Source organism: Aureimonas sp. AU40 (assembly GCF_001463785.1).
GTDB lineage: Bacteria > Pseudomonadota > Alphaproteobacteria > Rhizobiales > Rhizobiaceae > Aureimonas.
Window position 1 is genome coordinate 1 of the sequence record NZ_BBWL01000018.1, and the last position, 53,479, is coordinate 53,479.

55 protein-coding genes (1 of these 55 cut by a window edge) are annotated in these 53,479 nt (G+C 67.7%); 32 read left to right on the forward strand and 23 right to left on the reverse strand.

Annotated elements, in window-relative coordinates:
• The first annotated feature begins 180 nt into the window (after window positions 1-180).
• Complete coding sequence (locus AUL32_RS06660) at window positions 181-1,110, forward strand: electron transfer flavoprotein subunit alpha/FixB family protein (RefSeq protein ID WP_062112923.1); 930 nt, start codon at window positions 181-183, stop codon at window positions 1,108-1,110.
• A gap of 25 nt (window positions 1,111-1,135) precedes the next feature.
• Window positions 1,136-2,014, forward strand: a complete 879-nt coding sequence (locus tag AUL32_RS06665) for a 3-hydroxybutyryl-CoA dehydrogenase (RefSeq protein WP_062112925.1) — start codon at window positions 1,136-1,138, stop codon at window positions 2,012-2,014.
• Between the two features lie 84 nt (window positions 2,015-2,098).
• On the opposite strand, the gene tlpA is transcribed toward AUL32_RS06665, so the two are convergent.
• Complete coding sequence (tlpA, locus tag AUL32_RS06670) at window positions 2,099-2,800, reverse strand: thiol:disulfide interchange protein TlpA (RefSeq protein ID WP_062112927.1); 702 nt, start codon at window positions 2,798-2,800, stop codon at window positions 2,099-2,101.
• Between the two features lie 42 nt (window positions 2,801-2,842).
• Here tlpA and argH point away from each other — a divergent pair, with 42 nt between their 5' ends.
• The 5 genes from argH to tam all read left to right on the forward strand — a co-directional run bounded on the left by argH (window position 2,843) and on the right by tam (window position 10,073).
• Entirely contained in the window at window positions 2,843-4,219 is a 1,377-nt protein-coding gene (gene argH, locus AUL32_RS06675; protein ID WP_062112930.1) for an argininosuccinate lyase, read from the forward strand.
• A gap of 68 nt (window positions 4,220-4,287) precedes the next feature.
• Window positions 4,288-4,545 carry a hypothetical protein gene (locus AUL32_RS06680; RefSeq protein WP_062112933.1) on the forward strand — a complete coding sequence of 86 codons (258 nt, stop codon included), beginning with the start codon at window positions 4,288-4,290 and terminating at the stop codon, window positions 4,543-4,545.
• 34 nt (window positions 4,546-4,579) lie between these two features.
• Window positions 4,580-5,848, forward strand: a complete 1,269-nt coding sequence (lysA, locus tag AUL32_RS06685; protein ID WP_062112935.1) for a diaminopimelate decarboxylase — start codon at window positions 4,580-4,582, stop codon at window positions 5,846-5,848.
• 337 nt (window positions 5,849-6,185) lie between these two features.
• The gene (locus tag AUL32_RS06690; RefSeq protein WP_062112937.1) at window positions 6,186-8,882 is read left to right on the forward strand and encodes a TIGR02302 family protein; all 2,697 of its coding nucleotides are present in this window, start codon (window positions 6,186-6,188) and stop codon (window positions 8,880-8,882) included.
• A 402-nt stretch (window positions 8,883-9,284) separates the two neighbouring features.
• On the forward strand, window positions 9,285-10,073 hold the full coding sequence (gene tam, locus AUL32_RS06695; RefSeq protein ID WP_062112939.1) for a trans-aconitate 2-methyltransferase: 789 nt from the start codon (window positions 9,285-9,287) through the stop codon (window positions 10,071-10,073).
• Window positions 10,074-10,165: 92 nt separating this feature from the next.
• On the opposite strand, the gene AUL32_RS06700 is transcribed toward tam, so the two are convergent.
• The 3 genes from AUL32_RS06700 to AUL32_RS06710 form a co-directional block, all read right to left on the reverse strand.
• On the reverse strand, window positions 10,166-10,573 hold the full coding sequence (locus AUL32_RS06700; RefSeq protein WP_061977222.1) for a response regulator: 408 nt from the start codon (window positions 10,571-10,573) through the stop codon (window positions 10,166-10,168).
• A gap of 129 nt (window positions 10,574-10,702) precedes the next feature.
• Window positions 10,703-11,239: a hypoxanthine phosphoribosyltransferase gene (gene hpt, locus AUL32_RS06705; protein WP_061977220.1), complete on the reverse strand. Its 537-nt coding sequence runs from the start codon at window positions 11,237-11,239 to the stop codon at window positions 10,703-10,705.
• Complete coding sequence (locus AUL32_RS06710; protein WP_061977218.1) at window positions 11,236-11,595, reverse strand: hypothetical protein; 360 nt, start codon at window positions 11,593-11,595, stop codon at window positions 11,236-11,238. The genes hpt and AUL32_RS06710 overlap by 4 nt, the downstream gene beginning before the upstream one ends.
• Window positions 11,596-11,801: 206 nt before the next feature.
• On the opposite strand from AUL32_RS06710, the gene ftsE reads away from it, so the two are divergent.
• From ftsE to AUL32_RS06730, 4 genes are all read left to right on the forward strand, one after another.
• Window positions 11,802-12,461, forward strand: a complete 660-nt coding sequence (gene ftsE / locus AUL32_RS06715) for a cell division ATP-binding protein FtsE (protein ID WP_061977216.1) — start codon at window positions 11,802-11,804, stop codon at window positions 12,459-12,461.
• Entirely contained in the window at window positions 12,454-13,428 is a 975-nt protein-coding gene (locus AUL32_RS06720; protein ID WP_062112942.1) for a cell division protein FtsX, read from the forward strand. The genes ftsE and AUL32_RS06720 overlap by 8 nt, the downstream gene beginning before the upstream one ends.
• A 31-nt stretch (window positions 13,429-13,459) precedes the next feature.
• Complete coding sequence (locus AUL32_RS06725; protein ID WP_082639739.1) at window positions 13,460-14,179, forward strand: YdcF family protein; 720 nt, start codon at window positions 13,460-13,462, stop codon at window positions 14,177-14,179.
• Between the two features lie 84 nt (window positions 14,180-14,263).
• Window positions 14,264-15,055 carry a lysophospholipid acyltransferase family protein gene (locus AUL32_RS06730; protein ID WP_062112945.1) on the forward strand — a complete coding sequence of 264 codons (792 nt, stop codon included), beginning with the start codon at window positions 14,264-14,266 and terminating at the stop codon, window positions 15,053-15,055.
• A gap of 51 nt (window positions 15,056-15,106) precedes the next feature.
• Here AUL32_RS06730 and AUL32_RS06735 read toward each other — a convergent pair whose 3' ends face one another.
• Complete coding sequence (locus AUL32_RS06735) at window positions 15,107-15,619, reverse strand: gamma-glutamylcyclotransferase (protein WP_062112948.1); 513 nt, start codon at window positions 15,617-15,619, stop codon at window positions 15,107-15,109.
• A 119-nt stretch (window positions 15,620-15,738) separates the two neighbouring features.
• Here AUL32_RS06735 and AUL32_RS06740 point away from each other — a divergent pair, with 119 nt between their 5' ends.
• Window positions 15,739-16,773, forward strand: coding sequence for a DUF2125 domain-containing protein (locus AUL32_RS06740; RefSeq protein WP_062112951.1), 1,035 nt, complete (start codon window positions 15,739-15,741; stop codon window positions 16,771-16,773).
• Window positions 16,774-16,818: 45 nt separating this feature from the next.
• Here AUL32_RS06740 and AUL32_RS06745 read toward each other — a convergent pair whose 3' ends face one another.
• The gene (locus tag AUL32_RS06745) at window positions 16,819-17,781 is read right to left on the reverse strand and encodes a prephenate/arogenate dehydrogenase family protein (protein WP_062112964.1); all 963 of its coding nucleotides are present in this window, start codon (window positions 17,779-17,781) and stop codon (window positions 16,819-16,821) included.
• Window positions 17,778-18,881, reverse strand: coding sequence for a histidinol-phosphate transaminase (hisC, locus tag AUL32_RS06750; protein ID WP_062112966.1), 1,104 nt, complete (start codon window positions 18,879-18,881; stop codon window positions 17,778-17,780). The genes AUL32_RS06745 and hisC overlap by 4 nt, the downstream gene beginning before the upstream one ends.
• Before the next feature lie 150 nt (window positions 18,882-19,031).
• Between hisC and metX the strand changes: the two genes are divergently transcribed.
• The 3 genes from metX to AUL32_RS24460 all read left to right on the forward strand — a co-directional run bounded on the left by metX (window position 19,032) and on the right by AUL32_RS24460 (window position 22,055).
• On the forward strand, window positions 19,032-20,216 hold the full coding sequence (metX, locus tag AUL32_RS06755; protein WP_061977202.1) for a homoserine O-acetyltransferase MetX: 1,185 nt from the start codon (window positions 19,032-19,034) through the stop codon (window positions 20,214-20,216).
• Window positions 20,213-20,866 (forward strand): methionine biosynthesis protein MetW, encoded by a 654-nt coding sequence (gene metW / locus AUL32_RS06760; RefSeq protein ID WP_062112969.1) that lies wholly within the window; start codon window positions 20,213-20,215, stop codon window positions 20,864-20,866. Before metX ends, metW begins: the two co-directional genes overlap by 4 nt.
• A 130-nt stretch (window positions 20,867-20,996) precedes the next feature.
• Window positions 20,997-22,055: a RelA/SpoT domain-containing protein gene (locus tag AUL32_RS24460; RefSeq protein ID WP_082659353.1), complete on the forward strand. Its 1,059-nt coding sequence runs from the start codon at window positions 20,997-20,999 to the stop codon at window positions 22,053-22,055.
• 20 nt (window positions 22,056-22,075) lie between these two features.
• Here the strand turns inward: AUL32_RS24460 and AUL32_RS06765 are convergent, their stop codons facing one another.
• Window positions 22,076-23,059, reverse strand: a complete 984-nt coding sequence (locus tag AUL32_RS06765; protein ID WP_062112971.1) for an aldo/keto reductase — start codon at window positions 23,057-23,059, stop codon at window positions 22,076-22,078.
• 34 nt (window positions 23,060-23,093) lie between these two features.
• On the reverse strand, window positions 23,094-23,885 hold the full coding sequence (locus AUL32_RS06770; RefSeq protein WP_062112974.1) for a class I SAM-dependent methyltransferase: 792 nt from the start codon (window positions 23,883-23,885) through the stop codon (window positions 23,094-23,096).
• Window positions 23,886-24,025: 140 nt separating this feature from the next.
• Here AUL32_RS06770 and gloB point away from each other — a divergent pair, with 140 nt between their 5' ends.
• Together gloB and AUL32_RS06780 are read left to right on the forward strand one after the other, a co-directional pair.
• On the forward strand, window positions 24,026-24,793 hold the full coding sequence (gloB, locus tag AUL32_RS06775; RefSeq protein ID WP_062112977.1) for a hydroxyacylglutathione hydrolase: 768 nt from the start codon (window positions 24,026-24,028) through the stop codon (window positions 24,791-24,793).
• Window positions 24,790-25,236: a cupin domain-containing protein gene (locus AUL32_RS06780; protein WP_062112981.1), complete on the forward strand. Its 447-nt coding sequence runs from the start codon at window positions 24,790-24,792 to the stop codon at window positions 25,234-25,236. The genes gloB and AUL32_RS06780 overlap by 4 nt, the downstream gene beginning before the upstream one ends.
• Before the next feature lie 140 nt (window positions 25,237-25,376).
• Here the strand turns inward: AUL32_RS06780 and AUL32_RS06785 are convergent, their stop codons facing one another.
• The 4 genes from AUL32_RS06785 to AUL32_RS26235 all read right to left on the reverse strand — a co-directional run bounded on the left by AUL32_RS06785 (window position 25,377) and on the right by AUL32_RS26235 (window position 29,860).
• On the reverse strand, window positions 25,377-25,733 hold the full coding sequence (locus AUL32_RS06785) for a hypothetical protein (RefSeq protein WP_062112984.1): 357 nt from the start codon (window positions 25,731-25,733) through the stop codon (window positions 25,377-25,379).
• A gap of 160 nt (window positions 25,734-25,893) precedes the next feature.
• Window positions 25,894-26,766 carry an aromatic amino acid exporter YddG gene (gene yddG / locus AUL32_RS06790; protein ID WP_062112987.1) on the reverse strand — a complete coding sequence of 291 codons (873 nt, stop codon included), beginning with the start codon at window positions 26,764-26,766 and terminating at the stop codon, window positions 25,894-25,896.
• Window positions 26,767-27,182: 416 nt separating this feature from the next.
• On the reverse strand, window positions 27,183-27,698 hold the full coding sequence (locus AUL32_RS06795; protein WP_062112990.1) for a hypothetical protein: 516 nt from the start codon (window positions 27,696-27,698) through the stop codon (window positions 27,183-27,185).
• A gap of 98 nt (window positions 27,699-27,796) precedes the next feature.
• Window positions 27,797-29,860 (reverse strand): M10 family metallopeptidase C-terminal domain-containing protein, encoded by a 2,064-nt coding sequence (locus AUL32_RS26235; protein WP_062112993.1) that lies wholly within the window; start codon window positions 29,858-29,860, stop codon window positions 27,797-27,799.
• Window positions 29,861-30,073: 213 nt separating this feature from the next.
• Between AUL32_RS26235 and AUL32_RS06805 the strand changes: the two genes are divergently transcribed.
• Window positions 30,074-30,907, forward strand: a complete 834-nt coding sequence (locus AUL32_RS06805) for a PhzF family phenazine biosynthesis protein (protein ID WP_062112996.1) — start codon at window positions 30,074-30,076, stop codon at window positions 30,905-30,907.
• Here AUL32_RS06805 and AUL32_RS06810 read toward each other — a convergent pair.
• Window positions 30,904-31,680, reverse strand: coding sequence for a DUF3108 domain-containing protein (locus AUL32_RS06810; protein WP_062112999.1), 777 nt, complete (start codon window positions 31,678-31,680; stop codon window positions 30,904-30,906). The two genes, AUL32_RS06805 and AUL32_RS06810, sit on opposite strands and share 4 nt — an antisense overlap.
• A 291-nt stretch (window positions 31,681-31,971) precedes the next feature.
• Between AUL32_RS06810 and rpmB the strand changes: the two genes are divergently transcribed.
• Window positions 31,972-32,271, forward strand: coding sequence for a 50S ribosomal protein L28 (gene rpmB / locus AUL32_RS06815; RefSeq protein ID WP_061977180.1), 300 nt, complete (start codon window positions 31,972-31,974; stop codon window positions 32,269-32,271).
• A 226-nt stretch (window positions 32,272-32,497) separates the two neighbouring features.
• Window positions 32,498-33,151 (forward strand): queuosine precursor transporter, encoded by a 654-nt coding sequence (locus AUL32_RS06820; protein ID WP_062113112.1) that lies wholly within the window; start codon window positions 32,498-32,500, stop codon window positions 33,149-33,151.
• Between the two features lie 23 nt (window positions 33,152-33,174).
• On the opposite strand, the gene AUL32_RS06825 is transcribed toward AUL32_RS06820, so the two are convergent.
• The 4 genes from AUL32_RS06825 to AUL32_RS06840 form a co-directional block, all read right to left on the reverse strand.
• The gene (locus AUL32_RS06825; RefSeq protein ID WP_062113003.1) at window positions 33,175-34,200 is read right to left on the reverse strand and encodes an esterase-like activity of phytase family protein; all 1,026 of its coding nucleotides are present in this window, start codon (window positions 34,198-34,200) and stop codon (window positions 33,175-33,177) included.
• Entirely contained in the window at window positions 34,197-36,101 is a 1,905-nt protein-coding gene (gene cobT / locus AUL32_RS06830; RefSeq protein WP_062113006.1) for a cobaltochelatase subunit CobT, read from the reverse strand. The genes AUL32_RS06825 and cobT overlap by 4 nt, the downstream gene beginning before the upstream one ends.
• Window positions 36,102-36,105: 4 nt before the next feature.
• Window positions 36,106-37,092, reverse strand: a complete 987-nt coding sequence (gene cobS / locus AUL32_RS06835) for a cobaltochelatase subunit CobS (RefSeq protein ID WP_062113009.1) — start codon at window positions 37,090-37,092, stop codon at window positions 36,106-36,108.
• 118 nt (window positions 37,093-37,210) lie between these two features.
• The gene (locus AUL32_RS06840; RefSeq protein ID WP_061977174.1) at window positions 37,211-37,855 is read right to left on the reverse strand and encodes a J domain-containing protein; all 645 of its coding nucleotides are present in this window, start codon (window positions 37,853-37,855) and stop codon (window positions 37,211-37,213) included.
• 152 nt (window positions 37,856-38,007) lie between these two features.
• Here AUL32_RS06840 and AUL32_RS06845 point away from each other — a divergent pair, with 152 nt between their 5' ends.
• Window positions 38,008-38,310 (forward strand): BolA family protein, encoded by a 303-nt coding sequence (locus tag AUL32_RS06845; protein ID WP_062113012.1) that lies wholly within the window; start codon window positions 38,008-38,010, stop codon window positions 38,308-38,310.
• Between the two features lie 9 nt (window positions 38,311-38,319).
• Complete coding sequence (locus tag AUL32_RS06850; protein WP_061977170.1) at window positions 38,320-39,048, forward strand: YoaK family protein; 729 nt, start codon at window positions 38,320-38,322, stop codon at window positions 39,046-39,048.
• A 21-nt stretch (window positions 39,049-39,069) separates the two neighbouring features.
• Here the strand turns inward: AUL32_RS06850 and aroB are convergent, their stop codons facing one another.
• Both aroB and AUL32_RS06860 read right to left on the reverse strand, forming a co-directional pair.
• Window positions 39,070-40,191, reverse strand: coding sequence for a 3-dehydroquinate synthase (gene aroB, locus AUL32_RS06855; protein WP_062113015.1), 1,122 nt, complete (start codon window positions 40,189-40,191; stop codon window positions 39,070-39,072).
• Window positions 40,188-40,799 (reverse strand): shikimate kinase, encoded by a 612-nt coding sequence (locus AUL32_RS06860; protein ID WP_061977166.1) that lies wholly within the window; start codon window positions 40,797-40,799, stop codon window positions 40,188-40,190. The genes aroB and AUL32_RS06860 overlap by 4 nt, the downstream gene beginning before the upstream one ends.
• A gap of 234 nt (window positions 40,800-41,033) precedes the next feature.
• On the opposite strand from AUL32_RS06860, the gene AUL32_RS06865 reads away from it, so the two are divergent.
• From AUL32_RS06865 to AUL32_RS06880, 4 genes are all read left to right on the forward strand, one after another.
• Window positions 41,034-41,246 carry a hypothetical protein gene (locus AUL32_RS06865; protein WP_062113018.1) on the forward strand — a complete coding sequence of 71 codons (213 nt, stop codon included), beginning with the start codon at window positions 41,034-41,036 and terminating at the stop codon, window positions 41,244-41,246.
• Complete coding sequence (locus AUL32_RS06870; protein ID WP_062113020.1) at window positions 41,243-42,211, forward strand: site-specific tyrosine recombinase XerD; 969 nt, start codon at window positions 41,243-41,245, stop codon at window positions 42,209-42,211. The genes AUL32_RS06865 and AUL32_RS06870 overlap by 4 nt, the downstream gene beginning before the upstream one ends.
• 176 nt (window positions 42,212-42,387) lie before the next feature.
• Entirely contained in the window at window positions 42,388-43,347 is a 960-nt protein-coding gene (locus AUL32_RS06875) for an acetyl-CoA carboxylase carboxyltransferase subunit alpha (protein WP_062113024.1), read from the forward strand.
• A gap of 287 nt (window positions 43,348-43,634) precedes the next feature.
• Window positions 43,635-44,675, forward strand: a complete 1,041-nt coding sequence (locus AUL32_RS06880; RefSeq protein ID WP_061977158.1) for a L,D-transpeptidase family protein — start codon at window positions 43,635-43,637, stop codon at window positions 44,673-44,675.
• A gap of 49 nt (window positions 44,676-44,724) precedes the next feature.
• Here AUL32_RS06880 and AUL32_RS06885 read toward each other — a convergent pair whose 3' ends face one another.
• Window positions 44,725-45,060 (reverse strand): hypothetical protein, encoded by a 336-nt coding sequence (locus AUL32_RS06885; RefSeq protein WP_062113026.1) that lies wholly within the window; start codon window positions 45,058-45,060, stop codon window positions 44,725-44,727.
• Window positions 45,061-45,527: 467 nt separating this feature from the next.
• The gene (gene secA, locus AUL32_RS06890) at window positions 45,528-48,260 is read right to left on the reverse strand and encodes a preprotein translocase subunit SecA (protein WP_062113027.1); all 2,733 of its coding nucleotides are present in this window, start codon (window positions 48,258-48,260) and stop codon (window positions 45,528-45,530) included.
• A 289-nt stretch (window positions 48,261-48,549) separates the two neighbouring features.
• Here secA and AUL32_RS06895 point away from each other — a divergent pair, with 289 nt between their 5' ends.
• The 6 genes from AUL32_RS06895 to AUL32_RS24465 all read left to right on the forward strand — a co-directional run bounded on the left by AUL32_RS06895 (window position 48,550) and on the right by AUL32_RS24465 (window position 52,921).
• Window positions 48,550-49,578, forward strand: a complete 1,029-nt coding sequence (locus AUL32_RS06895) for a peptidylprolyl isomerase (protein ID WP_062113029.1) — start codon at window positions 48,550-48,552, stop codon at window positions 49,576-49,578.
• Between the two features lie 174 nt (window positions 49,579-49,752).
• On the forward strand, window positions 49,753-50,985 hold the full coding sequence (argJ, locus tag AUL32_RS06900) for a bifunctional glutamate N-acetyltransferase/amino-acid acetyltransferase ArgJ (RefSeq protein ID WP_062113031.1): 1,233 nt from the start codon (window positions 49,753-49,755) through the stop codon (window positions 50,983-50,985).
• Complete coding sequence (locus AUL32_RS06905; protein ID WP_062113033.1) at window positions 50,966-51,754, forward strand: GNAT family N-acetyltransferase; 789 nt, start codon at window positions 50,966-50,968, stop codon at window positions 51,752-51,754. The genes argJ and AUL32_RS06905 overlap by 20 nt, the downstream gene beginning before the upstream one ends.
• Window positions 51,755-51,779: 25 nt before the next feature.
• On the forward strand, window positions 51,780-52,187 hold the full coding sequence (gene mutT, locus AUL32_RS06910; RefSeq protein ID WP_062113035.1) for an 8-oxo-dGTP diphosphatase MutT: 408 nt from the start codon (window positions 51,780-51,782) through the stop codon (window positions 52,185-52,187).
• 267 nt (window positions 52,188-52,454) lie between these two features.
• Window positions 52,455-52,733, forward strand: a complete 279-nt coding sequence (locus AUL32_RS06915; RefSeq protein WP_148640102.1) for a hypothetical protein — start codon at window positions 52,455-52,457, stop codon at window positions 52,731-52,733.
• Window positions 52,730-52,921, forward strand: a complete 192-nt coding sequence (locus AUL32_RS24465; protein WP_244497696.1) for a Flp family type IVb pilin — start codon at window positions 52,730-52,732, stop codon at window positions 52,919-52,921. The genes AUL32_RS06915 and AUL32_RS24465 overlap by 4 nt, the downstream gene beginning before the upstream one ends.
• Window positions 52,922-52,942: 21 nt before the next feature.
• Here the strand turns inward: AUL32_RS24465 and AUL32_RS06920 are convergent, their stop codons facing one another.
• Window positions 52,943-53,479, reverse strand: partial view of a methyltransferase domain-containing protein gene (locus tag AUL32_RS06920; RefSeq protein WP_062113038.1) — the 3' portion only. 351 nt of this gene lie beyond the right edge of the window; only the last 537 of its 888 coding nucleotides appear in the window; its start codon lies beyond the right edge, outside the window — the gene reads right to left on this strand; it ends in the stop codon at window positions 52,943-52,945.

The window sequence follows — 53,479 nt, forward strand, 5'->3', positions numbered from 1 at the left end:
CCGATTACGGCGTCGACACCAGCCTCCGATTGGAGGTCGTGAAGACGGCCGAGCCCAAGGGCCGGCAGGCCGGCGTCAAGCTCGGCTCGGTGGACGAGCTGGTCTCCGCGCTCAAGGGCGCCGGGCTGGTCTGAGCCGGCCCGCCCGATCCTGCTTCCATCTGATTTCGAGGTTCCTTCCATGACCACGCTTCTGATCGCCGAACACGACAACGCGCATCTGTCGGGCGAAACCGCCAAGGCGCTGACCGCCGCGCGGCAGCTGGGCGGCGAGGTGCATCTTCTCGTTGCCGGCGAGGGCTGCGCGCCGGTGGCGGACGCCGCCGCCAAGCTCTCCGGCGTCGCCAAGGTTCTGCTGGCCGACGCCGCGCTCTACGGCCACGCCCTGGCCGAGCCGTTGGCCACGCTGCTGGTCGCGCTCGCCCCCGGCTATGGCGCGATCGTCGCCCCCGCCACGGCGTCGGGCAAGAACGTCCTGCCGCGCGCGGCCGCGCTTCTCGACGTCATGCAGGTGTCGGACGTCATCGCCGTGCACGGCGCGGACACGTTCGAGCGTCCGATCTATGCCGGCAACGCGATCGAGACCGTGCGCTCGCGGGACGCGATCAAGCTTCTGACGGTTCGCACCAGCGCCTTCGCGGCCGCCGGCGAGGGCGGGTCCGCGCCGGTGGAGAGCGTGGCGGCCGCCGCCGACCCGGCCGTGTCGCGCTTCGTCGGCCAGGAGGTGGCCCATTCCGAGCGGCCCGAACTGTCGGGCGCCAAGATCGTGGTGTCGGGCGGGCGGGCGCTGGGGAGCCGAGAGAAGTTCGAGGAGGTGATGCTGCCGCTGGCCGACAAGCTGGGCGCGGCGGTGGGCGCCAGCCGGGCGGCGGTGGACGCGGGCTATGCGCCGAACGACTGGCAGGTGGGTCAGACCGGCAAGGTCGTGGCGCCGGACCTTTACGTCGCGGCGGGCATCTCGGGCGCCATCCAGCATCTGGCGGGCATGAAGGACTCGAAGGTCATCGTCGCCATCAACAAGGACGAGGACGCGCCGATCTTCCAGGTCGCCGACTACGGCCTCGTCGGCGATATCTTCACGCTCGTGCCTGAACTTACGTCCAAGCTCTGATCCTGCCCCAAGGAGGGCGTCTTCCATGAGCGATATCGGCATCGTCGGCATCATCGGCGCCGGACAGATGGGAACGGGCATCGCCCAGGTCGGCGCCCTCGCCGGGTTCGACGTCGTGCTCTACGACGTCAGCCTCGAACAGGCGCGCCAAGGCGTGGCCAAGGTCAAGGCGGGGCTCGACCGGCAGGTGGCGGGCAGCAAGATGACGGAGGAGGCGCGGGACGCGGCCCTGTCGCGCCTGAAGCCCGCCGACGGCGTCAACGATCTCGCCCCCAGCGACCTCGTGATCGAGGCGGCGACCGAGAAGGAGGAGATCAAGCGGCGCATCTTCGCGCAGGTCTGCCCCGTGCTGCGGCCGGACGCGATCCTCGCCTCCAACACGTCCTCGATCTCCATCACGCGGCTCGCCGCCGGCACGGACCGGCCCGAACGCTTTCTCGGCATCCATTTCATGAACCCGGTGCCGGTCATGAAGCTGGTCGAGCTGGTGCGCGGCATCGCCACCGACGACGGCGTGTTCGAAGCTTCCAAGCGCTTCGTGGAGCGCCTGGACAAGACCATCATCGTCTCGGAGGATTTTCCCGGCTTCATCGTCAATCGCATCCTGATCCCCATGATCAACGAGGCGATCTACACGCTGCACGAAGGCATCGGCTCGGTGGAATCGATCGATGCCTCGATGCGGCTCGGCGCCAACCATCCGATGGGGCCGTTCCAGCTCGCCGACTTCATCGGTCTCGACACCTGCCTGTCGATCATGCAGGTGCTGCATGACGGGCTGGCCGATTCCAAATACCGCCCGTGCCCGCTGCTCGTGAAATATGTCGAGGCCGGCTGGCTCGGCCGCAAGGCCAAGCGCGGCTTCTACGACTATCGCGGCGAGGTGCCGGTTCCCACGCGCTGAGAGGCTGTTTGGAAAAGCGCCGGCGGACCGACCCGACCGAGGTTCCAAACAGGCTCTGATAAGCGGGCGGGGCGGCGGCTCGCCTCAGCTTTGCGGCGGGGCCGCCGCCGATCCTCCGCCAGCGCCCTTCAGCACATCCACCAGCGCCAGGGCGTCCGGGCTCGACCAGTGCGCCGGGCCGTTGATCGCGGCGCGGGCGCAGCCGTCCGCGTCGACCAGCAGCGTCACCGGCAGGCCGACCGCGACGCTCGCTTTCTTCAGGTCGTTGAAGACGCCCATCGTCTCGTCGCGGAAGAAGGGCAGGGCGGTGAGGTTGGTTTCGGCGTAGAAGGCCTTGGGCTTGGCGACGTCGCCCATGTCGATATTGATCGGCACGACCGCGAAGCTTTCGTCGCCGGCCTGACGCTCCAGCTGGTCAAGCGCCGGCATTTCGGCCCGGCAGGGCGCGCACCAGGTGGCCCAGAGATTGACGAGGAGCGACTGGCCCTTCATCGCGCCGAGGCTCGTCGGCTGGTCGTTGCCGTCCTTGAAGGCGATGGTGGACACGTCGAAAGGCTGGTCGAGCGGCACCACGGCGGCGACCTCGCCCCGGGCCGCGCCGTCCAACGCCTGACGCAATCCGTCCTTGGCCGGGCAGGTTGATGCCACGCTCGAATTGCCAGAGCGCGTTTCCATCACGTATACGCCGAACGCGCCGGCAGCGAGACCGGCCAGAAGAGCAAGGCCGACGATCCGGCCCGTCTGGCGCTTAGGCGCGGGCGGCGTCTTGGGTTCGAGGTCGGACATCGGCAGAAGGGCCTTTTCGTGAGCGGCAAGACAAGCAACGAAATGTGGGGCGGACGCTTCGCTTCGGGCCCCAGCGCGATCATGGAGGCGATCAACGCTTCCATCTCCTTCGACAAGCGGCTTTACCGCGAAGACATCGCCGGGTCGATCGCCCATTCGGCCATGCTGGCCGCGCAAGGCGTGATCTCGCAGGAGGACGCGGCGGAAATCAGGCGTGGGCTGGAGCAGATCCGCACCGAGATCGACGAGGGCCGCTTCGAGTTTTCCGTCGCCCACGAGGACATTCACATGAATGTCGAGGCGCGGCTGGCCTCGCTGATCGGCCCCGCCGCCGGGCGCCTGCACACCGCCCGTTCGCGCAACGATCAGGTGGCCGTCGATTTCCGGCTCTTCGTGAAGGGCGCGGCGATCGATCTCGACCGCGCGCTGAGGCTCCTGATCGAGGCGCTGGTGGACCGGGCCGAAGAGCACGCCGGCACGGTCATGCCTGGCTTCACCCATCTCCAAGCCGCCCAGCCCGTGACCTTCGGCCACCATTGCCTCGCCTATGCCGAGATGGCGGCGCGCGATCGTGGCCGGGTGCAGGACGCCATCCGGCGCATGGACGAATCGCCGCTCGGTGCCGCCGCGCTCGCCGGCACGGGCTTCCCGATCGACCGGCACCGGACGGCCGAGGCTCTGGGCTTCCGCGAGCCGACGCGCAATTCGCTGGATTCGGTCTCGGACCGCGACTTCGCGCTGGAATTCCTCGCCGCCTCCTCGATCGCGGCCACGCATCTCTCGCGCCTCGCCGAAGAGATCGTGATCTGGTCGACGCCGCAGTTCGACTTCGTGCGCCTGTCCGACGCCTTCTCCACCGGCTCCTCGATCATGCCGCAGAAGAAAAACCCGGATGCGGCCGAACTGGTGCGCGCCAAGACGGGCCGCATCAACGGCTCGCTGGTGGCGCTGCTCACCATCATGAAGGGCCTGCCTCTATCCTATTCCAAGGACATGCAGGAGGACAAGGAACAGGTCTTCGACGCCGTCGACAGCCTCGCCCTGGCGCTCGCCGCCGTCACCGGCATGATGCGCGATCTGAAGGTCAACGCCGAGAAGATGCGCGCGGCCGCAGGTGCCGGCTTCTCCACTGCCACGGACTTGGCCGACTGGCTGGTGCGCGAGCTCGGCCTGCCCTTCCGCGAGGCCCATCACGTCACCGGTCGGGCCGTCGCCATGGCCGAGGAGCGGCGCGTGGCGCTGGAATCGCTGCCGCTGGAGGACCTCCGCCAGCTCGACCCGCGCATCACCGACGCCGTTTATTCCGTCCTGTCGGTGGACGCCTCCGTCGCCAGCCGCACCAGCTTCGGCGGCACTGCGCCGGAAAACGTGCGGGCGCAGGTGCGCTATTGGCGCGAGCGGCTCGTTACCGAGGGGTGATTTCCCCACAGCGCCGGGCTATGGATGGGATACGAGCCGGGCACTGCCGGCGGAACGGAACGGACGGCATGAACAGACGTGGGATCACCCTGGCGCTCGCTCTTGGCCTGGCGGGCACGCTTGCCGGCTGCGGCGTGAAGTCCGTGCCCGTGGCCAAGCGCGCCGACGGCCAGGCTTCGCACGTCGTCGTGCCCGCGCCCGGCGGCACGGCGCGCCTGCCCAAGGCGACGCCGCTCGCCTCCAACCTCTCCGTCGTGCCGACCGAGATCACGCGCAATCCCGCCGCCGAGAAGAAGCCGTTCTTTCTCGACGGCCTCCTGAACTGATCCCCTTTCCGTCTCCTTCCGCCCGGCCTCTTCCATGAACCATTTCGAATATCGCGACGGCATCCTGCATGGCGAGGCGGTGGATCTTCGCCACATCGCCGCCGAGGTCGGAACGCCCTTCTACTGCTACTCGACCGCGACGCTGGAGCGGCATTACCGCGTCTTCGCGGAGGCCTTCGCCGACATAGACGCGACCGTCTGCTACGCGATGAAGGCCAATTCCAACCAGGCCGTTTTGAAGACGCTGGCGCGCCTCGGCGCGGGCGCCGACGTCGTATCCGGGGGCGAGCTGCGCCGGGCTCTGCTCGCCGGCATTCCGCCAGAGAAGATCATGTTCTCGGGCGTCGGCAAGACGGCGGAGGAGATCGACGCCGGTCTCGACGCCGGCATCTTCTGCTTCAACATCGAATCCGAGCCCGAACTGCGCGCCATCTCGGCGCGCGCCAGCGCGTCGGGGCGCACGGCGCATGTTTCCTTCCGCATCAACCCGGATGTCGACGCGCGCACCCATGCCAAGATTTCGACCGGCAAGAAGTCCGACAAGTTCGGCATCGCCTTCGAGCGGGCCGAAGCGGTCTACGATCTCGCCGCCACGCTGCCGGGCATCGAGGTGTCGGGCATCGACATGCATATCGGCTCGCAGATCACCGAGCTCGAGCCCTTCGATCTCGCCTTCGCCAAGCTCGCCGAACTCGTCGGCCGGCTGCGCGGCAAGGGTCATCGGATCACCCATATCGATCTCGGCGGCGGGCTCGGCGTGCCTTATCGCGCGTCCAACGAGCCGCCTCCCGGCCCCCCGGCCTATGCCGAGACGGTGAAGAAGCATGTGCGCGCGCTGGGCGCCAAGGTGATCTTCGAGCCCGGCCGGCTGATCGCGGCCAATGCCGGCATTCTGGTCGCCAAGGTTCTCTACGTGAAGGAGGAGGGCGGGCGCACCTTCGTCATCGTCGACGCGGCGATGAACGACCTGATCCGCCCGACGCTCTACGAGGCCTGGCACGAGATCCGCCCCGTGGTGGAGCCCGATCCGCATCAGGACTATGTCGTGGCCGACGTGGTGGGGCCAGTCTGCGAAAGCGGCGACTTCCTGGCCAAGGAGCGCTCGCTGCCCGTGGTGCGGCCGGGCGATCTTCTCGCGGTGGCTTCGGCGGGCGCCTATGGCGCGGTGCAGGCCGGCACCTACAACACGCGCGCCCTGGTGCCGGAAGTGCTGGTGAAGGACGAGCGCTTCGCCGTGATCCGCCCGCGCCTGACCGTGGACGAGATCATCGCCCTCGACCGCGTGCCGGACTGGCTGGCCTGAGCTTGAGGGTGCGGGACTAGACCTGCGGGCGAGGGATCTCGTCTGGTTCACCAGGAGTTAGGGGCCGTCGATGCGAGGGTCCATCGGCGAGCCTTCGCGACGACGTAACCGGACAAAGGCTCCGGCCAGCCGACCTCGGCAGGTCTTGCCTCGGGTTCTAGGGCCAGCGGCTCCGGCCGCCGTTCACGCCTTCGCGACGGCCTCGTCTTCGCCATAGAAACTGTTAAGTTGTGAGAACGAGCGGGCGGGCGCCGGGTGAGACGCGTCTTGTCCCGGCCGCGACCCCAAGAGGCGGCCGGCGTTCCGCCGGCGGCCGAACCTGCCTGGAAGCGGCGCGATGGCTGAATTCGATTCCCCTCTTCCTCCCGCCGCCCGCGCGCCCCTGCGCGCTTGCGCCGGCGCGGTGGCCTCGCTGCTGCTGGAGCGCGCCTGGCCCTTTCTGATGGGTGTGGCGGCGCTGGTCGCCGCCTTTCTGACGCTGGCCTGGTTCGGCCTCTTCGCCGCGGTGCCCTTCTTCGCGCGCCTCGTCCTGCTGGCGCTTTTCGCCGCGGCCGGGCTGTTTCTCGTCTGGCGCGCCCGGGGCCTGCGCTGGCCGAACAGCGCCGATGTCGTCCGACGCATCGAGTCGGAAAGCCGGCTTCTCCACCAGCCGCTCGCCGTGCAGAGCGACCGGGCGGCGGGCGAGGACCCGTTCGCGCTGGCGCTCTGGCGCGAGCACCAGCGGCGGATGCGCGAGCAATTGTCGCGGCTTCGCGGCGGCTCGCCCCAAACGCGCACCTATCGGCTCGATCCGCTCGGCCTGCGCGCGCTTCTGGCGGCGCTGCTCGTCACGGCTTTCGGCTATTCCTTCGGCCCCGGCGGCGGGCGGGTGGCGGACGCGCTGCAAGGCGGCGAGGTGCCCTTGCTGGCGGCGGCGCGCATCGACGCCTGGGCGACGCCGCCCGGCTACACCGGCCGCGCGCCGATCTTCCTGACGGGAGACGCGGTGGGCGGCGCGGCGGTGGACGTGCCGCAGGGCACGATCCTGTCCCTTCGTCTGTCTGACGGCGAGGGCACCAAGGTGATCTTCGCGCCCGAGAGCGGCGAGGCGCAGGTGCTGGCGCCCGTGGATCCGGCACCGGCCAACGAGGCGGGGGAGAGCGCACCTGCGCCCGCCGCCACGGCCACGGCGTCCGCCCAATATGAATTGCCGCTCGGCGCCAGCGGCGCGGTGCGGGTCGAGACGGCGCTGCGCACCCTGCGCGACTGGCGCTTCGCCGTCACGCCCGACCTGCCGCCGATCGTGCGTTTCGACGGCGAGCCCAAGGCGGGCCGCAACAACACGCTCGACATCGCCTTCGCGGTGACGGACGACTATGGCGCGAGCGCCGGCAAGGCGCTGCTCCAGCTGCGCGAGCCCGTGGCGCCCGGCGCCCGGCCGCTGCTTCCCGTGCCGGAGGTGACGCTCGCCATGCCCCGCCGGACCAAGGGCGAGGCCAAGGGCCGCACCGGGCTCGACTTCACCGAAAGCCCCTATGCCGGGGCCAAGGTCGCCATGGTGCTCCAGGTGCGCGACGATGCCGGGCAGATCGGCGAGTCCGCGCCCGTCGAGGTGACGCTGCCGCAGCGCCGGTTCAACGATCCGCTGGCGCGCGCCGTGATCGAGCAGCGGCGCATCCTGGCGCTCGACGCCAATGCGGCACGTCGCGTCGTGGACATGCTGGACGCGGTGACGCTGCGCGGCGACGAGTTCATCGCGAAGCCGACCGACTATCTCGCCCTTCGCGCCGCGCGCGAGCGCATCAACAACGCCCATGACGACGAGACGCTGCTTTCGGGCGTGGACTTCCTTTGGTCGATCGCGCTCGGAATCGAGGAGGGCGGCCTGTCGGTGGCCGAGCGGCAGCTGCGCGACGCGCAGGAGAAGCTTGCCGAGGCGCTGCGCAACAATGCCGGCGAGGAGGAGATCGCGCGCCTGACGCAGGAGCTGCGCGAGGCCATGCAGCAATATATGCAGGCGATGATGGAGGCGATGCGCAACATGCCCCCGCAGAGTCAGAGCCAGATGGGGCAGGCGCAGGAGATCCGCCCGCAGGATCTCGACCGCATGCTGGACCGGATCGAGAATCTGGCGCGCTCGGGCTCGCGAGACGCCGCGCAGCAACTTCTGTCCGAACTCAACCAGATGATGCAGAGCCTCCAGGCCATGCGACCGGGCCAGCAAGGGCAGCAGGGCCAGCAGGCCCAGAGCCCGATGCAGCAGCAGATGAATCAGCTCGGCGAGATGCTGCAGCGCCAGCAGAAGCTGATGGACGAGACCTTCGAGATGGGCCGCCAGCAGATGCGCCGCCAGATGGAAGCCGAGCGCGGCATGCGGCAGCAGGAAGAGCAGCAGGGGCAACAGCAGCCCGGCCAGCAGGGGCAACAGGATCAGCAAGGCCAGCCGCAGGCCGGCGAAGGCGGCCAGCCGCCGACCGCCGAGCAGCTGCAGGCGCTGAAGGACCGGCTCCAGAAGGAACAGGGCCAGCTGCAGAAGGACCTCCAGGCGTTGCAGGACGCGATGAAAGGCCAGGGCCTCCAGCCGAGCCAGGACTTGGGTCAGGCCGGCGAGTCCATGGGCCGCGCGGAAGGGTCGATCGGCCAGGGCAATGACGGCGAGGCGGTCGGCCAGCAGGGCGACGCCATGGCCGCGCTTCGGCGCGGCGCGCAGGACGCCATGCGCCAGATGCAGCAGGCCATGGGCCAGGGCGAAGGCCAGGGCCAGGGGCAAGGCCAGCAGCCGGGCCAGGGCCAGCAGCCGGGCCAGGGCCAGCAGCCCGGGCAGGGGCAGATGGGGCAGGGCTACGGCCCCGGCCGCCAGCGCTCCGGGCTCGACCCGCTCGGCCGCGAGCGACAGACGCAGGGGCCCGATTTCGGCAGCGATGTCGGCGTTCCCGACGAGATCGACATCCAGCGCGCGCGCCAGATCCTCGACCAGATCCGCGACCGGCTCGGCCGCCAGCTTTCGCCGCAGGAAGAGCGCGACTATCTCGAGCGCCTGCTTCGCACACCCTGACGGGCAGTGCGGCGCGGCCAGGCTCGAACGCTGATCGAGACCGCGAGCGGCTGCGTTTTTGGATCTTGTGCGCCGTCGTACGGGGGCAAGCCGAGGCCGAGTCGGCGCGGCAGGGAGCTGTCCGTTCTTCGGGCATCCTTTCAGGTCGACCCCACACGAGCAGAGCGCCTGCGAACAGGGCTTTCGTCATCGACCCGTCGGAGGGCCAGGAATGAGACGGGAGAGCGAAGGTGGGGCGCGCTCCTCCAGCCCGATCCCTCCATCGCTCTCGCACAACCCCGGACAGAACCGGACGATCTCCTAACTCTGGCCCTGCCGGTGCCCGCTGAGATGCCAGCGCAAAACTCTCGCCTCCGCCGCGTTCGGGGTCTATGACCGGACCGCCCAGCAAGGAGAGGCGACATGGCGGATTGGAACCCGGCGCTCTACAGCCGTTTCGAGGACGAACGCACCCGCCCGGCGCGCGATCTCCTCGCCCGCTGCCGGCTCGATGGCGCGCCGGGCGGCGCGGGCCTGCGCATCGCCGATCTCGGCTGCGGCCCCGGCAATTCCACCGAGCTTCTGTTCGAGCGGTTTCCAGAGGCCGAGATCACCGGCTTCGACACGTCGGAGGCGATGCTGACGCAAGCGCGCCGGCGCCTGCCCACCTGCCGGTTCGAACAGGGCGACATCGGGCGGTTTCAGGCGGAGCGGCCCTTCGATCTCCTCTTCGCCAATGCCTCGCTGCAATGGGTGCTGGGTCACGAAAGCCTTGTGCCGGCGCTGTTCGCCCAGGTCGCGCCGGGCGGACTTCTCGCCGCGCAGATCCCCGACAATCTCGCCGAGCCGAGCCAGACCGCGATGCGCACGATTGCCGCCGAGCCGGAGTTTGCCGGCTTCTTCCAGGGCTTCTCGGAGGCGCGGGAGGCGGTCGCGACGCGCGCTACCTATTACGACTGGCTGATCCGTGAGGCGAGCGAGGTGGATGTCTGGACCACGGTCTACGAGCATCCGATGGAGAGCGCCGAGGCGATCACCGACTGGTTCCGCTCCACCGGCCTCAAACCCTTCATCGACCGGCTGCCCGAGCGCGAGCGCGAGCGCTTTCTCGGTCGCTACACGCAGGAGATGACGCGGCTCTATGGCGAGCGGGCGGACGAGCGCCGGCTTCTCGCCTTCCCCCGCCTGTTCTTCGTCGCGCGTCGGCGCTGAGCGGGGCGATCACGCAAAAGGGCGACCCGAGGGCCGCCCTTCGAAACCTGTCAGTTTTGGAAAATTGTAGAGCTTTCTTCGCCGTGCGGCCCTCAGCCGTAGCGGCGCATCAGAAACAAGTCTTCGTCCGCCGCGGGATCGCGCAACGCCTGCGCCACGCGAAGGCGGATTTCGGCGAGCGTGAAGGGCTTGTCCACCACGCCCATGATGATCTCGCTGAGGTCCTCGGCCGCTTCCCGCTGCTCGGCATAGCCGGTCATCAGCAGGATCGGCAGGTCCGGGAAGGCGGCGCGCGCGGCATAGGCCAGCTCGATACCCGTCAGGGCCGGCATGCGAATGTCGGACAGGACGAGGTCGAAGCGCCCGTTTTCCTCCGCCAGGATGTCGATCGCCATCTCGCCGTCCTCGGCCATGACGACTTCGTGCCCTTCCATGCGCAGCGCGCGGGCCACGAGGAGGCGCACACCCGCTTCGTCTTCCGCGATCAGAATTCTCGCCATGGTCCGCAACTCCCACACACCGGATCGACCCGGTCGGAAACGGGCAAGCACGCGCCCGTCTGCGGATTATTCCGCAGTATCCTTGTGCGAAGCCTTACGAAGCGTGGTGAACGAAGGATGAAACGAAGTTTAGCTCACGACGCGACCGACGAAGGGCAGTTCGCGGAACGTGTGGGCGACGTCCATGCCGTAGCCGACGACGAAATGGTCGGGGCATTCGAAGCCGACATAATCGGCCTCCAGTTCCACGACGCGGCGCATGCGCTTGTCGAGGAGGACCGCGATCTCGGCGCCGGTCGCCCCGCGCGAGAGCATGAGCTCGCGGGCGAATTTCAGCGTGCGGCCCGACTCGAGGATATCGTCGACGATCAGCACCTTGCGACCGGCGATCTGCCCGTCGAGATCGCGCACGATGCGCACGTCGCCGCCGACCGTGCCCGTGCCGTAGGAGGAAAGCTGGATGAACTCCATCTCCGGTGCGACATGCTGCTTGTGCAGCGCGCGGATGAGATCGGCCGCGAAGATGAAGGAGCCTTTCAGCACCGCCACCACTAGAAGGTTCTCGGGCTTGCGCGCGGCGATCTCGGCGGCCAGCCGTTCGATCTGGCTTGCGATCTCTTCTTCCGAGAAGAGCGTCTCGATGGTCTTGCCGCGAACCCGGATCATGGCGTTCCCTTTCCCGCCACGACGGGCGCTTGTGTTGGGGGCGCAATATGGGCCGGCGCGACCAGGAAGAACAGAAGCGCGAAGAGGCTAATCATCAGCCGGGTTTCGGCCGACATGTCGCGCGCACCGGTGCGGCGCGAGCCGAGATCGCGCGAGCGCGGCGGCGGGGCGTGGTTGCTGTTCGCGGTCTCGAAATCGTCCCATGTATAGGGCGCGCGCGGGCCGGCGGGCTGGGCTTGCGGCGGCTCGCTCGGCGCGAGGCGGCGGGCTTCGAGGTCGATCACGAGGCCGACGCTGTCGCGCCAGGGCGTCGGGTCGTAGGCACGGGCGGCGGAGGAAGCCTGGCGGGAGCGCATGGGCCGATCCTGAGTGCTGAGGTCGAGGCCGGGAGGAGGCCGTCTGGTCAGGGATCGGTAAGCTCGCATGGTTAACAAGGTGTAAAGACCTTGGTGCCAAACTGACCCCGGGCAGCCCGAAAGGCGCCCGAAAGCTGCGCGAAGGAAGGGCGCCCGACGCGGCCGTTTCGGCCTTCGCGCGGGACCAGAGGAAAGGGCGGAACGGATTGATCCGGTTCGAGAATGTGGGCCTGCGCTACGACATGGGGCCGGAGGTGCTGCGCGATCTCACCTTCGAGATCCGCGCGCGCTCGTTCCAGTTCCTGACTGGGCCGTCCGGCGCGGGTAAGACGAGCCTCTTGCGCATGCTGTTTCTGGCGCTGAAGCCGACGCGCGGCACGATCACCGTGCTCGGGCGCGATGCCGCGACCTTGAAGCGCACCGATCTGCCGGCCATCCGGCGCCGCATCGGCGTCGTGTTCCAGGATTTCCGCCTGCTCGACCACATGACGACCTACGAGAACGTCGCCCTGCCGCTGCGCGTGCGCGGCAAGGAGGAGGCGAGCTACCGGCAGGACGTGATCGATCTCATCCGCTGGGTGGGGCTGGGGGACCGGCTCGACGCGCCGCCGCTGGTGCTTTCGGGCGGGGAAAAGCAGCGCGCGGCGATCGCCCGCGCCCTGATCGACCAGCCCGACATCCTTCTGGCCGACGAGCCGACCGGCAATGTCGATCCGCCCCTCGCGCGCCGGCTCCTGCGCCTCTTCATGGAGTTGAACCGGACGGGCACCGCCGTCGTCATCGCCACGCACGACCTCGCCCTGATGGAGCAGGTCGAGGCGCGCCGGCTGGTTCTGGGGCAGGGGCGGCTCGACATCTATGATTGACCGGATCGTCTCCCGCCTGCCTTCGCGCCTTGCTCTGCGGTCCGCCGCCAGCCGCGAGGCGCCGATCGTGCCGCCCGGCAACGTCGCCGGACGGGCGCTGCTGACCGTCATCGCCATCATGACCTTCCTCGCCAGCCTCACGGTCGGCGCGGTAACGCTCGTCTCCGACACCGCCGCGCAATGGCAGTCGCAGATCGCGCGCGAGGTCACCGTGCAGATCCGGCCCGACGAGGGGCTCGACATGGCGGGGGCTCTCCGAAACGTACAGATGATCGCGCTCGGCACGCGCGGCGTCCTGTCGGCCGACGTGATGGACGACGCGGCCACCAGCCGGCTTCTGGAGCCCTGGCTCGGCGAAGGGCTCGATCTAGACGAGTTGCCCGTGCCGCGTCTCGTGGTGATCGCCATCGACGAGGATTCGCCGCCCGACTTCGCGGCACTCGGGAAGGCGATCCGCGACGCGGTGCCCCAGGCAAGCCTCGACGATCACCGCGCCTGGGTCTCGCGCCTCGTTTCCATGGCCCATGCCACCGTGCTGACTGGCATCGCCATCCTGGCACTGGTTCTGGTGGCGACCGTTCTCACCGTCGTTTTCGCCACGCGCGGCGCCATGACGGGCAACCGGCACATTATCGAGGTGCTGCATTTCGTCGGCGCGCGGGGTTCCTTCATCGCCGCCGAGTTCCAGCGCCATTTCCTCAAGCTCGGGCTGATGGGCGCGCTGACGGGCGGGGCCGTGGCGCTGCTGGTTTTCTATCTCTTCGGCCGCTGGACGGCTGCCAACCAGGCGACGCCCGAGGCCGACCAGATCAGCGCCCTGTTCGGCTCCTTCGCCATCGGCTGGACCGGTTATGGCGGCGTGCTGGCGCTGATTGTTCTGATCGGAGTGTTGACGGCGGTCACGTCTCGCATAACCGTCATCCGGCAATTGGCCGCCATCGACATGCTCTCGCCGGTGGAAGCGTGAACGAATGATCGAGAGCCAGCGTTGAATGGGCATGACGGGCTTGGGAGGTCTGGAGCGCGAACGGACGGAAGCGGAGGCCCGGCGTCGGAAACGGCGTCGGGGCCAAAGGCTCGCGCTCGTCCTGCTGCTCGTGGGCTTCGCCTCGGGGGCCTATCTCGCGGGCGGCTTCGTGCGCTTCGCGCGCGATGTCGCGCTGCTCACCACGCCGCCGACCGCCGCGCGAGCGGACGGGATCGTGGTGCTGACGGGCGGCGAGCAGCGCCTGCAGCAGGGCATCGACCTGCTTCGCAGCGGCGAGGGGCAGCGGCTTCTGGTGAGCGGCGTCAACCGGGGCACCAGCGCCCGGGCGCTGGCGCGCACCACCGGCACGGACGCCGGCCTGTTCGAGTGCTGCGTGGATCTCGACTACGAGGCGCTGAACACGATCGGCAATGCCGAGATGGCGACGCGCTGGGCGCGCGAGCACGGGTTCCGCCGCCTGCTTCTCGTCACCAGCGACTATCACATTCCGCGCTCGCTCCTGGAAATGGCCGACGTGCCGGACGCGCCGGAAATCGTTCCCTATCCCGTCTCGCCCGACAAGCTCTGGCGCCCCGACGGCTGGCCGACGCGGCTTGGGCTGCGGCTGCTGGCGACCGAATATGCCAAGGTCCTGGCGGTGAAGGCGCGCGTCGCCTGGCACAATGTGATGGCGCAAGACCGGGAACATCGCATCGCCGGCCACGATCGGGTGCAAGCGTCCTTCAAATAATCCGCAAAGCCTCGTAAGAGACCGGTCGAGAGCCCGTGGGGACGCTTCGGGCTCAAAGCTCCGCCTGGCCTTGCGATCCCGTTCATGACGCTGTTTCGATCCGTCGTCTTCCAGATCCTGTTCTACGCCAATCTGGCGGGGCAGATGCTGCTTTATCTCCCCGTCTTCTTTCTCCTGCCGGAGCGGGCCTGCTGGTGGATCGTCAAGAGCTGGGGGCGCAGCAGCCTCTTCCTCCTGCGCTGGCTCGCCGGCACGCGCTCGGAGCTGACGGGCCAGGAGAACATTCCCGTCGGCCCCGTCCTCGTCGCCTCCAAGCACCAGTCCTTCTGGGAGGTGATCGCGCTTCTGCCCCATCTGGAGAAGCCGACCTTCATCCTCAAAAAGGAGCTGATGGGCATTCCCGTCTTCGGCTGGTACGCGCAGCGGATGGGCATGATCCCGGTGGATCGCAAGCGGCGCGGCGCCGTGCTGCCGAGCCTGCTCGCCGAGGCGCGCAAGGCGATCGCGGACGGGCGGCAGATCATCATCTTCCCCGAGGGCACGCGCGCCGCCCCGGGCGCCACGCCCAACTACCGACCCGGCATCCATTTCCTCTACGATGCGCTGTCGCTTACCATCGTGCCGGTGGCGCTGAATTCCGGCCTGTTCTGGCCGCGCAAGGCGGTGCGCCGCCAGCCCGGCACGATCCGCGCCGAGTTCCTACCCCCGATCGGCCCGGGCCTGACGCGCGCCGCATTGTTGGGCGAACTGGGCGGGCGGATCGAGGCGCGCTCCGACGCGCTGATGCGCGAGGCGCTGTCCGATTATCCCGCCCTGCCGGTCAGCCCGCTTCTGGCCGCCCATCTCGATCAGGTGCCGACGCCTGCTTCGACCTGAGAACCCGGGAGGAGACCGATCAGCCGGCTTTGGCAGGCTCCGCGCCTGCCGCTAAAGCCGCGCCACGACATCGCCGAGCCAGCGGTCGGTGAGGCCGAGGCGGCCGATCTCCTCGAAGGCCGAGCGGACATAGTCGACATTGGGGCCGGACTGCCCGTGCCCACCGGCCACCAGCCGCGCTGCCGTCTCGACATCGAGCCGCCCGGCATATTGGGAATGGCCGCGATCGACGATGAAGCCGAGCGCCCGCACCGGGCGACCGTCCTCCAGCCGTATGGGCAGGGTGGTTTCCTTGTAGACATTGGTCGGCAGTTCGCGCTCGCGCAGATACGCGATCACCTCCTCGCGCCCGGCTTCGGCGACTCGAAAGGCCATGCCGACGCAGGAGCCGCCGCGATCGAGCCCGAACACCAGCCCCGGCCGCTCCGGCGTGCCGCGATGAACATGGGAATAGATGCAAAGCGAGCGATGGAAGCCGCCCAGCCGGGCCTTCTGCCGCTCCTCGAACGCGAAGCCCGGCCGCCACATCAGCGAGCCGTAGCCGAACACCCACAAATCGCCCATACCGCTTGCCATTCCCTTCCCCGGCGCGCCACAAGCGGGCCGGTTCGCCCGCCCCGATCCGCCCGAGACGGAACGCGGCGCGGGCTCGACGCCCGATCGGGCGCAGAAAGGACGAGACGATGGCAAGGTCAAGCTCTGAGGCAGGCGCGCCGCGCCGTTCCAGCGCCGCGCGGGCGCTGCGCGGGCTCATCATCCTGGTGGTGATCCTCGTCGCGCTGGGCGCGGGCGGCTGGTACTGGCTGGCCGGCGAACTCGACCGGCGCATCGCCTCGGCGCTGGAGGCGGCGGGCGGCGGCGGGGCGACGGTCCTGTGCGAGAACCGGCAGGTCTTCGGATTTCCGTTCCGGCTCGGCTTGTCCTGCGACCGGATCGGCGTCGAGGCGCCGCAGAACGGCGTTAGCGCCTCGGCCGGCTCGCTTCGCACCGCTGCGCAGATCTACGACCCCAGCCATATCGTGGCGGAACTCGCCGGCCCCGCGCTCGTCACCGCGCCGAACCTGCCGCCGCTTTATCTGAGCTGGCGCCTGATGCAGGGCTCTACCTCGCTTTGGACGGAAGGGCTGGAGCGCTTCTCGCTGGTGGTCGAGGCGCCCGTCGTCTCGGTGCGCGAAGGCGAGGGGGCCGGCGCGCCGCTCGCCCGCTCCGAGCGATTGGAGGCCCATGCGAGGCAGAACGGCGCGGCGCTGGACCTTGCCCTCACGGACGCGGCGGTGACGGCGACGCTGCCGGGCCTGCCCGAACTGCCGCCCTTCGATCTCGCGGCCGACCTGACGCTGGACGGCGCGGCGGGCTGGCTGCGCACGGGCGTGCCCGGCGCCAACGTCTCGCAGGCGCTGCGCGGCGAGGCGGGGACCATCCGGCTTCTCAGCCTCTCCTTGCCGGGCGGCGGCGGGGCACAATTGTCCGGCCCCTTCCGCGTGTCGCAGAGCGGCGAAGTCTCGGGCGATTTCCGTCTCGCGGTGGAGGACCCGCAGTCGATCGCCGGGCTGATCGGCGTCCTGGTGCCGGGCACCGGCGGGCTCGCCACCACGATCGCCGGTGCGCTCGGCTTTGCCGGGCGGCAGGAAGACGGCAAGACCGTGGTGGACGTTCAGGTGCGCGAGGGCGAGGCCCGGCTCGGCTTCATCCCGCTCGGCCGCATTCCGCGCATCTGAACCGGCCTAAGACTAGGCAACGGTGCAAAGCTATTCCGGGCGAGCCTACTCGCCCGGAACGGTCTCGCCGGTCTCGTCCCAGGCATCCTTGCGCGGCTTCTGGCGTCCGAAATTGGCGTCCGCCGTGTCCTGCCCCGCTTCCACGATGGAGCGGCGGATGGTGCGCGTGCGGCTGAACAGGTCGAACAGCGAATCGCCGTCGCCCCAGCGGATGGCCCGCTGCAGCGAGGCCAGATCCTCCGAGAAGCGCGCCAGCATCTCCAGCACCGCTTCGCGGTTGTTGAGGAAGATGTCGCGCCACATGGTCGGGTCGGACGCGGCGATGCGCGTGAAGTCGCGAAAGCCCGAGGCCGAGAACTTGATGACCTCGGACTGCGTCACCGTCTCGAGATCGGCGGCGGTGCCGACGATGTTGTAGGCGATGAGATGCGGCACATGGCTGACGATGGCGAGCACGAGGTCGTGGTGCTCGGGCGTCATGGTCTCCACCATGGCGCCGGTGGCGCGCCAGAAGCGGGCGAGACGCTCGGTCGCCGCCTCGTCCGTGTCGGGCAGCGGCGTCAGGATGGTCCAGCGGTTCTCGAACAGTTCCTTGAAGCCGGCATCGGGGCCGGACTGTTCGGTTCCGGCGATCGGGTGGCCCGGCACGAAATGGACATGGGCCGGCAGATGCGGCTGCACGGCCGAGACCACGGCCGCCTTGACCGAGCCGACGTCGGAGACGATCGCGCCGGACTTGAGCCTTGGCGCCATGGCGGCGGCGGCCGCGCCGCAGGAGCCGACGGGCAGGCAGAGGATCACGAGATCGGCCCCGTCCACGGCCTCGGCCGGGTCGAGATGGTAGCTCGTGCCAAGGCCCAGTTCCCGGGCGCGCGCCAGCGTCTCGGGCCGGCGCGTGGCGATGGCGGTTTCGCGCGCGAGGCCCCGCTCGCGAATGTTGAGGGCGATCGAGGAGCCGATCAGGCCGATGCCGATCAGCGCGACCTTGTCGAAGAGCGGCGTGGTCATCGGGCCAAGAACTCCGCGAGAGCGGCGAGCACGCCGCGATTGGCCTCGCTCGAGCCGATCGTCAGGCGCAGCGCGTTGGGAAAGCCGTAGCCGGTGACGCGGCGCAGGATGAATCCCCGCTCGGTCAGGAAGGCGTCGGCGTCGGCCGCCGTCCGCCCGGCGCCTTCGGGGAAATGCACCAGAACGAAATTGCCGACCGAAGGCGTGACGCGAAGGCCGAGCGCCGTCAGCTCGTTCGTCAGCCGCTCCAGCCATTCGTCGTTGTGCCGCACGGTCTTGTCGACATGGGCGCGGTCGCGAATCGCAGCAGCGCCGGCCGCGATCGCCATGGCGTTGAGGTTGAAGGGGCCGCGAATGCGATCCAGCGCGTCCACCACAGCTTCCGGCGCGTACATCCAGCCGATGCGAAGGCTCGCCAGCCCGTGGATCTTGGAGAAGGTGCGCGTCATCACGACGTTCTCGTTCTCCGACACGAGCTCGACGCCCGCCGCATAGTCGTTGCGACGCACATATTCGGCATAGGCCGCGTCCAGCACCAGAAGCACATGCGACGGCAGGCCGGCATGGAGGCGCCGCACCTCGTCCGCCGGCAGGTAGGTGCCGGTCGGGTTGTTGGGGTTGGCGAGGAAGACGATCTTGGTGCGCGGGGTGACGGCGGCAAGGATCGCGTCCACCTCGGCGCGCTCGTCCCGCTCCTTGGCCACGACCGGCGTTGCGCCCGCCGCACGGATGTAGATATCGTAGACGAGAAAGCCGTGCTCGGTGTGGACCGCCTCGTCGCCGGCCTGCAGGAAGCCCTGCGCCAGAAGCCCCAGCAGTTCGTCCGAGCCGTTGCCGCACAGGATGTTGGCGGGGTTCAGCCCGTGCACCTCGGCGATCGCCTGGCGAAGGGCATTGGCCTGCCCGTCGGGATAGAGTTCGAGATGCGCGGCGACCTCCGATAAGGCGGCCTGGACGCTGGGCGAGGCGCCGAAGGGCGTCTCGTTGGAGGAGAGCTTGTGCAGCTTGACGCCGTCCGGCGCGCGGCTTTTGCCCGGCACATAGGCTTCGATGTCGAGAACGCCGGGCTTGGGAACGGGACGCGCGCGCTGTTCGGACATGACGATCGAGCCTGCGAAGATTGCGGGGAAGGTTTCGAGGGGTCGAATAGACCCGCCGCGCCGGCTTGTCGAGCGCCACGCGGGGCGGCGGGGCAGGGCTTCAGGCGAAGAATGTTGCGCTCGCTCGCGCCAGTCGATAGCAGGATAGGCATGTCCATCATCGCCGATCCTGTCACCGGGGAAAACCTCGGCATCCGCGAGGCCCGCCAGCCCTCGTCCAAGGTCGCCTATTTCGGCGAGGACGAGCCGCTGCGCCTCGACGCGGGCCGCACGCTTTCGCCCTTCCACATCGCCTACGAGACCTATGGCGAGCTGAACGCGGCGAAATCCAACGCGATCTATGTCTGCCACGCACTGACGGGGGATCAGTACGCGGCGAGCCGCAGCCCCGTCACCGGCAAGGAAGGCTGGTGGTCCACCCTGATCGGGCCGGGCAAGCCGATTGATACCAATCGCTTCTTCGTCGTCTGCTCCAACGTCATCGGCTCCTGCATGGGCTCGACGGGGCCGGCGACGATCGACCTCTCGACTGGCCTGCCCTATGCGCTGGACCTGCCGGTCCTGACCATTCCCGACATGGTGCGGGCGCAGGCCATGCTGATCGACCGGCTCGGCATCGACCAACTCTTCGCCGTGATCGGCGGCTCCATGGGCGGCATGCAGTGCCTGCAATGGACGGTGGCCTATCCCGGCCGCGTCTTCGCGGCGCTGCCGATCGCCACCGGCGCGCGCCATTCCTCGCAGAACATCGCCTTCCACGAAGTCGGCCGGCAGGCGGTGATGGCCGATCCCGACTGGCGCGGCGGCCATTATCTCCAGTACGGCACGCGCCCCCACAAGGGGCTGGCGGTGGCGCGCATGGCCGCCCACGTCACCTATCTCTCGGAGGCCGCGCTTCATCGCAAGTTCGGGCGCAACCTGCAGGACCGCGAGAAGCTCGGCTTCGGTTTCGAGGCCGATTTCCAGATCGAGAGCTACCTGCGCCACCAGGGCATGACCTTCGTCGATCGGTTCGATGCCAACGCCTATCTCTATCTCACCCGCGCGATGGACTATTTCGACATCGCGGCCGAGCATGGCGGCCGGCTGGCCGAGGCCTTCCGGGGCGCGCGAACGCGCTTCTGCCTCGTGTCCTTCTCGTCCGACTGGCTGTTTCCCACCAGCGAGAGCCGCTCGATCGTCCATGCGCTGAACGCCAACGCGGCCTCGGTCTCCTTCGTCGAGATCGAGACCGATCGCGGCCACGACGCCTTCCTCCTGGAGGAGCCGGAGTTTTTCGGCGCGGTGCAGGGCTTCGTCTCGTCGGCCGCCAAGGCCAGGGGTCTCCAGCCATGAGCGCGACGGACGCACCCGTTCCCACGACCGCCGAGGTGGCGCAGACGCCCGAGCGGCGCGACGATCTCGCCCTCATCGCCGATCTCGTGGCGGAAGGCTCGCGCGTCATCGACATCGGCTGCGGCGACGGCTCGCTCATGTCGCTTCTGGAAAGCCGGCGGGGGGTGGACGCGCGCGGCATCGAGCTGTCCCAACCCGGCGTCAACGAATGCGTGCGGCGCGGCCTGTCGGTAATCCAGGGCGACGCCGACCGCGACCTCGTCCACTATCCCGACGGCGCCTTCGACTACGCCATCCTGTCGCAGACCATCCAGGCGACGGAAAATCCCAAGCTGGTGCTGGCCGAACTTCTGCGCATCGGCCGGCGCGTCGTCGTGTCCTTCCCCAATTTCGGCCACTGGTCGGTGCGCTTTTCGCTCTTCTTCAAGGGCCGGATGCCGGTGACCCGCAACCTCTCCTATGCCTGGTACGACACGCCCAACATCCATTTCTGCACGATCCGCGACTTCGTCGAGCTGACGCGTGAGGTCGGCGCCGAAGTGGAAAGCGCTATCGCGCTGAACGCCGCCGGCGAGCGGATGGGCATGCGCATGCCCTGGTGGTTCTGGAACCTCTTCGGCCAGCAGGCGGTGTTCGTCCTCAAGCGATAGGCGCGAAATGTGCCTGCGGCGAGGGGAGAGAATGGCTTTAAGAACGCTCTTCGGATCACTAAGACTTCAGGATAGGAGATTATTGAAAATCGCAGGAAGGTTGAGTTATTCTACTTCCTAGTTTTTGGAGATGATCTCTATGGCCTTTCCCGAGCCACCTATGCCGAAGTCAATTGTCCGAGCTGCAGGGAAAGCTATAGCCGATGGAGGGGCCTCTGATGCTGAGTTTGATGCTGTAGATCAGTGGCGAGCCGCGCATGGGTATGCAATTAACACCTTTAAAGTTTGGCTTCGTAATAAGATTAGGTCTTCGGGCGTGGATGCGGAATTCGCTCAGCGCTTGAAAAGAAGAAACACAGTAATCGATAAATTGAAGCGAAAAAAGCCTGATGGAACTCCTCTTATAAGAGATGTTACCAGCATGCAAGATTTCGCTGGCTGCCGGCTTATTTTCAAAAGCATCGATGATCTTGTGAAATTCAGGACATTTGTCCTCTCTCCAAAGGTGATGGAGAATGTTAATCACAAGCTTAAGCATGATGATTTGGATAAGTATAATTACATTGAGCGGCCTAAAATTACTGGATACCGTGGCATTCATGATGTTTTTCTGCACAATCCTCGGCCGCATCGGTTTGGGAATGCCAAATCTGATCCATGGCAAGGGTTAATGGTCGAAGTTCAGTATCGTTCACGTCCTCAGCATGCGTGGGCTACTGCTTTGGAGATTTCCGATATCCTTGATAGGCAGCGTACTAAATTCGGTTATGCAGAGGATGAGCGCGGTCGTTTCTTTGCAATGGCAAGTGAGATAATTGCCCGACGCCATGAAGTTAAGAGAAAATCATTCCTTGAGCTAACTGACGACGTCTTGGAGGAGGAATTTTTCGTACTAGAAGACAAACTTCTTATACTTCAAAGATTGAGCGCTATGCGTCAATTTGGTCAGTTTGAAAAACTGAAAAAGCATAATGTCCTAAATATTGTATCAAAAGATAATGGTGAGTATTCTCTAGAAGTTGAAGTTTTTACGAATGCACAAGATGCAATCGCACGCTCTAATCAACTTGAAGCTACAGATGAGAGTATAAATGCGGTCTATGTGACAGGTGAGCCTGCGCAACTTCGAAGTGCGTATAGAAATTATTTTAACGATCCCGTCGATTTCGTTAACCTCCTACGACGGTAGTTACATTTAAGGGGGCGTTCCTACAAACCCACCGCCTTCATGCTGGCCTCGCCGTAGCGCGCGCCGCTGACCTTGCCCGGCGCGAAGGCCTCGTCCAGTTCGGCGAGATCGTCCGGCGACAGCGTGACATTCACCGCGTCGGCATTCTCTTCCAAGTACTTCATGCGCTTGGTGCCGGGGATGGGCACGATGTCGGAGCCTTGCGCCAGAACCCAGGCCAGCGCCACCTGCGAGGGCCGCGCCTCGTGGCGCGCCGCGACACCCTCCACCGTCACCAGCAGCCGGCGGTTCTTCTCCATATTCTCACCCACGAAGCGCGGCGAGGTGCGGCGGTAGTCGTCCTCGGGGATCGCCTCGGTCGAGGTGAAGCGCCCGGTCAGGAAACCGCGCCCGAGCGGCGAATAGGGCACGAAGCCGATGCCGAGCTCGCGCAAAGTCGGCAGGATGTCTTCCTCCGGCTCGCGGCTCCAAAGGGAGTATTCGGTTTGAAGGGCGGCGATGGGGTGCGTGGCATGAGCGCGGCGGATGGTCGGCACCCCGGCCTCCGACAGGCCGAGAAAGCGCACCTTGCCCTCTTCCACCAAGCGGCTCATCTCGCCCACCGTGTCTTCGATCGGCACGTTCGGGTCCACCCGGTGCTGGTAGTAGAGGTCGATCATCTCGACGCCGAGGCGCTTCAGGCTGGCGTCGCAGGCGCGTCTGAGATAGTCGGGCCGGCCGTTGATGCCGAGCCGCTCGCCCTTCGGCCCACGCACATTGCCGAACTTGGTGGCGAGGACGACGCTGTCGCGCCGCCCCTTCAACGCCTTGCCCAGCAGCTCTTCGTTGTGGCCGACACCGTACATGTCGGCCGTGTCGAGAAAGGTCAGGCCGAGATCGAGCGCGCGATGGATGACGGAGAGCGACTCGGCGTCGTTTCCCGCGCCATAATATTCCGACATGCCCATGCAGCCGAGGCCGAGGGCGGAGACGCTGAGATCGGGGCCGAGCTTGCGCTGTTGCATGGGATCTTTCCGAAGAAGGGTTGTAGGAGGAGCGTCAGGCCGGCTCGCCGCCGGGGCGGGGCGGCGGGCGCACCGCCTCCGCTTCCCGATGCAGCGCCGGCGCGCCGTGCGGCACGAGAACCGGGCGAAGGCGCTTCAGCCGCTGCTTCTCTCCATGGGTGACGGGAATGCCGCGATAGACAAGCTTCGTCGCCTCCAGGATGATCGCCCCGCAGAAAAGCGGCCAGCAGCGCCGCCCGATCCGATCCCAGACGCCAACGAGATTGAGGAGGCCCGCCCGGCGAAAGGGCGGGAAGTGCAATGCTTCGGAGAAGCCCGAGGGCGTGAACATGGTCTCGCGCAGGAGCCGCGTCGCCTGGCCGCGCGACCAAGGCCGACCCGAGCCGAAGGGCGTATGCTCGAAGCGCGTCCAGACGCCCCGCCGGCTCGGCAGGACGAGGACGAGACGCCCGCCGGGGGCGAGCACGCGCCAGGCCTCGTTCAGCATCTCGGTCGGGCTTTCGGCGAACTCCAGCGCATGGACCATCAGGATGCGGTCGATGCAGGCGTCGCCCAGCGGCAGTTCGGCCGGGTGGACGAGGGCGGTCAGCGAGCGGCCCTGCGGCGGCCAGTTCGTCGCCCCCTGCGCCGCCGGCATGAAGGCCAGCGCCCGCTCGGCGTCGCGCGACAGCTTGTCGAGATAGGGCGTGACATAGCCGATCCCGACGAGCCGCTCCTGCGAGATGGGCTTCCAGATCGGCTCCAGCGCGGTAGAAACGGAGCGCACCGCGGCCTCGCCCAGCCGTGTCGCGTAGAAGTCCCGAATATCGACGATGTCGGCGTTCAATCCCAACCTCGCGGCTGCCTCGTTCGGGCGGACCCTACCCCACACCGCGCCGCTTGGCACCGGGCTTTTGCGTGGGGCCCTTCGGCTCCGGCGCCCGGCGCTCTATGTCTCATCCGACAAGCCAGAGGGGACGCCGCGCGATGACAGCCGAGATCCGACAATTCACGTGCCGCCGGGACAATTTCGGCGTGCTCGTCCACGATCCCGAAGCCGGGCTGACGCTTTCGATCGACGCGCCGGAGGAGGCACCGATCCTTGAGGCGCTGGAGCGCGAGGGCTGGCGGCTCACCCATATCCTGACGACGCATCATCATGACGACCATGTCAGCGCCAACGAGGCGCTGAAGGCCCGCTTCGGCGCCGAGATCATCGGCCCCGCCGATGAGGCGACACGCATTCCCGGGCTGGACCGGCCGGTGCGCGGCGGCGAGCGCTTCGCGCTGGGCGCGATCGAGGTGGAGGTGATCGACACGCCGGGCCACACGGCGGGCGAGATCTCCTACTATTTGCCCGGCGAGAAGGCGCTGTTTGCCGCCGACGCTCTCTTCTCGCTCGGCTGCGGGCGTTTGTTCGAGGGGGACGCCGCTGAGATGTGGGAAAGCCTGCAACGCCTGCGCGCCCTGCCGGACGACACGATGCTCTATTGCGGCCACGAATACACCGCCACCAACGCGCGCTTCGCCGTGGATGTCGATCCCGGCAATCTCCTCCTGCAGGAGCGGGTGAAGGAGGTGGAGACTTTGCGCGTCGAGCATCGCTCGACCCTGCCCGTCCAGCTCGGACGCGAGAAGCGCACCAATCCGTTCCTGCGTGCCGACGATCCCGAGCTGCAGGCGGCCTTCGGCATGGCCGGCGCCGATCCCGTCGCGGTTTTCACGGCCCTGCGCGAGAAGAGGAACGGATATTGAAAGCGCGCGACGTCATCGCCAAGCTGCGGCTCGAACCCCATCCCGAAGGCGGCTGGTATCGCGAGACCTTTCGCGACGCGGCGGTGGACGGGGAGGGGCGGTCGCGCTCCACCGCGATCCTCTACCTCCTCGACACGGGCGAGACCTCCGAATGGCACCGGGTCACAGACGCGGCCGAGACCTGGCACTGGCACGCCGGCGGCCCGCTGGCGCTCACCCTTTCGCCCAACGGCCACGACGCTTCGTCGCACCGGCTAGGATCGAACGTCCTGATCGGAGAACTGCCGCAGATCGTCGTTCCGGCCAATTGCTGGCAGACGGCGACGAGCCTCGGCGACTGGACGCTGGTCGGCTGCACCGTCGCCCCGGGCTTCCGCTTCGAGAGCTTCGAAATGGCTCCCAAGGACTGGCGCCCGACCCCGCGCCCGGCGCGGGGCGGGTGACGCCTTCGATGGCGGCATGGGTCGCATGAAGGGGGCAGGATGAAGGCGGCGGGCGAGGGCGCGGCCCGCGCCCGATCCGTACCCCGGACCGTCATGCGAGCGATGACAGAGCGGCGGCGCGTCGCCCTTCGATCAAACCGTCAACCGAGCGGTTTTCGAAAAAAGCTATTGGGTCCGCCGAAGATGCCGTGCTCGCGTATGTCGTCTATGTTGACGCCGCCAATGATCTCGTCGGCCTTCTTCTGAGTGTCGGCAGCTTTCTGGGGAGAGATCTGACCCTTGAGCTGGGCGTTCTCGATGGTCAGTTTGACGTTCTGATCCAGAACCTCCCTGATCTGCTGAACCAGAGTGATGACGTCGCTGGGTTCATGGGGCGCTCGGTTTTCTTCGACAAACTTCATGACCGAGATGCCGGCGACGAAGGCGGCCACCATGAAGGTTCCGACGACCATGACCGGGTGTTCATCGACTTTGTTTTTGAAGGTCATGCCGGTCACGATGTCCCACCTTGCTACGGGATGAACCTTATCGTTTAGTTTTTGAGGCTTGGCGATACGGCAGAGTCTCAGCGTGTAAAGCCGAGTGACGCAACGTTACGCGAAACCCACCCTGCTCTCAAGGCGGGTGGCCGACCGGCAATGCGCGCGAACGCCGTGCTCAGGCTATGGCCATGAGGCGCCGGAACAGAGGTAGGGCGGCGAGGACGGCGCCGAGCGTGATGAGGCAGGCGGCGAGGGCCAGGGCGAGGGAGGGCTTGGCCTCGCCGAAGAGGATCAGCACCAGCGTCGAGAGAAGCGGCGCGGCGTAGCTGGCCGCGCCGAGCAGCTGGATATCGCCGCGCTTGACACCGTAGTCCCAGACATAGAAGGCCGCGCCGACCGGCAGGAGGCCGAGCAGGAGAATGGCGAGCCATTCGCTGGGGGAGGCCGGCCAGACCGTCGTCTCGAACATCCAGTGCGCGGGTAGGGACAGAAGCGCCGTCGCCGCGCAGAAGCCTGTTACCACGTCGCTCGGCACGTCGCGAAAGCGGCGCGAGAGCAGCGAATAGCTGGACCACGTAAGGGCGCAGAGCCCGGCCAGCGCGTAGCCGAACCCATGGCTGCCTTCGAAGGACAGGCCGCCGCCCCGACCGGCGATGATGAGCCCCGCACCGCCAAGACCCAGGAGCGCGCCGACCAGATGGAACCAGCGCAGCTTCTCGCCCGGCAGCATGGCCGAACCCAGCACGATCAGGAGCGGCCAGAGATACGCGATGAGGCTCGCCTCGGCGGCCGGCGCGTTGCGTAGCGCCGCGAAGTAGAGCGCATGGTAGCCGAACAGGCCGGCAATGCCGAGGAGCCACACGCTTGGCGGCTGGCGAAACACGGCGAGCGGCACGCGCCGGACGCGCAGCGCGACGAGCCCAACCAGCGTTCCCAGCGCGAAGCACATGGCGTTGAGCTGGAGCGGCGGCACGGCTCCGCTTCGCGCCGTCAGAAGCGCCAGAAGCGACCACATGAGAATGGCCGAAAACCCCAGTGCCGTCGCCATCGCTCTCCCTCTTCGCAGCCCTGTCTGCGGGTAGCGAAGGGGAGGGGCGGGGTCAAACGGTTCGGCGGGCACCGATCGGTTGCGCCGTGCTCGAACTGCGTTTCGCGCTGCTGAGGCAGAGCGATACAGGAACCGGAGAATGCGCGGGAAGGAGCGACAGCCGCCCGAGACGGACTCCGCCAGCTTGCTCCGCGCCCGTTTAGTGGCCGACACGCGGATACGCGCGGACTCAAAGCGCCTGACAAAAGTCTCGTGCAGGCTGGCGGGTCGGTTCTTTTCGCCGCCGACGTCGTCGCGAATGCTTGGCCATGCCAGGCGGGATCACTTGAGCTTTGCTCTTTGTCTTCGGACGGAAATCACTCGGCGGCTCTCCGCCGCCGAGTGGTCAAACAGTCTCTCAGGCTTTCACATGCAGTTCAGTGCGCCAGCGCCTTTTCCAGCTCGGCCTTGCTCATCTTGGAGCGGTTGGGGACGTCGCGCTTCTTGGCCTCGGCATAAAGCTCGGCCTTGCTGCGATCGCCCGCCGCCTTGCCGTCCTTGTCGCGGTGCGCCGCCGTCTTCTCGGCCACGTCTTTGGGCTGGGCGGAGTGCTGCTTGCCCTTCTTCGCGTCGCGGCGCTTCTTGTCGCTCGTCTTCTTGTACTCGTCGTCCGACAGCGCCTTGCGGGCTTCCTTCGGCAGGTAGCGCTCGCCGGTCTCGCCGCTCTTCTTGCCGGACTTGGTGCCCCAGTCCTCCTCCTGCCATTGCTGCAGGCTGTTGTCCTCGCGCTTCTCGCCCTTGAAGCCGCCGCCCTCGCGCTCGTATTCGGCAGTCGCCATCTGCGCCTTGCGGGCCGACCATTGGCCGGGCTTGCCGCCCTTGGCGCCCTTCGTGACCTTTTCCTTCACCTTCTCCCAAAGCTTGGGATCGGTATGCTCAGCCGTGGTGGACATGGGGGTCTCCCGAGTGTCGGTGGTTCCTTGCCCACCCAACGGTCTCGGTGTTTCCCGGATGCGCGGCGCGGCGGCGTGTCGCAGCCGCGCCTCGTATGTCAGGCGATCATGGCGCTGAAGTCGGCGATCCCGCGTCCCTCATAGATGCCGCTGGCAAGATAGTGGTCCATCGGGTTGATGCCCGCGAGCGCCACGTCCGTGTTCTTGGAGAGATAGTCCGCCGTGTGGAAGGCGGCGGCGGGGTCGCGCCCTTCGCGCCAGCCGCTCGCGTTGTAATGGGCGAGCGGGTCGACATGCGCGGCGGCGACGTCGGGATTGGTTTTCAGGTAGAAGCGCGTGTCGAACAGGGCGTTGGGCTTGCGCCCTTCGAGGTATCCGCTCGTGGCGTAGTGCTGACGGGGGTCCACATGGGCGGCCGCGACGTCCGGGTTGGCGAAGAGATAATAGGTCGCGTCGAACCCGTCCGCGCCCAGCCCGTCGCCGATCATCTTGTAGCTCGCCCGTCCCTCGGCCTTTCCCGCCAGGAGGAAGTGCTCGAGCGCACCCATGCCGGAGGCCGCGACGTCGGGGTTGAACTTCAGATAGAGCTTGACGTCGAAGGCGAGCGAGGGATCGCGCCCTTCCTTCTGGCCGAAGGCGGCAAAATGCCGGAGCGGATCGGCCCCCGCCGCCGCCACGTCGCGATTGGCCGCGAGATAGCCCGACACGCTGAAATAGGCGTTGGGATCGCGCCCCTCGCGCGCGCCGTAACTTTGGAAATGGGCGAGCGCGTCCGAGCCGGAGGCATAAACGTCGCGCTGGGTCTTCAGGTAGAAGAACGGATCGAACAGCGGCTGGCTGGCGTCGAGCCGTACCGCGCCGTCGGAAAACTCGAAGCGCTCCACGGACTGAGCCCGATCCGTCGCCCCGTTCGCCCCGCTCTCGTGCAGGATGACCGTCGCGTTCATCGCCAGCTGATGCACGTAGCTGGCAAGAGTGCCCGAGAACACCGCCGTGTCCATGCCCGCGCCGCCGTCCAGCGTGTCGTTCCCACCGCCGCCGATCAATATGTCGTTGCCGCCATTGCCGCGCAGGACGTTGTCGGCCGCGTTGCCGATGATCCGGTCGTCCCCCGCGCCGCCGAGCGCGTTCTCGATCACGACCCCGCGCGCGATCGAGACATTGGCGACGAGGCCGCCGACATTCGAGAAGGAGCCATCGCGCAGGTCGATCACCTGGTTTTGCGTGTAGAGCGAAAAGTCGAACGTGTCCTGCCCGCCCGCGTCCCAGACCGAGAAGACCAGCTTCGAGGCGGCGCTCGCGGCCGAGAAGAAGTCGCGCCCGGTGTTGGAATGGAAGCCGTAGGTGTCGTTGCCCGTGCGGGTGTTCATGTTGGCGCCGTAGAGGCGCTGGATGGCGCTGATGTCGTCCATCATCGGCGAGGAGGGATCGGCGCCGCCGAAATTGGCGCCAGTCTCCATCTCCGACCAGTAACTCATGATCGTGTACTGGCCGGAATCTTCGTAATACACCGCGCTCGAGGCATAGGTCGGGGTGCCGGTGCCGACATTGTAGTCGCCGGGATGGGCGAGGCCAAGCGCGTGGCCGATCTCGTGCGTCAGCACATAGCGCCCGAAGGCCAGATTTTCCGGGCTGGTGTTGTAGCCATAGGACGAGTTGTACCAGCCGTCGCCGTCGAGATTGGACTTGCCGGCATTGGTGGGGAGATAGGTGAACGCCGCAGCCCCCGCCATGCCGCTGCTATAGTTGCCGAACAGGATCTGCGCGCTGTCGGCCGCGCCCGCCTTCGTCGCCGCGCCGGGGCTGACATGCTTGAACGTCAGGCTGGCGACATCGGCCCAGGACTGGAGCGCGATCTCGGCCTGGGCGGCCTGTTGCGGCGTGAAGGCGGAGAAGCCGCTCGTGTCGCTCGGCATCTGGCTCGGCGCCACGGTGCGAAAGTCGTAGGTGAGGTTGGCCGCCTTTCCCAGCGCGCCCGCGCCTTGGCCGTTCCATGTCAGGTCGTAGCGGCCGATCTGCGCACCGGCCGCGTCCGATGCCAGCGACGGCTTGCCGTTGGAGGCGGTGCCGCCGCGATCGGCATTTCCGAGCGCCTGAAACGAGAGATCGCCGGCGAGAGCGCCGGACGCCTGATGGAGAAGATTGCCGCACAGGACGCACATGCTCGTCGTTTCGCCTTCCGACTGGATCGGCCGATGGGGAGCGCGGCCTCTAGGTTGCGCTCATCCTACGCTTGCGTCCCCTGCGCCAGCGTGACCACGGGGGTCCGTTCCGGTTTCCCTTCGCTTTGAGCGTGTGGAACCGGGCCCGATGGCTGCCGCCTGCGACAAGATGCGATAGTCTTCCCTCACCATCTAACGAATCGGGAATCGGCCATGCAACGGCGTTTCATCCAGTGCGACGTGTTTTCTCACCTGCCAACTCGGGGCAACGGCCTCGCCGTAGTGCTGGATGGGGAGGGCCTGTCGGATGAGGCGATGCAGCGTTTCGCGGTCTGGACCAATCTGGCCGAGACGACCTTCCTCCTTCCCCCGACTGACCCCGAAGCCGACTATCGCGTGCGCATCTTTACCACGAGTCGCGAACTGCCGTTCGCCGGCCATCCGACGCTCGGCAGCTGCATGAGCTGGCTTCACGCCGGAGGCCGACCCAGGACGCCGGGCGTGGTTCGGCAGGAATGCGCTGTCGGGTTGATCGAGATCGACGTTTCGGGCGAGCGGCCGGCTTTCGTCGCGCCGCCGACCCGCGTCGAGCCGCTGGACGCGGCGCGGCTGGACTCGGCCATGAAGGCGCTGCGCATCGACCCCGCCGATGTCCTGCGCTCGGCGCTTTTGACCAACGGCCCGGTCTGGGAGTTCCTGGAGCTGCGCGATGCCGCCGCCGTTCTCGCCGCCGACGCCACGGGCGCGAGTTTCCCCGAGGAGCGGGCGATCGGCCTTCTCGGCGCCCACCCGCCGGGCGGCGAGGCCGATGTCGAGGTGCGCATGATCGACATCTGGCACGGCATCAAGGAGGACCCGATCACCGGCTCGCTCAACGCCGCCATTGCCTGCTGGCTGCAGGCGGAAGGCCGGTTGGACGCGCCCTATGTCGCCGCGCAGGGAACGCGCATCGGCCGGCACGGCCGCGTCCATGTGCGCCCGCGCGGATCGGACGTGATGATCGGCGGCGACGTGCGCATCCTGATCGAAGGCACGCTGGAATTCTAAGGCTTGGCGAATCGCGTGGCCGTCAGCGTCAACGGCCCGACCTGCGTCGGAATGCGGACATAGACGGGGGCGTAGATGCCGCTGTCCCGCACCTCGGCGAACCAGAGCTGGATCGTGCGATCGCGCAGGTATTTCAGCCCGTTGGACGAGGTGCGATAGCCCGAAACGGGCCGGATGCGGGCGTTGCAGGCGATGGCCTTGCCGCTGAACCCGTCGGCCGTGAAATCCTGCGTCCCGTCGCCGGGCGACAGAACGAGGTCGAGGCGGGACCAGCCGTCGAAGAAGGGCGCGGTCTGCCGGCAAACCGAGGCCGGATCGCTGCCCGGCTTCAGCATCAGCCCGCCCAGCGGATCGACCGCGTTGGCAAGCTGCGCGGGCTTGACCGGAATGAAGTCCGAGGGCGGCGGGGAGGGCGCGGGCGGCGCGACCTCTGAGGACAGGGCGCGCCCGCCGGAAAAGCGCACGTCGGCGCGCCAGGACTTCTTGTCGCTCGTGTATTGCAAGCGGTAGCGCTCGGCCAGGAGCCGGTCGGGCCGGATGCGGCCCGAGACCGAACTCGTGCCACGCGTGGAGGAGACGAGTTCCGCAAGACCCGCCGAGGACAGGGTGCCCGACACGCTGTAGCGGGTCGGCGACAGGCGGGTTTCGAAATGGGCGCGGCCGACCGGCAGGCCGATCAGGGAAATGCGATAATCCGTCTGGAGCACGTCGTCCGCCCGCGCCGGCAAGGCGGCGAGAAGCGCGATCAGAAACAAGGCGAGTCGTGGCAGCATGAAGGGTCCTTGGGCTGAGCGGCCCTTTTGGCCGTGGGCTCCGACCAGTGTCGATCAGGGAAGCGCCCCGGTCTTCTCACAACGAGGAGAGGAGGCGCGGTAGGCGGGCAAGGGGAGAAGAGCAGGAAGGTCAAACCATTGCACCGCTTTATGGCGGCGGGTTGACGCGGCGGCCTCCCGCGACTATAGGAACCCTCGATTTTCCGATCATGCCATGGGGTCGATGATCGCGCTGCCGTCTGGCGGCGGCGCGCCCCGCAAGGCCGTATCGATTGTTTGAAAGGTGATCCCATGTCGCGCGCTTGCGAACTGACCGGCAAGGCCGTCCTGACCGGTAACAATGTCAGCCACGCGAACAACAAGACGCGTCGTCGCTTCCTGCCGAACCTGTGCCAGGTCACGCTGATCTCCGACGCGCTCGGCCAGCGTTTCCGCCTCCGCGTTTCGGCCCATGCCCTGCGCTCGGTCGAGCATCGCGGCGGTCTCGACGCGTTCCTGGCCAAGGCCAACGAGCTCGAGCTGTCGCACCGCGCCCGTCTTCTCAAGCGCCAGATCGCCAAGAAGATCGCCAGCGAAGTGCAGGCCGCCTAAGGCTTCGATCCCAAGGGATCGTTCGGAAAGCGCCATCGTCCGCGATGGCGCTTTTGCCGTTTAGAGGGGACGTTTCTCTTATTTGAGAGCATCGCGTCCCGCCGCCGCCCGCCGTCCCGGCTTCGTCCGGGGCTCCCCGATCCGATCGCTGGTGCCATACCCCAGCCTAAAAAAATGGACCAAAGCCGTGAATCCTTCGCGCCGCTACGTGCTGCCGGTGATCGCCATGACGATCATCGTGCTCTTTTCCAACGTCTCCGTGCAGTTCCCCGTGCAGGGGCAGGTCGGGCCGCTTCAACTGGCCGATCTCCTGACCTGGGGCGCCTTCGTCTATCCCTTCGCCTTCATCGTGACGGACGTGAACAACCGGCTCTATGGCCCGTCTATGGCGCGCCGCGTGGTCTATCTCGGCTTTCTCATGGCCGTCGTCAGTTCGGTCTTGTTTCCGCCGATTCTCTATCGGCTCGGCCTCGTACCCTTCGAAACGGAGGCGGGTCGTCTCCTGCGCATTGCGCTGGCCAGCGGCACGGCCTTCCTGATGGCGCAGCTTCTCGACATTCTCGTCTTCAACCGCCTGCGTCGGCTGTCGTGGTGGAAGGCGCCGCTCGCCAGCGGCATTCTCGGCACCGTGCTGGACACGCTGACCTTCTTCACGCTCGCCTTCGCGCCGCTCTTCGTCTTCCTCGGGCCGAACGACGCCTTCTCGCTGGAGCACGCGCCGCTCTTCGGGCTTCTGTCGGTGGACGCGCCGCGCTGGCTCTCCTGGGCGCTGGGCGATTTCGGCGTGAAGCTCGCGATCGCCGTGTTCGGCCTCGTGCCGTACCGCGTGGTGATCAACAGCGTCCTGCCCTATCGCGATACCGCGCCCGCCACGGCCTGACGCATGAGTGAAGCCGGGCGCGTTCAGCGCGTCCGGCTCTCATTCGGCAAGCCCGCCTCGCCGCTCTCGCGCAGGCGAAATTCCAGGTAGAGATTGCGCTGGAAGAACGAGCCGTTGTCGTCCGACACGAGGCTGAGGATCGTCTCGCCCGCCGCGTTGGTCCAGACGTCGAGCCCTTCCATATTGTCGATCTCGTTGCCGAAATCGGCCTCCATGATGACCGGCCCGTCCGCCAGCGCGCCGGGGCGGATCATTTCGGACGCGATGCGCCGGATGCGCATGCCGATGCGCCCGAAGCCCTCGTAGCGCCGCTCCAGGAGCAGGAAGTCGCCATTCGCCAGGAAGGCGCCGTCGGTCGCCGACCAGACCGCGTCCTTTCGCACCGTGAACAGGCCCTTCGTCCCCAGCCCCAGGATCGCCGCCAGGAGGTTTCCTTCAGCATCGACCGACTGTTCCGCCACGATGATGGCCGCGCCCTTCAGCGGCGAGGAATGGGGCGAGACGGAGATTGTCTCCAGCCCGCCATTGGATCGCAGCTCGCGCTTGGGGATCGGCAGGGGAACGGGCGTGCCGCGCTCCGGGCGGTCGGCGTCGAAGCGCTCGATCCGCGCGTCGCGCTCGAAGGAAACGAGGGCGTGATCGCCGTCGAGCGCCAGCCCTTCGGCATCCGCGTCGCCCTTGCGCGCGGCAGGGCGGCCTAGACGATCGAGAATCGGGGCCATCTCGGCCTCCTCGATGCCGATCGGCCGGCCTTCGCCGTCGCGCCGGATCGCGCCGCGAAACCAGAAGCCGGTGTCGGTGACCGCGAGAAAGCGCTGCCCGCCCTCTCGCATTCGGATGGCGGAAACGCCTTCCAGCCGCCGGTCGCCGGAGCGATAGCTGAAGCCGCCGAGATAATCGAGCTGGCCGAAGCGGGTCTCGGGCGAGCCGATGCGGAACTGGGGGATCGGGTTGGCCGTGACGTGCGTTGGCCCTGCTGCCGCACCGGCGGGCCCGAGCGGCAGGAGAAGCAGAAGAGCCGCGGCGGCGCGAAGCCGCGCGCGCTTCACCTGCGGCCGGCGGCGCGCCGTCGCCCGGTCGGCATCGCCCCCTCGTCCTCGAACAGGGCGGCAAGCTGCTCGGTCATCGCGCCGGCCAGTTCTTCCGCGTCCGAGATGGTGACGGCGCGGCGGTAGTAGCGCGTCACGTCGTGGCCGATGCCGATGGCGAGCAGTTCCACCGGCGAGCGGGTCTCGATCTCCTCGATCACCGCGCGCAGGTGCCGCTCCAGATAATTGCCGGGGTTCACCGACAGCGTGGAATCGTCCACCGGCGCGCCGTCCGAGATCATCATCAGGATGCGTCGCTGCTCGGGCCGGCCGAGCAGGCGGTTGTGCGCCCAGATCAGCGCCTCGCCGTCGATGTTCTCCTTGAGCAGCCCTTCGCGCATCATCAGGCCGAGATTGCGCCGGGCACGCCGCCAAGGCGCGTCGGCCGACTTGTAGACGATGTGGCGCAAGTCGTTGAGCCGGCCCGGCCGCTGCGGCTTGCCAGCCTTCAGCCACGCCTCGCGCGACTGGCCGCCCTTCCAGGCCCGCGTCGTGAAGCCCAGCACCTCGACCTTCACGCCGCAGCGCTCCAGCGTGCGGGCCAGGATGTCGGCGCAGGTGGCAGCCACCGTAATCGGCCGCCCGCGCATCGAGCCGGAATTGTCGATAAGGAGCGTCACGATCGTGTCGCGGAAGTCGGTGTCGCGCTCCATCTTGAAGGAGAGCGGCTGCAGCGGATCGGTCACGAGGCGCGTCAGGCGCGCGGTGTCGAGATAGCCCTCTTCGAGGTCGAAGTCCCAGGAACGGTTCTGCTGCGCCATGAGGCGGCGCTGCAGCCGGTTGGCCAGCCGCCCGACCGCGCCCTGAAGCGAGGCGAGCTGCTTGTCGAGGAAGGAGCGCAGCCGGTCGAGCTCGGCCTCGTCGCAAAGCTCCTCGGCGCCCACGGTCTCGTCGAAGCTCTCGTCGAACACCTGATAGTCGGTGTCGCCGACATCGCGCGGCAGGGCCTGGTTCGGTCGGCGCGACTCGCCGGGCGTTTCGGAATCGACGTCCTCGTCTTCGGTCGGCTCGTCGCTGGTCTGCTCGGAGGTCTCGGCCTCGCTGGCGTCCTCGCTTTCGGCCTCGCCCTCGGCTTCCTGCGGCTCGGCCTCGTCCTGGCCGGCTTCCTTCTCGGCGCCGCTGTCTTCCTGATCGCGGGACTGGTTGTCGCCGGCCTCCTCGGGCGTCTCCTCGTCGGATTCGTCCGCCTCGTCCGCCAGCTCCTCGGCCATCTCCATGGAGACGAGCATGTCGCGCAGCGCGCGCGCGAAGAGGCGCTGGTCCTCGATCGTCTCGCCCAGCCGCTCGAACTTCGCGCCGGCCTTCTCGTCGATCCAGTCGCGCCAGACATCGACGATCGCCCGCGCGCTGGCCGGCACGGGGCGGCCGGTCAGGTGCTCGCGCACCAGAAGCGCCACGGCGTCCTCCAGCGGGGCTTCGGCGCGGTCCGTCACCTCGGAGAGGTTGGTGCGAAGATACTTGTCCTCCAGCATGGAGGCCAGATTGTCGGCGACGCCCGGCATGGCGTTGGCGCCGATCGCCTCGCAGCGCGCCTGCTCGACCGCGTCGAACACGGCCCGCGCGCCGCGCCCGTCGGGCGAAAGCGTGGCGTGGATGCGCGCGTCGTGGCGCGCCTTGCGCAGGGCCATCGCGTCGGACAGGCCGCGCACCACGGCCACCTCGGTCTGGCCGGCGCGCTTGGGCAGCTCGGGCAGGCGCGCGCGCTCGCCCGTCAGGCCCGGCCGCTCGTTGCCATAGGTGACCTCGAGCTCGGCATCGCCCGAGATGGCGCGCATGCAGCCGGCCACGGCCCGGCGGAAGGGCTCGCGGTCCGGCGTCTTGGGGCGCTGCCCCTTGGCGGAATTGTCTCCGGGGCGCGCCATGGGATCAGTCGAGCACCAGGTTGGCGGCCGATTCCGGCAGGTCCTCGCCGAAGGCCCGCTGGTAGAACTCGGCCACGAGCGGCCGCTCCAGATCGTCGCACTTGTTGAGGAAGGTCAGCCGGAAGGCGAAGCCGATGTCGCCGAAGATCTCGGCATTCTCGGCCCAGGTGATGACCGTGCGCGGGCTCATCACGGTGGAGAGATCGCCGTTGCGGAAGGCCGAGCGCGTGAGGTCGGCGACGCGCACCATCTTGGACACCTGCGCGCGACCCTTTTCGGTCTGGAAATGCTTGGCCTTGGCCAGGACGATGCCAACCTCGTTGTCGTGCGGCAGGTAGTTCAGAACGGTGACGATGGACCAGCGGTCCATCTGCGCCTGATTGATCTGCTGCGTGCCGTGGTAGAGGCCCGTCGTGTCGCCGAGGCCCACCGTGTTGGCGGTGGCGAAGAGGCGGAAGGCGGGATGAGGGCGGATGACGCGCGCCTGATCGAGCAGCGTCAGGCGGCCCGACGATTCCAGAACGCGCTGGATCACGAACATCACGTCCGGACGGCCGGCGTCGTATTCGTCGAACACCAGCGCGACATTGTTCTGGTAGGCCCACGGCAGGATGCCGTCGCGGAACTCGGTGACCTGCTTGCCCTCGCGAACCGTGATCGCGTCCTTGCCGACGAGGTCGATGCGCGAAACGTGGCTGTCGAGGTTGACGCGCACGCAGGGCCAGTTCAGCCGCGCCGCCACCTGCTCGATATGGGTCGACTTGCCCGTGCCGTGCGAGCCCGACACCATGACGCGCCGGTTCTTGGCGAAGCCCGCCAGGATCGCCAGCGTCGTCTGCTTGTCGAACAGGTAGTCCGGGTCGATCTCGGGAACGTGCGGGTCGAACTTGCTGAAACCGGGCACCTTCAGGTCGCTCTCGAAACCGAAGGTCTCGCGGACGGAGATCATGGCGTCGGGGAGGTTCGCCACTTCCAGTTCCGCTGCACTCATCATACCTCCAACGGCGCTACGAACCCGTTGCGGGCGAGGCGCCACCACTGTCATCATCGGTTTCGGGACGGGACCCGGGCGGAGCGAACGCGGACCGGGCGGTCCGATTCGACCCGGATTAACAGAAGCCCGACTGCTTCAAAAGCTTGTAGGCCTGAATCACTTCGCGCAGGCGGTCTTCCGAGCTTCGGTCGCCGGCGTTGGAATCGGGGTGGTACTGCTTCACCAGCGCTTTGTACTGGACGCGGATCGCCTCGGCGCCGGCATTGTGCGGCACGCCTAAGGTCTCCAGCGCCTTGGTCTCCAGCGTGCGCGGCTTGCGCGCGGGCGCCACCGGCGCCTTGGCAGCGCCGGCCCCGGCCTCTTCGAACAGGTTGAACCGGTCCTGCACCTTGGCATTGAAGCGGCGTGGGCGCCCGCTGGGCCTGGTGGAGGGCATGGCCGAGGCCGCGCGCGGGCCGGCCGAGCTGTTGGTGCCCATCGGGGTGGTCGGCCGGTGGCCGGTCAGCGAGTCCTTCAGATACTTCTGGATGTCGTCGTCGCCGAGACCCGAAAAGTAGTTGTAGGACTTGTTGTAGAGCCGCACGTGATCGACGCAAAAGTTGAGGTACTGGCCCTCGTGGTCGCGCCCGCGCGGCGCCTTGTGGGTGCCGGGCTGGTCGCAGCCCTCCCACATGCATTCGGGCGCGCGAACCTTCTCGGCAGCCTTCTTGCCGGCGGGTTTGACGCGAATCTGGTCGAAGAGTTTGTTGTCGAGTGTCATCACGGCCGGATTATGGGGCCCCGCAGGGACGCGAACAAGAATTGACAGACGCGAAAACCCGTCCACAACAGGCCCGCAATCCCGAAGGCTCGCGGGCGTGTCGATCCGGGCGTCGGATCACCCGCCCGTTTCAACAATTGTGAGGCGCGATCATGACCATCCAGGCCAGTATCGAAACCAAGCTGCGCGAGGCTTTCTCGCCCGAAACCCTGGCCGTGGTCAACGAGAGCCATCTCCATGCCGGCCATCATCACGGCGGGAGCGACCATCACGACGGCTTCGACGGCACGGGCGAGACGCATTTTCGCGTGCGCATCGTGTCGCAGCGCTTCGCCGGCCAGAGCCGCGTCGAGCGCCATCGCGCGGTGAACACGGCGCTGGCCGCAGAGCTGGCCGGCGGCGTCCACGCGCTCGCCATCGAGGCCTCCGCCCCCGGCGAACCCACGCGCCGGTAAGCGCTGGGGATGCGCACGCGGCTTCGCCGGCGCAACCGGCTTCGCTTCGCCGCCGGGCTCCTGTTCGCGGCGAGCCTCAGCTTCCTGGCGGGGCTGACCGACGTCGTCGGCTTCATCCTGGCCGGCGACTTCGTGTCTTTCATGAGCGGCAACACGACGCGGCTCGCCATCGCCCTCTCGACCGGCGACGGCTCGGGCGTCCTGCGCCTGGCCCTCGTGGTTGCGACTTTCGTGGCCGGCAACGCATTCGGCGTTCTGTTCATGCGCTGGACCAAAGGCAGCCAGCCGGCGCTTCTCTCGCTCGTCGGCATCCTGGCGCTGGTGCCGCTTCTGTTCGGCGAGCCCTCGCACGGCGTCACCGCGCTGGTCTTCGCCATGGGCGCGCTCAACGCGGCCCTCGAGGAGGTGGAGGGGCAGCCGCTTGGGGTGACCTATGTCTCCGGCGCCCTGTCGCGCTTCGGCCGGGGGCTCGGGCGCTTCCTGATCGGGCATCACGCGAGGGGATGGTGGGTGCAGATCGTGCCCTGGGTCGGCATGGTGGCGGGCGCGCTCACCGGCGCGCTTCTCACCCATCGCTGGGGCGGGGCGGCGGTGTTCGCCGTGGCGGGGCTCGCCTTGATCCTCGCGCTTGTCGGCTTTCTCGTGCCGCCGGGCTGGCGCCGTGTCTGGCTCGCCCGCAAGCCGTTCCGCCGCAAGGCCGAGCCACGCGGGGCGAACGCGGCGAGCGAACCGATCTAGACCGTTGTTCCCGGAGTGGCTTTAAGCTGCGAGTTCCGCTTCGAGAAAGCGGGCGACCTCGGCGGGGTCGACGTCACGCGCCACGAAGGAGCGGCCGATGCCGCGCGTCAGGATGAAGGTCAGCGCGCCGCGTACGACCTTCTTGTCCTGCGCGATCTTGCCCATCAGCGCGTCCGGCCCGAAGGCGGGGCCGGGAATGTCCTGAATGCGGGTCGGCAGGCCGGCGGAGCGCAGATGCGCCACGGCCCGCTCGGAATCCTGGCCGGGGCAGAGGCCCTGGCGCACGGAAAAGCGATGCGCGAGCGCCATGCCGATCGACACGGCCTCGCCATGCACCAGCCGCTCGGCATCGTAGCGCGCCACCGATTCCAGCGCATGGCCGAACGTGTGGCCGAGATTGAGCAGCGCCCGGGCGCCGTCCTCCCGCTCGTCGCCGGCCACGACCTCGGCCTTGGCGCGGCAGCTCGCGGCGATCGCCTCGGCCCGCTCCGGCCCGCCGGCGAAGATCGCGCCGCGCTTCTCCTCCAGCCAGTGGAAGAAGTCCGGCCGGTCGATCAGGCCGTATTTCACCACCTCGGCATAGCCGGCGGCGAACTCGCGCGGGATCAGCGTTTCCAGAACGTCGGTGTCGGCGATCACCAGCGCCGGCTGGTGGAACACGCCGACGAGATTCTTGCCGCGCGGGGAGTTGATGCCGGTCTTGCCGCCGACGGAGGAATCGACCTGGGCCAGAAGCGAAGTCGGCACTTGCACGAAGCGCATGCCGCGCCGCGCGACGCCGGCCGCAAAGCCCGCCAGATCGCCCACCACGCCGCCGCCGAACGCGGCCACGGCGTCGCCCCGCTCCAGCCGCTCTTCCAGAATGCGGTCCACCACCGCCTCGAAATGCCGGAAGCTCTTGGTGGGCTCGCCAGAGGGCAGGCGCATCGTGGCGTGGCCGAGGCCGGCGTGGTCGAGAGAGGCGCGCAGCGCCTCGCCATGCAGATCGTCCACCCGCTCGTCGGCCACGATCAGGAGCTGCGCGCCGGGCAGGCGGCGGGCGATCTCGGCGCCCGCCTCGGCCAGGAGGCCCGAGCCGATCAGGATGTCGTATGACCGCTCGCCCAGTTCGACGCGAACGCTCTGGCGGGTCTCGTCGGTCATGACGCGGCTTTCTTCTGTCCGGGCTTGCGCTGGTCCGGCCTGTGGCCGGGTCGGCGCATGAGCGACTGGATGATCTCGCGCGCGATCGTGTCGCGCTTTCCGTTGCGCGAGTGGATGTGGATGTCCGCCGTGCGATAAACGGGATAGCGCACGTCCATCAGGCTCTTCATCGTGGCGCGCGGATCGGCCGTCTTCAGGAGCGGGCGCGTCGGGCGCTTCAGAACGCGCTCCATCAGCGTGTCGAGATCGGCCTTGAGCCAGACCGTGATCGAGCGCTCCTTCAGGATGCGCCGCGTGTCCTCGTTCATGAAGGCGCCGCCGCCGGTGGCGATGACGCGCGGCGCGCCTTCCGTCAGCCGCGCCACGACCCGCGCTTCCAGCGCGCGGAACTCCGGCTCGCCATAGGCGGCGAAGAGCTCGGCCACGCTCATGCGCGCCGCTTCCTCGATTTCCTGGTCGGTGTCGGCGAAGGGCAGGTCGAGCAGCGCGGCCAGCCGCTTGCCGACCGTGGTCTTGCCCGCGCCCATGAGGCCGACGAGCACCACCGAGCGCCCGTTCAACCGGGCGACGGCGTCATGATGCAAAGGCTCGTGGTCGGCACCGGTCATGGAACGAAAGCTTCAAAAATGCTTGTAAAGCGATGGTCTGAGACCAGAAAACCCCAATGCCGTCAAGCGAACCGGACGGTTCGGCGGGCGGCAAACCCGGCGGCGGCGCGCCCGTCCACGGGAAGCTCGCGAGAAAACGCCTGTCGCTGTTTCGCGCCAGCCTCTAGATAGGCGCGGGGGACGAGACGCGGCGCCGCGCGCGAGACGGCCGCGAAAGGGAAGCCAAGCCGACACATGCCGACACTCACCCGTCTTCTCCTGGTTCTCGCCCTTCTGGCGGGGGCGGTTCTTTCCGTCATGTGGGTGCTCGTGACCTTTGTCCGGCCCGAGATCGGACCCATCACGATGCCCGTGCCGATTCCCGCCCTTCAGGAGAAGCGGCCGGCAGCGCCGCCCCAGCCCGCGCAACCCACGCCCGAGGCGGCGCCTGGGGAGGGCCTTCGATGAGCGGCGGCACGCTGGACGGGGCGCGGATCGAGAGCTTTCTGGAAATGATGGCGGTGGAACGGGGCGCGGCGGAGAACACGCTCCAGGCCTATCGCCGCGATCTCGACCATGCGCGCGAGTTCGTTGTGGGGGAGGGCATGAGCCTCTGCGCGGCCACCACGGAGGCGATTCGCCACTATATCGACCAGCTCGACGAGGAGGGTTTCGCGCCCTCCAGCCTGTCGCGCCGCCTCAGCGCGCTGCGTCAGTTCTTCAAGTTCCTCTATGCCGAGAGCATCCGGCCGGACGACCCGACTTCGCCCATCGAGGGCGCGCGCAAGGCCAGAAGCCTGCCCAAGATCCTGTCCGAGGCGGAGGTCGACGCGCTGATCGGCCAGGCGGAGCGGGACGCGGCCGACCCCAAGCTCAACAACGCGGCGCTGGCGCGGGCGCTGCGCATGCATGCGCTGGTGGAGCTTCTCTACGCTACGGGGCTTCGCGTGTCCGAGCTCGTGTCGCTGCCGCGCGCCGTCCTGCGCTCGCGCCAGCGGCTTATCGTGGTGCGCGGCAAGGGCAACAAGGAGCGCATGGTGCCTGTCGGCGAGCGGGCGCGCGATGCGCTCCAGCGCTTCGGCGCGGCGTTGAAGGCGCTGCCGGGCGCCGGGGGGGAGGGGGCGCCGGACAGCCCCTGGCTGTTTCCGGCCCTGTCGGAAAGCGGCCACCTGACGCGCCAGAGCTTCGCCAGGGACCTGAAGCTCCTGTCGCTTCGCGCCGGCATCGCCCCGGCCCGCGTCTCGCCGCATGTGCTGCGCCACGCCTTCGCCAGCCATCTCCTGCAGAACGGGGCCGATCTGCGCGCCGTGCAGGAGCTTCTGGGCCATGCCGACATCGGCACGACGCAGATCTACACCCATGTTCTGGAAGAGCGCCTGATGCGCCTCGTCACCGACCACCACCCGCTCTCGGCCCTGGCGGCGGAGGAATAGGCGCCGGCCCGGCGCCTTTCCTTGACAAAGGGTGGGCGGATCGCCAGTTTGCCGGCCGACGCGAACACCCCCTGCGGGACGGCGGCGCCACCCGGCCGAAGACGGCCGGTGGTTTAGAGCAACGAGGCCCGCGCGCCGCTGGCCCTGCCACGAGGACGGCTCCGGGCCGCTGCTGGATGCACAATTATCTCGACTTCGAAAAACCCGTCGCCGATCTCGACAGCCAGATCATCGAACTCAAGAAGATCGGCTCGGGCGAGGACAGTCTCGACGTTTCGGAGGACATCCAGCGTCTGGAGAAGCGCTCGTCCGACGCGCTGGTCGAGCTCTACCGCAAGCTGACGCCCTGGCAGAAGACGCAGGTCGCCCGCCATCCCGACCGGCCCCATTGCGTGGACTATATCGGCAAGCTCATCTCCGACTTCACGCCGCTGGCGGGCGATCGGTACTTTGCCGAGGACTATGCCGTGATCGCCGGCTTCGGCCGCTTTCGCGGCCGCTCGGTCGCGGTGATCGGGCAGGAAAAGGGCGCGGACACGCAGACCCGCCTCAAGCACAATTTCGGCATGGCCCGGCCCGAGGGCTACCGTAAAGCCGTGCGCGTCATGGAAATGGCGGAGCGTTTCGGCATCCCGGTCCTGACCCTGGTGGACACGGCCGGCGCCTATCCCGGCATCGGCGCCGAGGAGCGTGGCCAGGCCGAGGCCATCGCCCGCTCCACCGAGACCTGCCTTCGCCTCGAAGTGCCGCTGGTCTCGCTGATCATCGGCGAGGGCGGCTCGGGCGGCGCCATCGCGATCGCCGCCGCCAACCGCGTCCTGATGCTGGAACACGCGATCTACAGCGTCATCTCGCCGGAGGCGGGCGCCTCCATCCTCTGGCGCGACGCCGCGCGCGCCAAGGACGTGGCCCAGGCCATGAAGATCACCGCGCAGGACCTCAAGGGCTTCGGCGTGATCGACGAGATCGTCTCGGAACCGCTGGGCGGGGCGCATCGCGACAAGGACGTGGCGATCGAAACGGCGGCCGACCGGATCGAGGCCGCGCTGACCGAGCTCTCCCAACTGGACGGACCGGCGCTGCGCCGCGAGCGCCGCGAGAAGTTCCTCGCAATCGGCCGCGACCTCAAGGTCTGATACCAGCTTTTGTCGGGCACGAATTTCCTGTAGGGAAGAAACCCGGGGTTGCCGCGCGGTGGTGCCCCCGGGCGTTTCCGCTTGGCTTCGGCTCCATCGGATGCGACGTCAGGTTCGGCCGAGGAAAGTCACGCATTTTTCATCCGTCGTTAAGGGATTGGAAACCGTCCCGGATCGACAAGGAAGGGATCATGCGACGGTGCGGGTCTGGCCTGCCCGTTCGGAGACGATCGGTTCGCCGGCTTGCCGATCGGGGCACATGGCCGGCCTGAGGGGTTGAGAGGGACATGTCCGCACGCCGCCGCCTTGCTGCAGCAACTCTCCTCGCCGGCACGCTCATGGTGCTGGCCGGTTGCCAGGGCGGCGCCGACTTCGGCGATCTCATGGGCGCCGACGCGCCGCTGCCGCCCAGCCTCGTCAAGCTGATCCGCGTCAACCAGATGGGCGAGAACTCCGCCATCATGGTGCGGATCTACAAGGAGGAATCCGAGCTCGAGGTCTGGAAGCAGAAGAGCGACGGCAGCTTCGCCCTGCTCAAGACCTATCCGATCTGCGCCTGGTCGGGAAAGCTCGGCCCCAAGCGTAAAGAGGGCGACCGGCAGGCGCCCGAGGGCTTTTATTCCGTCACGCCCGGCCATCTCAACCCGAACTCGAACTACCATCTCGCCTTCGACATGGGCTATCCCAACGCCTATGACCGGGCCAACGGCTCCACCGGCCAGAACCTGATGGTGCATGGCTCCTGCAATTCGTCCGGCTGCTACGCCATGGACAATTGGCAGATGGAGGAGCTCTACGCGCTCGCCCGCCACGCCTTCCAGGGCGGCCAGCGCTCGATCCAGTTCCAGGCGCTGCCCTTCCGCATGACGCCCAAGAACATGGCGCGCCATAAGAATTCCGAGCATTACGCCTTCTGGAAGATGCTGAAGGAAGGCACGGACCGGTTCGAGCTGACCAAGAAGCCCGTCGCCGTCGCCACCTGCGAGAAGCGCTACGTCTTCGACGCCACCTTGAGCGACGGCCGCGTGCTCGATCCCGACGGCACCTGCCCAGCCGTGGCCGAGCCCGCCGAGCTGGTCGCCAAGCGCCAGGCCGACGACGAGCTGGAAAAGCAGATCGCTTCGACGCTCGCCCCGGAAGAGTTCGCGACGACGCCGAATCTGGTCTACAAGACCGGCTCGCCGATCTCCGCCGAGGCCTACGCCGCCGAGCAGCACCGCCGCGAAGGCTTCGACCGCGACGGCAAGCCGATCGCCACCGCCAAGAGTTCGATGTTCAAGGCCCTCCTCCAGAAGCGCAACGTCTCGGACGCCTCGCGGGATAAATAGACGGCCGACCGATCGTGGCCGCCGCAACGTGTTGAGCGAGTTTCCTGCTTCATGCGCGCCAGGATGGCGGAGCGACGCGGCGGTGTTCGTCGAACCAGCGATCTCGGCCCCGTAGCGTAAGCCTCACGAGCTTTGGATAAAGCATGGCGCCGATGGCCAGAGCCTCGGTGGTGCTGCGCTCACCCTTCAGGTCGTTGATCGCATCGGTGATTTCATAACGCCAAGCGTTCAACTCGCCTTGGGTTAGAGGGGCCGGCCCCACATGGAGCCGCTCCAATACGGTCTGTCGCAACAATTCGGCGTGGCGAGGCGCATCGCCGGTCACCGTGCCTTCTGCGATCATGTTGAGGAGGGAGGGACGACCCCGCGCTACGTCGTCATCCACGAACCATGCCGGCGTCTTCCTGTCGTGGACGAACGTGTCGACGGGGACGCCTTCGTGAATGAGGGACTCGCGGCTCTCGGCCTCAGGGGAGGCGTACAGAAGCGACCATGTCGATGTCGGACAAGGGAGTGCCTAGTCCTCGCATGAGCGAGCCTGCGACAAACGCACAGGATGCCCCTTCAGACCGAGAACGAAACGCTGCCTCGGCGACAGCCAGGGCTTCGGAGGGCGAGGGGCAGGGGTCCACGTTCACACATGCGATGTACGCCTCTCATCGCGCAGGTCGCAACATTCTGTCAGTCGGCCTGGAAAGCTCGAATGCCGAGATCGGTTTCGACCGACCAGAAGAGAACGTCCTTCCCGATCGAGCCGCCATCCCGCTAAACGGGCCGTCCTTTTTCAGTCTGTCTCCGGAAGCGAAAAAGGCCGGCGTCACTGCCGGCCTTTTTCGCTCAATCCTGCCTGCCTCAGGCGATCTGCTCGTAGGCGCCGTGGCAGTGCTTGTATTTCTTGCCCGAGCCGCAGGGGCAGAGGGCGTTGCGGCTGATCGAGCTCCAAGTGGAGGGATCGTTCGGATCGACCTGCAGCGGGGACTCCTCGGTCGGGGTGAAGTCGGCGGTAAGGCGCGCGGCGCCCTGGCCGAACTCGTCCTCGCCCGTGGTCGGATCGATGTGATGGGCCTGCATCTCCGGCAGGCTCGGCGCCTCGTCCTCCGGGCGGACGATCTCGACGCGCATGAGCTGCTGCGTCGTGCGCTCGCGAAGGCTCGTCAGCATGGACTGGAAAAGCTCGAAGGCTTCCGACTTGTACTCGTTCAGCGGATCGCGCTGGGCATAGCCCCGGAAGCCGACGGCCGAGCGCAGATGGTCGAGATTGACCAGATGCTCGCGCCACAGGGCGTCGATCGTCTGCAGGACGATCGAGCGCTCGATATAGCGCATGATGTCGGCGCCGAAGCGCTCTTCCTTGTCGGCGAAGGCCTTGTCCGCCGCCTCGACGATGCGGGTGCGAACGTCGCCCTCGTCGATGCCTTCCTCTTCCGCCCAGGCGGCGATGGGAAGGTCGAGATTGAGGAACTCGCGGATCTCCTCGGTCAGCGCGGCGGTTTCCCACTGCTCGGGATAGGCGCGCTCGGGCATGCGGCGGGCGACCAGAAGCTCGATCGTCTCGTGGCGCATGTCGGCGACGGTCTCGTCCAGCGACTGCGCGTCCATCAGTTCGAGACGCTGCTCGAAGATGACGCGGCGCTGGTCGTTCATCACGTCGTCGTATTTGAGAAGGTTCTTGCGGATGTCGAAGTTGCGCGCCTCGACCTTCTTCTGCGCCTTCTCCAGCGCCTTGTTGATCCAAGGATGGACGATCGCCTCGTCCTCCTTGAGCCCCAGGCGGGTCAGCATCGTGTCCATGCGCTCGGAGCCGAAGATGCGCATCAGGTCGTCCTGAAGCGACAGGTAGAACTTCGACTTGCCGGGGTCGCCCTGGCGGCCGGAGCGGCCGCGAAGCTGGTTGTCGATGCGCCGCGACTCGTGGCGCTCGGTGGCGAGCACGTAGAGGCCGCCGGCGGCGAGCGCCTTTTCCTTGAGGCGCTGGATGTCGGTGCGGATGGCGGCGATCGCCTCCTCGCGCTCGGGCCCCTCCGGCATCTCGGCGAGCTCGCGCTCGACCCGCATTTCCAGATTGCCGCCGAGCTGGATGTCCGTGCCGCGACCGGCCATGTTGGTGGCGATGGTTACCGCACCCGGCACGCCGGCCTGGGCGACGATATAGGCCTCCTGCTCGTGATAGCGCGCGTTCAGGACCTGGAAGTCCTTCAGGCCTCCCTGGCGCAGGCGCTCTGCCAGCATTTCCGACTTCTCGATCGAGGTCGTGCCGACGAGGATCGGCTGGCCGCGCTCGGCCGTCGCGCGGATCTCCTTGGCGATCGCGCGGAACTTCTCCTCGTTGGTGCGATAGACCTCGTCGTCTTCGTCCAGGCGCTTGACGGGGAGGTTGGTCGGGATCTCGATCACGTCGAGATTGTAGATGTCGGCGAACTCGGCCGCTTCCGTCACCGCCGTGCCGGTCATGCCGGCGAGGCGCTTGTACATGCGGAAATAGTTCTGGAAGGTGATCGAGGCGAGCGTCTGGTTCTCGGGCTGGACGGTGACGCCTTCCTTGGCCTCCAGCGCCTGGTGCAGCCCTTCGGAGAAGCGGCGGCCCGGCATCATGCGGCCGGTGAACTCGTCGATGATGACGATCTCGTCGTTGCGGACGATGTAGTCCTTGTCGCGGTTGAAGAGCTTGTGGGCCTTCAGCGCGTTGTTGACGTGATGGACGATCGTGACGTTCTCGATGTCGTAGAGCGAGTCGCCCACGAGATGGCCGGCCGCTTCCAGAAGCCGTTCGAGCTTCTCCGTGCCGTCCTCGGTGAAGGAGACCTGGCGCTGCTTCTCGTCGACCTCGTAGTCTTCGGGCGAAAGCTGCGGAATGAAGCTGTCGATCGTGCGGTAGAGATCGGAGCGGTCGTCCAGCGGGCCGGAGATGATGAGCGGCGTGCGCGCCTCGTCGATCAGGATCGAGTCCACTTCGTCGATGATCGCGAAATGATGCCCGCGCTGCACCATCTGCGAGCGCTCGTACTTCATGTTGTCGCGGAGATAGTCGAAGCCGAGCTCGTTGTTCGTGGCGTAGGTGATGTCGCACTCGTAGGCGGCGCGACGCTCCTCGTCGGTCAGCCCGTGCATGATGACGCCGACACTGAGGCCGAGGAAATTGTAGACCCGGCCCATCGTGGCCGCGTCGCGGCGGGCGAGATAGTCGTTCACCGTCACGACGTGGACGCCCTTGGCTTCCAGCGCTGCGAGATAGACGGGCAGGGTGCCGACCAGCGTCTTGCCTTCGCCCGTGCGCATCTCGGCGATCGAGCCGCCGGCCAGAACCATGCCGCCGATCATCTGCACGTCGAAGGGGCGAAGGCCCAGCGCGCGCTTGGCCGCCTCGCGCACCGTGGCGAAGGCCGGCACGAGAAGGTCGTCGATCGTGCGGCCCTTGGCGATCTCGTCCCGGAACTGGCTCGTGCGGGCGCGCAGCGCCTCGTCGCTGAGCGCGGCCATCTCGGGCTCCAGCGCCAGGATCTCGCGCACCGTTGGCTCGAACTTGCGGACCCGGCGGCTGTTGGCCGACCCCAGGAGCTTGCGGGCTAGGCCACCGAAACTCACCATCCGTAACGTCCTTCCAGGAAACTTCGATCGGGCGCGGAGCGCCCGCCGTCCGCCGCCGATGGCCGGCATCGGCCACAGCATCCGACGGATGCAGCCAGGATGAAGGCGGCTGGACTTCTAAAACGTGCGAGAGATAAGAGGGCACCTGATCGATGTCAACGCCGCGCCCCGGCGCGCGGCGGCCCTCAAAACACCGCAAAGCCCCTTCTTTGCGCTATGGGATAGACCCTGCCGTGCTTCGCGATTCGTCTTCGTCGGGCGCCGCTTTCTTGAAAGGCTCATTCAAGCCATGCCGTCCCTGACCCGCTTCCGGCGCGCCGCCTCCGGCCTCGCCCTGCTTTCCGCCTCGCTCGCCTTCGCCGCGCCCGCCTTCGCACAGGACACGCCCGCGCCGGCCCCCGCGCCCGCGGCAGGCGCTGCGGCAGCCCCCGCGGCGGCCCCCGCGCCCGCCCCGATCCCGCCCGAGACGGTGCTCGCCAAGGTCGGCTCGCAGGAGATCACCGAGGCCGATCTTCAGGCCGCCTCGGCCGATCTCGCCGGCCAGTTCGGCCAGCTGCCGCCCGAGCAGCAGCGCCTCGCCGTGCTCTCGGCCCTGATCGACATCAAGGCGCTGGCCGAGAAGGCCGAGGCCGCCAAGCTGGGCGACGAACCCGACGTCGCCCGCCGCATCGCCTTCCTGCGCGAGCGCGCGCTGCACAACGCCTATTTCGAGAAGAACGGTATCTCGGCCATCACCGACGTCGAGCTCAAGGCGCGCTACGACGCCGAGGTCGCATCGATGAAGCCGGTGGAGGAGATCCACGCCAAGCACATCCTCGTTCCCACCAAGGAAGAGGCCGAGGCGGCGATCAAGGAACTCGACGCCGGCAAGGATTTCGATGCCGTGGCGGCGGAGAAGTCCACCGGCCCGACCGGCCCGCAGGGCGGCGATCTCGGCTTCTTCGGCCCCGGCCAGATGGTGCCGGCCTTCGAGGAGGCGGCCTTCAAGCTGGAGCCGGGCTCCTACACCAAGGAGCCGATCCAGACGCAGTTCGGCTGGCATGTCATCAAGGTCCTGGAAAAGCGCAAGCAGCAGCCCCCAGCCTTCGACGAGGTGAAGGATCAGGTGCGCCAGATCGTCATGCGCGAGAAGTACATCGCCATGGTGCAGGCCGCCCGCGAGGAAGAGAAGGTGAGCTATGTCGACCCGGCGCTGAAGGGCCAGGTCGAGGCGATGGAAAAGGCCATGTCCGGCAAGGCCGGAAGCGACCCGGAAGCGGCCGCCGACGAGGCCGATCAGGCCGCCGAGCCCGCCCCGGCGCCCGCCACCGCCAACTGAGCTTCAAGCGCGGCGCATTCCCCGCGCCGCCCAGCTCTCCAATCCTTGCGCCCGCGATCCGTCGCGGGCGTTTTCGTTGCCTGATGCGGGCCAACACGGCGCCGGCCCTTGCGGCGCGAAGACGCATCGGGCAGGAAGCGCCCGTTCGCCCCATCCTCCCAAGAGGGAACAGACATGGCCACCGCCGTTTCGCCGCTCGCGCCGACCTCCTATCCCGACATGCCCACGGTTCCCGGCGTCGCCATCGCGACCGCCGAAGCCGGCATCAAGTACAAGAACCGCACCGATCTCCTCCTGATGCGCTTCGAGGAGGGAACGAGCGTCGCCGGGGTGTTCACGACGTCGAAATGCCCCTCCGCGCCGGTGGATCATTGCCGCGCCGCTTTGAAGGCTGGCACGGCCCGCGCGCTTCTGGTGAATTCGGGCAATGCCAACGCCTTCACCGGCAAGAAGGGCCTTGCCACCTGCGAGGCCACGGCCCAGTCGATGGCCGAGGCGCTGGGCTGCCGTCCGGACGAGGTCTTTCTCGCCTCCACGGGCGTGATCGGCGAGCCGCTGGACCCGGCCAAGATCAACGCGCAGGTGCCGGCGCTCGTCGCCGGCGTCGACGGCGCGCTGTGGCGCGAGGCGGCCAACGCCATCATGACCACGGACACCTATCCCAAGGTCGCGACCCGCACCGTCGCGCTGGGCGAGGCCCAAGTGACGCTGAACGGCATCGCCAAGGGCGCGGGAATGATCGCGCCCGACATGGCGACCATGCTCTCGTTTCTGGCCACCGACGCGGCGATTTCGCCCGCCGTTCTCCAGACGCTCCTGACCGAGGCCGTCGGCCCGAGCTTCAATTCGGTGACGGTGGATTCCGACACGTCCACCTCCGACACGCTGCTTCTCTTCGCCACCGGCAAGGCCGGCAATCCGCAGGTGACCGACGCTGCCGATCCGCGTCTCCAGCCCTTCCGCGAGGCGCTGAACGCCGTGCTCCTAGACCTCGCGCGACAGGTGGCGCGCGACGGCGAGGGCGCGCGCAAGGAGATTCAGGTCACCGTGTCCGGCGCGGTGGACGATCGCTCGGCCAAGTGCATCGCGCTGTCGATCGCCAATTCGCCGCTGGTGAAGACGGCGGTGGCCGGCGAGGACGCCAATTGGGGCCGCGTCGTCATGGCGGTCGGCAAAGCCGGCGAGCCGGCCGAGCGCGACAAGCTGGCGATCTCCTTCGGCGACGTGCGCGTCGCCGTCGAGGGCGAGCGCGACCCGGCTTACGAGGAGGCCGTCGCCTCCGCCGAGATGCGGAAGGACGAGATCGCCATCCGCGTCGAACTGGGGCTCGGGGACGGGCGCTGGACGGTCTATAGCTGCGACCTCACCAAGGAGTATGTCGCGATCAATGGCGACTATCGGAGCTGACGCGCCGGCGAGCCTGTCCGTGGTCCGTCGCCTCGAGGCGGCGGGCTTTCGGGCATGGCCGGCCTCCTCGACCTTTTTCGACGGCACTTGGGCGGTGCGCCTGACGACGAGCTTCCCGGCCAAGCGGCTGAACTCGGTGAACCCGCTCGACCGTTCGGACGACGCCGATATCGAGGCGCGCATCGAGGCGGCGCGGTTGCGCTTCGCCGAGGTCGGCCGGCCGCTCCTGTTTCGCCAGTCGCCGCTCTGCTCGCCCAAGCTCGCCGCCCATCTCGACGCGGCCGGCTGGTCGCGCTTCGGGGAGTCGCTCGTCTACACCGCCGATCTGTCTGAGATCGATCTCAGCGCCGGGATCGATCGCATCCCGATCCACGACGGGCAGCGCTATCTCGAAGCCTCGCTCGCCGTTCATGAGCGCCCGGCGGCCCTGCGCCCGGGGCTGGAGGCCGTGCTCGGCGCCATTCGCCCGCCTGCTGCCTTCTTCGTGGTGGAGAGCGAGGCCGGCGCGCCGACCGCCGTCGCCCTCGCCATCACCGACAACGATCTCGCCGGGATTCTGGACGTCGCCGTGGTGCCCGCCGCGCGCGGCCAGGGGCTCGGGCGCGATCTCGTGGTCACGGCGCTGCGCCACACCGTTCATCGCGGCGCGCGCACGGGCTGGCTGCAGGTCGAGGCCGACAATGCGGCCGGCCTGGCGCTTTACCGCCGCCTCGGTTTCCGCGAAGCCTATCGCTACGTCTACCGCGCCCCGCCGGGCGTCACTGTCTGATTCTCCGTTCGAAAGCGCAGCCGCCATGCCGACGCCCCGCCTTCTCCTCGTCGCGGCCTGCGCGCTTCTCGACGCCGACAACCGCATCCTTTTGACCGAACGGCCGGAGGGCAAGAGCCTTGCCGGTCTCTGGGAGTTTCCCGGCGGCAAGGTCGAGCCGGGCGAGACGCCGGAAGAGACGCTGATCCGCGAACTGCGCGAGGAGATCGGCGTCGAGACCAAGGCCGACTGCTTGGCACCGCTGACCTTCGCCAGCCACAACTACGAGGGCTTCCACCTCCTGATGCCGCTCTATGTCTGCCGCCGCTTCGAGGGTATTCCGCAGGGTTTGGAGGGGCAGCGGATCCAATGGGTGCGTGCGGCCGATCTTCGCGCCTATCCCATGCCGCCGGCCGACCTGCCGCTGATCCCGTTCCTGGAGGAGCTGCTTTAGAGCACCTAACAAAACCTCGTGGGGTCAGCTGGCCTTAGTCTTTTCGCCGTGGACGTCGTCGCGAATGCTTGGCCCTGAGCCCGGCATCACTTAAGCTTCGCTCCTCGTCCCCGACGAAAATCCCTCGACCATCCTCCGCCCAGAGATTTTGTTAGACGCTCTTAATCCGACGGAGCTTCGGGCGTTAAGCATAGGGCTTAAAGCGCGCTTTACCCCTCTTGAGCGATGCTGAGGGGAAGACTTGGCCGCATTCGCCCGGAGGGCCGCATGACCCGATCCCGCATCAAACGTCGAAGCCGCCGCCAAGGGGGCGTGGCGTCCGCGCTGCTGCGAGCGACGCTTCTTCTCGGCCCGCTGGTGCTCGCGGTGGTCGTCGGTTTCTCGCCGCGCTCCGAGCGCAGCCTGAGCGGCGACGGCATCGACATGACCATGACCGGCTCGGTCAAGCCGTCGGGCTTCTCCTTCGCCATGGGTGGCCCGGCCGCGCCCTCGCAGATCGGCCCGTGCCTGCACTTCCCCGACGGTTCGCAGCGGGGGGCGTGTTGAGCGCCCTGGGGCGCCGCATCCGGCGCGGCATGGGCGATGTCCGGGGCACGACGGCGATCGAATACGCTCTGCTTGCGTCCTTGATCGCCATGGCCATCATCGGCGGCGTGTCGGCCACGGGCCAGTCGATCGGCGGCATGATGGACGGCGTCTTCGCCAAGATCAGCACCGCCCTCGCGTCCGAATAGGCCTCGCTCCGACCGGGCCCCCTATCCCTCGGCCTTGGGACGCAGCGCTTCCGCGAGGCTCATCTGCGCGCTGCCGGGCTTCAAGGGCTTCTGCTGGCTGTCGTGCGGCCGCCAGCCGGAGAGATAGACGATGTCGAAAGTGGCGCGCAGGCGGCCGTCCGGGTCGGCGAAGCGCTCGGCATAGATTTCCGCCGCCTTGAGAAACAGGCGCCGGCTCACCGGGCGGCGCGAGCGCGCCCGCAGCATGTTGGTCATGCCCATGGCGCGCAGGTCGCGCATCAGGTGGAACAGCGTGTCGTAGCGCACCGTCAGCCGGTCTTGGTCGATCACCGGCAGGGCGAAACCCGTGCGCTGGAGCAACGCGCCGGCCTCCCGCAGATCGGCGAAGGGCGCGACGCGGGGCGACGCGCCGCCCATCAGCTCGGCCTCCGCCGCGAGCAGGCTGGAGCGCAGCTCGTTCAGCGTTTCGCCGCCGAGCAGCGCGGCGAGAAACAGGCCGTCGGGCTTCAGCGCGCGGCGGATCTGCACGAGAGCGCCCGGCGTGTCGTTGGTGAGATG

What these genes read in the sequence shown, in the direction of transcription:
- AUL32_RS06660 (WP_062112923.1), top strand. Translation starts at nt 181, where the DNA reads ATGACCACGCTTCTGATCGCCGAACACGACAACGCGCATCTGTCGGGC.
- AUL32_RS06665 (WP_062112925.1), top strand. Translation starts at nt 1,136, where the DNA reads ATGAGCGATATCGGCATCGTCGGCATCATCGGCGCCGGACAGATGGGA.
- tlpA (WP_062112927.1), bottom strand. Translation starts at nt 2,800, where the DNA reads ATGTCCGACCTCGAACCCAAGACGCCGCCCGCGCCTAAGCGCCAGACG.
- argH (WP_062112930.1), top strand. Translation starts at nt 2,843, where the DNA reads ATGTGGGGCGGACGCTTCGCTTCGGGCCCCAGCGCGATCATGGAGGCG.
- AUL32_RS06680 (WP_062112933.1), top strand. Translation starts at nt 4,288, where the DNA reads ATGAACAGACGTGGGATCACCCTGGCGCTCGCTCTTGGCCTGGCGGGC.
- lysA (WP_062112935.1), top strand. Translation starts at nt 4,580, where the DNA reads ATGAACCATTTCGAATATCGCGACGGCATCCTGCATGGCGAGGCGGTG.
- AUL32_RS06690 (WP_062112937.1), top strand. Translation starts at nt 6,186, where the DNA reads ATGGCTGAATTCGATTCCCCTCTTCCTCCCGCCGCCCGCGCGCCCCTG.
- tam (WP_062112939.1), top strand. Translation starts at nt 9,285, where the DNA reads ATGGCGGATTGGAACCCGGCGCTCTACAGCCGTTTCGAGGACGAACGC.
- AUL32_RS06700 (WP_061977222.1), bottom strand. Translation starts at nt 10,573, where the DNA reads ATGGCGAGAATTCTGATCGCGGAAGACGAAGCGGGTGTGCGCCTCCTC.
- hpt (WP_061977220.1), bottom strand. Translation starts at nt 11,239, where the DNA reads ATGATCCGGGTTCGCGGCAAGACCATCGAGACGCTCTTCTCGGAAGAA.
- AUL32_RS06710 (WP_061977218.1), bottom strand. Translation starts at nt 11,595, where the DNA reads ATGCGCTCCCGCCAGGCTTCCTCCGCCGCCCGTGCCTACGACCCGACG.
- AUL32_RS06720 (WP_062112942.1), top strand. Translation starts at nt 12,454, where the DNA reads ATGATTGACCGGATCGTCTCCCGCCTGCCTTCGCGCCTTGCTCTGCGG.
- AUL32_RS06725 (WP_082639739.1), top strand. Translation starts at nt 13,460, where the DNA reads ATGACGGGCTTGGGAGGTCTGGAGCGCGAACGGACGGAAGCGGAGGCC.
- AUL32_RS06730 (WP_062112945.1), top strand. Translation starts at nt 14,264, where the DNA reads ATGACGCTGTTTCGATCCGTCGTCTTCCAGATCCTGTTCTACGCCAAT.
- AUL32_RS06735 (WP_062112948.1), bottom strand. Translation starts at nt 15,619, where the DNA reads ATGGGCGATTTGTGGGTGTTCGGCTACGGCTCGCTGATGTGGCGGCCG.
- AUL32_RS06740 (WP_062112951.1), top strand. Translation starts at nt 15,739, where the DNA reads ATGGCAAGGTCAAGCTCTGAGGCAGGCGCGCCGCGCCGTTCCAGCGCC.
- AUL32_RS06745 (WP_062112964.1), bottom strand. Translation starts at nt 17,781, where the DNA reads ATGACCACGCCGCTCTTCGACAAGGTCGCGCTGATCGGCATCGGCCTG.
- hisC (WP_062112966.1), bottom strand. Translation starts at nt 18,881, where the DNA reads ATGTCCGAACAGCGCGCGCGTCCCGTTCCCAAGCCCGGCGTTCTCGAC.
- metX (WP_061977202.1), top strand. Translation starts at nt 19,032, where the DNA reads ATGTCCATCATCGCCGATCCTGTCACCGGGGAAAACCTCGGCATCCGC.
- metW (WP_062112969.1), top strand. Translation starts at nt 20,213, where the DNA reads ATGAGCGCGACGGACGCACCCGTTCCCACGACCGCCGAGGTGGCGCAG.
- AUL32_RS24460 (WP_082659353.1), top strand. Translation starts at nt 20,997, where the DNA reads ATGATCTCTATGGCCTTTCCCGAGCCACCTATGCCGAAGTCAATTGTC.
- AUL32_RS06765 (WP_062112971.1), bottom strand. Translation starts at nt 23,059, where the DNA reads ATGCAACAGCGCAAGCTCGGCCCCGATCTCAGCGTCTCCGCCCTCGGC.
- gloB (WP_062112977.1), top strand. Translation starts at nt 24,026, where the DNA reads ATGACAGCCGAGATCCGACAATTCACGTGCCGCCGGGACAATTTCGGC.
- yddG (WP_062112987.1), bottom strand. Translation starts at nt 26,766, where the DNA reads ATGGCGACGGCACTGGGGTTTTCGGCCATTCTCATGTGGTCGCTTCTG.
- AUL32_RS06795 (WP_062112990.1), bottom strand. Translation starts at nt 27,698, where the DNA reads ATGTCCACCACGGCTGAGCATACCGATCCCAAGCTTTGGGAGAAGGTG.
- AUL32_RS26235 (WP_062112993.1), bottom strand. Translation starts at nt 29,860, where the DNA reads ATGTGCGTCCTGTGCGGCAATCTTCTCCATCAGGCGTCCGGCGCTCTC.
- AUL32_RS06805 (WP_062112996.1), top strand. Translation starts at nt 30,074, where the DNA reads ATGCAACGGCGTTTCATCCAGTGCGACGTGTTTTCTCACCTGCCAACT.
- AUL32_RS06810 (WP_062112999.1), bottom strand. Translation starts at nt 31,680, where the DNA reads ATGCTGCCACGACTCGCCTTGTTTCTGATCGCGCTTCTCGCCGCCTTG.
- rpmB (WP_061977180.1), top strand. Translation starts at nt 31,972, where the DNA reads ATGTCGCGCGCTTGCGAACTGACCGGCAAGGCCGTCCTGACCGGTAAC.
- AUL32_RS06820 (WP_062113112.1), top strand. Translation starts at nt 32,498, where the DNA reads ATGACGATCATCGTGCTCTTTTCCAACGTCTCCGTGCAGTTCCCCGTG.
- cobT (WP_062113006.1), bottom strand. Translation starts at nt 36,101, where the DNA reads ATGGCGCGCCCCGGAGACAATTCCGCCAAGGGGCAGCGCCCCAAGACG.
- cobS (WP_062113009.1), bottom strand. Translation starts at nt 37,092, where the DNA reads ATGAGTGCAGCGGAACTGGAAGTGGCGAACCTCCCCGACGCCATGATC.
- AUL32_RS06840 (WP_061977174.1), bottom strand. Translation starts at nt 37,855, where the DNA reads ATGACACTCGACAACAAACTCTTCGACCAGATTCGCGTCAAACCCGCC.
- AUL32_RS06845 (WP_062113012.1), top strand. Translation starts at nt 38,008, where the DNA reads ATGACCATCCAGGCCAGTATCGAAACCAAGCTGCGCGAGGCTTTCTCG.
- AUL32_RS06850 (WP_061977170.1), top strand. Translation starts at nt 38,320, where the DNA reads ATGCGCACGCGGCTTCGCCGGCGCAACCGGCTTCGCTTCGCCGCCGGG.
- aroB (WP_062113015.1), bottom strand. Translation starts at nt 40,191, where the DNA reads ATGACCGACGAGACCCGCCAGAGCGTTCGCGTCGAACTGGGCGAGCGG.
- AUL32_RS06860 (WP_061977166.1), bottom strand. Translation starts at nt 40,799, where the DNA reads ATGACCGGTGCCGACCACGAGCCTTTGCATCATGACGCCGTCGCCCGG.
- AUL32_RS06865 (WP_062113018.1), top strand. Translation starts at nt 41,034, where the DNA reads ATGCCGACACTCACCCGTCTTCTCCTGGTTCTCGCCCTTCTGGCGGGG.
- AUL32_RS06870 (WP_062113020.1), top strand. Translation starts at nt 41,243, where the DNA reads ATGAGCGGCGGCACGCTGGACGGGGCGCGGATCGAGAGCTTTCTGGAA.
- AUL32_RS06875 (WP_062113024.1), top strand. Translation starts at nt 42,388, where the DNA reads ATGCACAATTATCTCGACTTCGAAAAACCCGTCGCCGATCTCGACAGC.
- AUL32_RS06880 (WP_061977158.1), top strand. Translation starts at nt 43,635, where the DNA reads ATGTCCGCACGCCGCCGCCTTGCTGCAGCAACTCTCCTCGCCGGCACG.
- secA (WP_062113027.1), bottom strand. Translation starts at nt 48,260, where the DNA reads ATGGTGAGTTTCGGTGGCCTAGCCCGCAAGCTCCTGGGGTCGGCCAAC.
- AUL32_RS06895 (WP_062113029.1), top strand. Translation starts at nt 48,550, where the DNA reads ATGCCGTCCCTGACCCGCTTCCGGCGCGCCGCCTCCGGCCTCGCCCTG.
- argJ (WP_062113031.1), top strand. Translation starts at nt 49,753, where the DNA reads ATGGCCACCGCCGTTTCGCCGCTCGCGCCGACCTCCTATCCCGACATG.
- AUL32_RS06905 (WP_062113033.1), top strand. Translation starts at nt 50,966, where the DNA reads ATGGCGACTATCGGAGCTGACGCGCCGGCGAGCCTGTCCGTGGTCCGT.
- mutT (WP_062113035.1), top strand. Translation starts at nt 51,780, where the DNA reads ATGCCGACGCCCCGCCTTCTCCTCGTCGCGGCCTGCGCGCTTCTCGAC.
- AUL32_RS06915 (WP_148640102.1), top strand. Translation starts at nt 52,455, where the DNA reads ATGACCCGATCCCGCATCAAACGTCGAAGCCGCCGCCAAGGGGGCGTG.